Genomic DNA, 55,811 nt, shown 5'->3' with positions numbered 1-55,811 from the left:
CGGCTGAGTCCGTCTCGCATCCGTGTCTTGATTGTCCCCAGCGGCGCCCCCACGAGGGCCGCGATCTCGTTCTGACTGTAACCGCCGTAATACGCGAGGACGAGTGCTTCGCGCTGAGCTTCCGGAAGCCCCGAAAGCGCCTCGACGACCTTCCCTCCCTCGATCCCCAATTCGACCTGCTCCGCGACACTGTCGTGCGCGACGCCGATGTCCTTGAATCCTGCTCGTACGTCCCGGTCCGCGCTCGATTGCGATGCCCGCACTCGGTCGACGGCCCGGCGATGAGCGATCGTCATGACCCACGCTCGTCCCTGACCTCTGTTCGGAGCGAAGCGGGAAGCGGATTGCCAGATCTCGAGAAAAACCTCCTGGAGCACCTCTTCGCTCTGCGCGCGATTGATAAGGACGCGGAGGATGAGGCCGAACACGCGGGAGGACAGCGTGTCATAGAGCGTCGCGAAGGCAGCCTGATCACCGGAGGCGACGCGGACGAGGAGGTCGGCGACAGCATCCTGCGTCGCTCCGTCCTCGGGAACGTCGAACCCATCGATGACCATCCCCATAAGCATGCCGCATCTCCTCCCCGATCACGTGCAGACGTCACCCGAATGTGAAGGAATCGACCTCGCGAATCGTGCGCTCCGGCGCCGTCGTCGGAGCTGTTTCCAAGATTTCTGAGATTCTTCCCATCCGATCCCGAACGGGCTCCGAACAGCACTCGACGCCACGGAGAGGCCGTGGCTCAGTTTTCTGAAGGAGCTCGACATGTTCAGCACCAAGAAGAAGGTCACCGCGGCAATCACCCTCGGCCTGGCGAGCGCGTTCCTGCTCTCCGCCTGTTCCATGGGCAGCGGCAGCACCTCGGACTCGTCTTCCGAGCCGAAGGCACCGGAGACGTCGGAGTCGACGCCGATGGAGATGGACCCGGCAGCCAACCTGGTCGGCCCCGGCTGCGCGGCGTACGCCGACGCTGTGCCGGACGGCGCGGGTTCCGTCGAGGGAATGTCGCAGGACCCGGTCGCGGTCGCGGCCTCGAACAACCCGCTGCTGACCACGCTGGTCTCGGCGGTGAGCGGACAGCTCAACCCCGACGTCGACCTCGTCGACACCCTGAACGGCAGCGAGTTCACGGTCTTCGCACCGGTGGACGACGCGTTCGCGAAGATCGACCCGGCCACCATCGAGGCACTCAAGACCGACAGCGCCACGCTGAGCTCGATCCTGACGTACCACGTGGTTCCCGGCCAGATCGACCCGGCCGACATCGACGGCATGCACAAGACCGTGCAGGGCGCCGAGCTCGAGGTCACGGGCAGCGGTGACGACCTGATGGTCAACGACGCCAAGGTGATCTGCGGTGGAGTCAAGACCGCGAACGCGACCGTGTACCTCATCGACACGGTTCTGATGCCCCCGGCTTCCTGAGCCAGGATCGCCGGGTGGGAGGACACCCGGCACGCGCCCTCTCGGAAGCAGGGGGAGGATCCCGAGAGGGAAAAGGGGCCGTCGGCGGTGCTGTGTCGCCGACGGCCCCTCGTCGTGCGCACTAGACTTTGATGAGGGGCCTCTAGCTCAGTTGGCAGAGCATCGGACTTTTAATCCGCGGGTCGTGGGTTCGAGCCCCACGGGGCCCACCGCAGGTCGCCTCCCGGCGGCCTCTCAGGACTCGCCGCCGGGGGCGCCCGACAACAGCTCCGCTCGGATGTCGGCCACACCGTCCGGCAGCGACTCCCCTTCGAGAGCGAAGACCGGCGCTTCCTGGCTTCCCCCGATGCCGCACACCGCGACGCTGTCCGCACCGTCGAGCGACTTGGGGATGACCACGAACCAGAGCGACGACGACGCGAGCCATTCGGTGGTCGCCATGTCTCCGAAATACGTGGCATCCGGTGCGAGAGCTCGGGTCCTCTCGGTGCAGAGATCGACGAGCGCAGTCGTGGTGAACTCCGTTCCCGTCGCCGGCGGTTCCGTGGTCTCGATCGCCGAGGGGGTCGGGGTGGGCGTGGGTGAAGAGGTCCTCGATGCGGAGGGCGAAGGGCTCGACGCCGGCTCGGGGGCACACCCCGCGAGCAGGATGAGTACCGGGAGGAGGACGAGTGCAGGACGGACGCGCATATCTGGATCGTACTGCCGGGACTCGCGTACCTGTGACGAGCGCTCCGTGGAAGACCGTTCCCCCTTATCACCGGCTCATCACCTCGGCCACCCCCTTCCATCCTCCCCCGATCCGGGAGATCGTCGAGTCGTCCCCGAACGGCGGACGACTCTCCAGGAAAGGACGGACGATGACTCTCAGCGGCAGCCGCGTGGCATTCCTCGCGACAGACGGATTCGAAGACAGTGAGCTCACGAGTCCCTGGGATGCCGTGACGGCAGAAGGCGCGAGCGCGACCTTGATCGCTCCGGACGGCGCTGCCATCACCGGCAAGAACGGCCATGAGCAAGCCGTCGATCTGCGCGCAACCGAGACCAGTGCGGACGATTTCGACGCGCTGGTACTCCCCGGCGGCGTTGTCAACGCCGATCACTTGCGCATGGACAAGGCTTCGATCGACCTGGCACGAGCATTCTTCGAGCAGCACAAGCCGGTAGGCGTGATCTGCCACGGTGCGTGGATCCTGATCGAAGCCGGTGTCGTCGACGGACGCACGCTCACCAGCTATCCGAGCCTGACCACCGATCTGCGCAACGCCGGAGCGACGTGGGTGGATGAGGAGGTGGTGGTCGATGAGGGCCTCGTCTCCAGCCGCACTCCCGATGACCTGCCGGCCTTCAACGCGAAGCTCGTCGAGGAGATCGGCGAAGGGAAGCACGCCGGACAGACCGCCTGACGGTCAGGCTCAGGCTCAGGCACGGTGCCTCTCAGGCTCGCGCACGGTGCCGACGCACGGCCGCACGGTTCGCACAGCGCACGGAGCAGAAGCGCTGACGACCGTTGCGGGTCACGTCCGCGACGACGTTCGTACACGGCATGGCCTGGCATCGGCCGAGCCGGCTCATTCCCCGTGTGACCAGGTGCAGCGACGTGCCGAGGCTGATGATCGCCCGGAGCACGTAGGGCAGGGACGGGACGTCGTCGCGGTAGTGCAGGTGCCACCCCTCGCCGTCGTGGTTCGTCAATCTCGGATAGGCGGCTGCGGCGGCGAGTTGTGCGTTGAGCAGCACCGCCCGCGCGTCGGGGTCGGGTTCATCCACGATCGCCAGCCAGTCGTCGATGACGGCTCTGACCTTCTCGTGGTCGTCGGCGGCGGGCGGGAACGTCTGCGTCATCCCGAGCTCCAGAGTGCGCTCCTCGATCCCTGCGCGGGTCTCCGGCCAGTCGTTGGCCAGCGACGCGGCGAGCAGCACCGCGTACTCGCCGTAAGGGTTGAGATGCATAAGACCATTACATCACGCTGGAAGCATGACCTCACTGAACACGCTTCCGATCCCCCGCGTCCGTCCCGCCGCCGAGGCGCACGAGCATGCCTGGCTCGTGGAGTCCCGGCATCCGACGAGCGAGGGCGTCGTGCTGTACGTGCGGTGCACCGCCTGTGAGACGCACCGGGTCGACGTGCAGGCGCATTCGCAGACGCCTCCGGCAGCGCTGAGCGGCGAACTGGGCGGCGTCACGCCGTCAGTTCGATGAGCGTGCGCGTCGTCCGCAGGTTACGCGCCGTTCCAGCCACTCCGAGCGCGCGATCGAGCACCGTCTTGGTGAGCTTCGTGGAGTGCACGCCGCCCGCACCGTAATCGATCCACAGGTCGTCGCCGATCAGCGCGATCCGCTCGGTGTCGCGGAGACGCTGCTGCAACGCCTCGATCGCGTCGCCCGAGGGCGCACCCTCCAGGAACATCGCGTGCACGGACTTCACGTCGCCTTCGGGAAACGGCTGGGCGGATTCCGAGGAGACCAGCTGCGCATGAGTGCGGTGGATGACCGGGGTGTCGACGCCGAACTCATCGTGGATGGCCATGCGGACGGCCGCACACGTGGCAGCCGGATGCTCCGGTGTTTCGCAGATGATGTTGCCGCTCGCGATGTAGGTGGAGACGTCGTTCAGCTCGGTCTCTGCCGTGAGCAGCTCGCGGAGGCGCGACATCGGCACCCTGTTGCGGCCGCTGACGTTGACCGCCCGCAGGAGCAGGACGCTGCGGCTCACGCGTCGGCGCTCTCGACCAGCTCCGCCCCCGCGTGGACGAGTTCGGCGAGTGCGGCATCACTGGTCTCCGCGGCGACACCGGCGACGAGGTCGGTGAGGATGCGGACCCGCACGCCGTGCGCGATGGCGTCGAGGGCGCTCGCCCTGACGCAGTGATCTGTCGCGAGGCCCACCACGTCGGCGCTGAGCACACCTGCTGCGGTCAGGATGGCGCCGACCGTCTCCCCGGCCTCTGTCTGCCCCTCGAACATCGAATACGCCGGCCTCCCCTGCCCTTTGAGGACGTGGTGCGTCACGGCATCGGTCGCGAGCAGCGGGTCGTACGCCGCCCCCGTGGTCCCCGCGACGCAATGCACAGGCCAGGAGTCGACGTAGTCGGGGCCGTCGGCGAAATGTCCGCCGTTGTCGCCGTCGGCATCGTGCCAATCCCTCGAGGCGATGATCACCGCGTAGTCGCCCGTGTGGGCGGCGAGGAATGCCGTGACGGCTGCGGCCACCGCATCGCCGCCCGCGACGGCGAGGGCGCCGTCTTCGGTGAAGTCATTCTGCACATCGACGATGAGAAGCGCTCTGCTCATGCTTCGAGGGTACGCGGTGCGGAACGGGAAAGGCCCCGTGATGTTCTTCGCATCACGGGGCCTTCGGAGCCGCTTGTCAGAATCGAACTGACGACCTTTTCATTACGAGTGAAATGCTCTGCCGACTGAGCTAAAGCGGCGTGCGACGCGTGAGCGGCGCGATCACCGATATTACCCTGTCTCGCGCTCACTCGCGAATCGAGGCCGCGATCACTCGCAGCGGAGACCGTCTTCCGGCACGACGTCGTCGAGCAGGAACGCCTCGACCGCATCATCGACGCAGGCGTTGCCCTTGTTGTAGCCGGTGTGGCCCTCGCCGACGCGCGTGATGAGGATGCCTTCTTCGAGCTGCTTCGCGAGCGACTCCGACCACTCGTAGGGGGTGGCCGGGTCGTTCGTGGTGCCGATCACGAGGATGGGACCGGCGCCTTCGGCCTTGATCTCACCCCGCGTGCCCGTGGGCGGGTAGGGCCAGACCGCGCAGGAGTCGGGGCCCGTCCAGTACGGCGCGATCGTCGGGGCGCCCTCGGCGATCTTCGCGTTCGTCGCCGCTTCCGCGGCCGGGTCGTCTTCCACCGGGTAGTCCATGCAGTTGTAGGCACGGAACGCCTCGGCGGAGTTGTCGGTGTAGGTGCCGTTCTCTCGGCCGTTGTAGAAGTCGGCGAGGAACAGTGCCGAGGTCGGGTCACCCTGAAGAGCCTCGTCGAGCGCCTGCGTGAGGTAGCCCCAGCTGTCCTGCGAGTAGAGCGCGGCGATGATGGCCGTCATCAGCGAGTCGGCGCCCAGCATGCGGCCGTCTCCGCTTTTCAGAGGCGTGCTGTCGACGCTCGCCAGCAGTGCGCCCAGATCGGCCATCGCCTCATCCACGGTGCCGTTGAACGGGCATTCCCCGGAATCGAGGCAGTCCTGCATGTAGGCGCGCAACGCGGATTCGAACCCGAGTGCCTGGGTCGCCCCGACCTCGAGCCCGGGGACGGCCGGATCGATGGCGCCGTCGAGCACCAGGCGGCCTGCCTTCTCGGGGTACAGCTTCGCGTAGGTCGCACCGAGGAACGTGCCGTACGAGTAGCCGAGGTAGTTCAGCTGCTTGTCGCCCAGCACCGCCCGGATCAGATCCATGTCCCGGGCGGCGTTGACGGTCGTGATGTAGGGCAGGATGCCGTTGCTGTTCGCATCACACGCCTCGGCGAAGGCCTTGTGGGAGTCGAGCAGCTCGGCCTCCCACTCGGCCGTCCCACGGGCAGCGGAAGGAATGCCGTAGAGGTAGTCATCCATCTGCGTGGCGTCGTAGCACTTCACCGCGGTCGAGTCACCGACTCCGCGCGGATCGAAGCCGATCACATCGAAGTTCTCGATGAGGTCGGCTCCGACCGCGAAGTCGAGGCTGTTGAGGATCAGGTCGACGCCGCTGGCCCCGGGGCCGCCCGGATTCGTCAGCAGCGAACCGACGGGAGTGCCCTCGGCACGGTGCCGGACCACCGAGAGGGTGATCTCACCCTTGCCCGGGTCCTCCCAGTCGAGAGGGGCCGTCACGTCGGTGCAGTCGAAGCCGACGCCGCACTCGGTCCAGGTGAGATCCTGCGAGTAGAAGGGCAGCAGATCCTCCGCGACACCCTCGGTGTCGGGTTCGCTGGACGTCGCCGGCCGCGAGGACTGTTCGGGAATCATCGCGTACAGGCACCCCGAGAGTGCGACGGATGCGGCTGCGAGCCCTGCGATGATCGCGGCGGCTCGACGCCAGCGGGAAGTCGATCGATTGTTCACGGTTTCCTCCCGCTCGTGATCGTCACGAGCAAGCTTTCCAGGGCGAGCAGAGGAGCGACATTGCGCTCCAACGACTGCCGCGTCTCGGCAAGGTGGTCAAGTACGACAAGAGTACGGGTCTCGGACCAGGCGGAAGCGAGGTCGGACAGCTCGGTGCGCAACTCGCTGTTGATGAGGTCGTCGCCCTGTCCGAACTGCACCATCACGACATCGCGGAACAGCGACTGCAGATCGGTGAGAACACGGTCGATCCCGTCGCGGAGGCTCCGCGTGGCCCGCTTCTTCTGATCGTCTTCGAGTGCGGAGAGCTGCGTGCGCAGCGCCGGCGGCACCGCCTGCCCCTCGGCGATGCCGATGGTACGCAGCAGCGAAGCGCGCTCCTGAGCGTCGCGTTCGGCCGTGAGCGCCTTCGCATCCTCCGTCGCCGCCTGGATGATGCGCCCGGCGACCTCGACGGCATCGCCGACTCCCCTGACGCCGAGGACGGAGCGGAGGGTCTCGTCTCGCCGACGCCGAGCCGCATCGTCGGTGGCCAGTCGCTGAGCCATGCCGATGTGGCGCTGGGCGTGCCGTGCCGCCTGCTCTGCGACGCCCGCATCGACGCCCGTGCGAAGACCGATAAGCCGGGCGACATCGGCGACATCGGGTTCCCGCAACCGCAACGACCGCACGCGCGATCGGATCGTGGGGAGCAGATCGGCCTCGCTCGGCGCGCACAGGATCCACACCGTCTGTTCCGGCGGCTCTTCGAGCGCCTTCAGGAGCACGTTGGAGGTGCGCTCCACCATACGGTCGGCGTCTTCGACCACGATGACCCGATAGCGCCCCGCAGAGGGCGCGAAGTACGAGCGTTCGACCAGACTGCGCGCTTCGGCGATCGTGATGATGACCTTGTCGGTACGCAGTGCCGTGACGTCGGGGTGAGTACCGGCGAGCACCTGCCGCATCGCATTCTCGTCGTCAGGTCGGTCGGCGATCAACGCCGCGGCGAACGCGTACGCGAGGGTGGAGCGCCCAGACCCCGGCGGGCCCGTGATCAACCAGGCGTGCGAGAGCGCGGAAGGATCGGATGCCGCGGCGCGGAGAGTGTCGACGGCGGCATCCTGCCCCCACACATCCGCCCAGGGAAAAGGGGCGGGAACGGTCTGGGGCATGCACTCAGCCTAATCGCGACCACCGACGCCCACCGCACGAGATCGTGGTCGAGCCGACCGGCGAGATCGGCTCAGTCGAGAAGGGCGTCGACTCCCGCACGGATCCGTTCCGCGATGATCTCCGGCGCGGAGGAGGCATCGACGACGAGGAACCGCTCCTCTTCTTCCTCCGCGAGTGTGACGAAGGCGTCGCGCACGCGTTCGTGGAACTCCGCCTTCTCGGCTTCGAGCCGGTCGAAGGGCTTGTCGGCGGAGTCCAGACGGGTGCGCGCCGCCGCAGGGTCGAGGTCGAGCAGGATCGTGAGGTCCGGAAGCGCGCCTTCCGCCGCCCAAAGCGACAGGTCTCGGATCTCGGCCGCGTCGAGCACGCGGCCGGCACCCTGATACGCCACGGACGAATCGAGGTAGCGGTCCTGCAGCACGATGTCGCCCCGCTCGAGCGCCGGTCGCACGACGGTGGCGACATGGTGAGCCCGATCCGCGGCGTACAGCAGTGCCTCCGCTCGGGGCGCGATGTCGCCCCGATGGTGCAGCACGATGTCTCGGATCAACTGTCCCACCTCGGAACCCCCGGGTTCACGCGTGCGGACGACCGTGCGTCCGGCGCCTTCGAGCCACTCGGCGAGCAGATTCGACTGCGTGGTCTTCCCCGAGCCGTCGCCGCCCTCGAACGTGATCCACACCCCGTGCCCTGAGGTCACGAGTCCGCCTTCTCCGCCGCCTTCGCTGCCGCATTGGCCGCACGCGTCGCCGCGGCCTTCTTGGCCGCGGCCGAACGAGCGGCGGACGCGGCAGCGGTGGTCTTCTTCGCTGCCGGCTTCTTCGCAGGGGCCTTCTTGGCGGCGGTCGTCTTGGCGGCTGGCTTGGCGGCGGTCTTCTTGGCTGCAGGCTTCTTGGCAGGAGCCTTCTTGGCCGCCCCGCGCTTGGGAGCCGGGCCCTTGGCACGCTTGTCGGCGAGCATCTGGACCGCAACCTCGAAAGTGATGTCGTCGACGGTCTGACCGCGCGGGATCGTCACGTTCGTCTCGCCATCGGTCACATACGCGCCGAAACGGCCGTCGCGGATGCGGATCGGCTTCCCGCTGACGGGGTCGGCCTCGAATTCGGCGAGCGCGCTGGAGGCCCGACGGCCTGCGCCGTACTTCGGCTGCGCGTAGATCTCGAGTGCCTGCTCGAGCGTCACGTCGAAGATCTGCGACTCGGACTCGAGCGAACGCGAGTCGGTGCCCTTCTTCAGGTACGGCCCGAACCTGCCGTTCTGCGCCGTGATCTCGTCGCCGGATTCCGGGTCGACGCCCACGATGCGGGGAAGGCTGAGCAGCTTCAGCGCGGTGTCGAGATCGATCTCGTCGACCGACATCGAGCGGAAGAGCGATGCAGTGCGGGGCTTCGGGGCAGCCTCTTTCTTCGCACCGCGCTTCGGCTTCGGAGCCTCGACGACCTCGCCCGTGGTCTCGTCGACCGCCGCGTCTTCCGACACGGGGTCGTTCTCCTGCACGTACGGCCCGAACCGGCCGTCCTTCACCACGATGATCTTGCCGTTCTCGGGGTTCTCCCCCAGCACGCGGTCGCCGGCGACGGGAGCGTCGATGAGCTCCTGAGCCTTCTCAGCGGTCAGCTCGTCGGGTGCGAGGTCTTCCGGCACGTTGACGATGCGCGGCTTGGCCTCGGGGTTCGCGGGGTCGGCCACCTCGAGATACGGGCCGTACTTGCCGAAGCGAAGCGTGGCCGTGTCGGTGATGCGCGTGGAGTTCAGTGCACGAGCGTCGATCTCTCCGAGGTTGTCGACGACCTGGCGCAGACCCACGTGGTTGTCGGATCCGAAGTAGAAGGACTTGAGCCACTCGACCCGGTTCTGCTCGCCGCGGGCGATCGTGTCGAGGTCGTCTTCGAGCGCAGCCGTGAAGTCGTAGTCGACGAGTTCGGCGAAGTGCTCTTCGAGCAGGCGCACGACACTGAACGCGAGCCAGGTCGGCACGAGGGCCTGCCCACGTTTGACCGCGTACCCACGATCGAGGATCGTCTCGGGGATCGAGGCGAACGTCGAGGGGCGACCGATGCCCTTCTCCTCGAGCACCTTCACGAGCGAAGCCTCGGTGTATCGCGGCTTCGGGGTGGTGCGGTGCCCCTTGGCCTCCGCATCCGACACCGCGAGCTGATCGCCGACCGCGACAGCGGGGAGCGACTGGTTCTCCGCGGCGTCCGCGTCGCCGCGCTTCTCATCGCGACCCTCTTCGTAGGCCTCCAGGAAGCCCTTGAAGGTGTACACGGTCCCGGAGGCCGTGAACTCGGCCTTCTTGCCCGCGGCGTCGACGGCGATCGTGACCGTGGTGGTCTCGTACTTGGCATCGGCCATCTGGCTGGCGACGGTGCGCTTCCAGATGAGGTCGTAGAGGCGCTGCTCGTCGCGGTCGAGTTCCGACGACAGCGAGGCCGGCGTGCGGAAGTTGTCACCGGACGGACGGATGGCCTCGTGGGCCTCCTGCGCGTTCTTGCTCTTGGACTTGTACACCCGGGGCTTCAGCGGTACCGCGGCGTCGCCGTAGAGGGCCACCGCCTGGCTCCGCGCCGCCTGCACCGCCTGGGTGCTCAGCGACGTGGAGTCGGTACGCATATAAGTGATGTAGCCCTTCTCGTACAGGCGCTGGGCGACACCCATCGCCTGCTTCGCGCCCATCGAGAGCTTGCGCCCGGCTTCCTGCTGCATCGTGGATGTCGTGAAGGGAGCGTAGGGGCTGCGGGTGCCGGGCTTCGCCTCGACCTTGGTGACGGTGCCGGCGCCCACGGCGTCGACGGCCTTCGCCAGGGCAGACGCTGCGGCCTCATCGAGGATGACGACGGCCTTCTTGAGCTTGCCGTCGTCATCGAAGTCGCTACCGCGAGCGAGCTGGCCACCGTCGACGCGCACCAGACGGATCTTGAACGAGGTGCCGGTCGCGGCAGCCGCCGCATCGACGTCCCAGTACTCGGCGGAGGTGAACGCCATGCGCTCGCGCTCCCGGTCGACGATCAGGCGGGTCGCAGCGGACTGCACGCGTCCGGCCGAGATGCCTGTCTTCACCTTGTACCAGAGCACGGGCGAGACGTCCCAGCCGTACAGACGGTCGAGGATGCGTCGGGTCTCCTGTGCATCGACGAGGTCGTGGTCGAGTTCGCGTGTGTTGCCGACTGCGGCCTGGATCGCATCCTTGGTGATCTCGTGGAACACCATCCGCTTCACGGGCACCTTGGGCTTGAGGGTCTCGAGCAGATGCCAGGCGATCGCCTCGCCCTCGCGGTCCTCATCAGTGGCGAGCAGGAGTTCGTCGGCGCTTTTCAGCGCGCGCTTGAGTTCGGCGACCGTCTTGGTCTTCCGATCGGAGACGACGTAGTACGGGTCGAATCCGTTGTCGATGTCGATGGAGTACTTCCCGTAGGCCTGCTTGTCCGCAGCCGGGATGTCCTTCTTGTCAGCGAGGTCGCGGATGTGGCCGACGGAGCTGAGCACCTCGTAGCCGTCGCCGAGGTATCCCTGAATAGACCGCATCTTCGTCGGGGACTCGACGATGACGAGCTTCTTGCCTTCAGCCAAGGGTGCGTCCTTTCTTCGAAGCACACCATACACACCACTGTGCGGGGTCGTTCACAGTGAGCGAGGTCGCGCTGCCGTCGCTATCCCTCGGGTGGCCCGGCACGGGCTCGGGAGACGGCTGCGAGTCCAGCGTACGCCGCCTGCACCTCCACGGTCGCCACGAAGCCCCTGAGGACACAGTCGGTGAGCACGGCATCCGAGGCCCGCGCGACCCTCGCTCCGAGTTCACAGGGCTGCTCGTCGGTCGGCACGGCACCGCTCGCGGCGTCCGCGACGGCGAGCGCCGCGGCATCAGCGGCACCCGCCGCCCGCTGTGCCGTCACCGCAGCCCCGCCGACAGCGGCGAGGCCGAGGGACAGCGTCGCCGCGACGGCGAGAACTCCCGCCGCGAGCGCCGAACCTGCCATCAGAGTCCCCCGTCGAGCGCGCAACTCCTGGCACGAAGAGGCAGACGGAGCACCGATCCGACGGAAACGTCGAGCGACGCGCTGACGCAGACGAGGTCGCCCGAGAGCGAGGACGTCATCCCCGCTCCCGGGACTGCGGACTGCACCACGCGTTTCGCGGTGCCCTGTTCTTCGCCGCGTCCGAGCAGGCGCGCCGCGTCGGCAGAGGCATCCTGCAGCGCCACCTGGCGGGATGCCGTGCCGAGAGCTCCCGCGCCGAGCAGGAACACCAGCACCACCGCGGGAAGAGCGAGGGCCAACTCCGCCGAGACGGATCCGCGGTCGCCCGCGTGTCGCGGCGCCGGCGACACCTCGCCGACGCCACGGGCGTTCCGGGATCGTCTCGTGATCTTCATCACGACACCGTCAGCGCCCGGCGCACGAGATCGGTGAGAATGCCACGCACTTCGTCCGATCGCATGATGACGACGAGGAGTCCTGCGAAAGCCACAGCAGCCATCGTCGTGATCGCGTACTCGGCCGTGGCGGCTCCGGTGTCGTCGCCGAACAACGCCTCGGCGCGCCGTCGATCCAGCAGGGGAATGTTCTTCATCGTGTTCCTTCTTTCTGTGGGATGCAGGGCATCGGGGTGTACGGGTGTTCGGGAACGTCACAGCGGCATCGGCGCGGATACGAGGACGCTGAGCAGGAGCGGCACCACACCGAGAAGGAGGAAAGCCGGCAGCGTGCAGACCCCGAGCGGGAACAACAGGCGTGTCGAGAGCTTCGCGGCACGGAGCCGCCCCTGCACTCTGGCGGCGTGTCGGTCCTGGGCCGCGGATGCCCTGAGCAGCTCGACTGCCGGCACCCCCGCGGCGCGAGAGAGCTCGAGCACGGAGCGAACGCGTTCATCGCCGGTCTCCGAGGGGGACGCCTGCGAGACCAGCTGATGCGCACGATCGATCGAGGCCCCGCCCGACAGTGCGACCGCGACGAGCTCTGCGTGCATCCCGGGGGTGCCGGGCGCCGGTCGTGCCCGCCGCAGCAGGCGCGTCGTCCACAGATGCGCCGCGGCGACGAGGAGCAGGCCGACGGTGACGCAGGCGGCGCCGAGCACGTTCCCGAAGATCACTCCGATGGTGTCGAACCCGAGTGCGAACCCGAGGAGCACCCCGGCGAACGGCATCCACAGCAGCAGCCGTGCGGTTCCTGCGGGTTCGGCGAGTGCGATGCGCACATCGTCAGCCGCGGCCTCGGAGTCTCGCAGCGTCTCCGCGATCATGCGGAGAACCTCGGCGAGCGGCGCCCCCACCGTCGTCGCGATCTCCCAGGCGGCGGCGAGATCGATCCACGCCCCGCCCTCAGCCTCGATGGCCTCGAGAAGCGGCACGCCACGATCGAGGCGGTCGACGACAGCCCGCGCCTGCGGATCATCGGCCTCGGCCAGGTGGCGCCACGCGATGACCGGCGCAGCCCCCGCCTGCAGCAGCACGGCCAGCGTCTGCACCGAGGTCGCGGCATCCGTCGCGCCGGTCGACCCTCGTCGCCCCACACGGCCCCACCGCATCACCACGGCTGCACTTCCTCGACATCGAGACGATCCCCGACGATCACGAGACGCCCCGCCTGCCGGATGCGACGGGTGCCCCCGGGGGCGCGGTCGAGGTGGAGGACGATCGTGAACGCGCTGACCGCCTGCCGCGCGAGAGCGATCGCGTCCATCCCGGCGAGGGCGCCGAGGGCTTCGAGCCGCGCGGGGACGTCGCGGAGCCCGCTCGCGTGCAGAGTGCCCGCACCCCCGTCGTGACCGGTGTTGAGGGCGGTGAGCAGCTCCCGGACCTCTTCACCGCGGCACTCCCCGACCACCAGCCGATCGGGACGCATCCGCAGCGACTCGCGCACCAGTCGCGCCAGAGAGATGCCGCCCGCGCCCTCGAGGTTCGACTGCCGCGCTTCGAGGGCGACGTGATGCGGGTGACGCGGACGCAGCTCGGCGACGTCTTCGATCGTGACGATGCGCTCCGTCGACGACACCTCCGACAGCAGGGCCGACAGCAGCGTCGTCTTGCCCGTTCCGGTTCCCCCGGTGATGAGGATGTTCGCCCGCTCGGCCACCAGCCCGAGCAGCCAGGCATGCTGGCGCGCATCGAAGGCACCGAGAGCGGCGAGCGCGTCGAGATCCGCGACACGTACGCGGGGAATGCGTATCGAGAGGGCGGTTCCGGTGGTCGACACCGGTGCGAGGACCGCATGAACCCGGACGCCGGAATCGAGACGGACGTCGACGCAGGGCGCCTGGTCGTCGATATGGCGTCCCCCGAGACCGACCAGTGCGACGGCGAGGTCGCGGACCTCCCGCTCCGAAGCCCTCCACCCCGGTGCGGGCTCTGCTCCACTCCCGCGGTCGACGAACAGCCCGCTCGCCCCGTTCACGAACACATCGGTGACGGCATCGTCGAGGTGGGTGAGAAGCGGCCCGAACGCCGGATCCAGGCGACGGGTCTCGGGCGGGGCTTCCCCATCGGGCGCAGCCGAACGAACTCCCCTGGGCTGGATGACGAAGGAATCAGGCATGGACGCGACGCTATGCGCGGCCGTCGTGTGGGAAAGGCGTGAGGCGCGGGTCGGCTCAGCGCCTGTGAATAAGACCACTCATCCGCCCACGGTGCAGGCGACGCCTCCGGCGGAACCCGGCACGGCAGGGAGCGCTCCCAAAGGAATGGGCGGCATCTCACGGGGGGAATGAGATGCCGCCCACGACGAACCACGATTGGGGGAATCGGGCACGCCAAGGCCGGAATGAGAATTCGGCTGTCGTCGAGTGTACGCAAGGCGACCGTCCTGACAAAACCGGCCGCACTACCGACTTTCGGCAGTATGCGACAGGAGGCCGCGGAGATAGATTCGCGGTGACCTGGTCGCCACCCCCACGACCATGCTCGTAAGACCCGTATGCCGCAAAGGAGCGCCTGCCGATGAGCAGCCAGATCGATCATCTTCTCGACGAGACCCGGAAGTTCCCGCCGTCGGAGGACTTCGTCGCCCACACCATCTCCTCGCCCGAGCTGTACGAGCGTGCCGCCGCCGATCGCGAATCCTTCTGGGGTGAGCAGTCCCGAGAGCTGGTGCACTGGCACAAGCCGTTCACCCAGGTGCTCGACTGGAGCAACCCGCCCTTCGCGAAGTGGTTCGAGGACGGCGAGCTGAACGTCGCCTACAACTGCCTCGACCGTCATGTCGAAGCAGGCAACGGCGATCGCGTCGCCCTGCACTGGGAAGGCGAGCCGGGCGACTCCCGCCGCATCACGTACGCCGAGCTCACGGACGAGGTCAAGCGCGTCGCCAACGTGCTCGAAGGTCTCGGCATCGGCCAGGGCGACCGCGTCGCGATCTACCTGCCGATGATCCCCGAAGCGATCGCCTCGATGCTCGCGGTCGCTCGCCTGGGAGCGATCCACTCCGTCGTGTTCGGCGGCTTCAGCGCCGACAGCCTGCGTTCGCGCATCGACGACGCCGGCGCCAAGCTCGTCATCACCGCCGACGGCGGCTACCGCAAGGGCCGCGTCTCGGCGCTGAAGCCGGCCGTCGACCAGGCCCTCGCCGACCGCGGCGACGGTGAGCAGCAGACCGTCGAGCACGTCCTCGTCGTCCGCCGTGGCGAGAACGAGGTCGACTGGATCGACGGCCGCGACATCTGGTGGCACGACGCCGTCCCTGCCGCCTCCGCGGAGCACACGGCACAGGCGTTCCCCGCCGAGAATCCGCTCTTCATCCTCTATACCTCGGGCACGACGGGCAAGCCCAAGGGCATCCTGCACACCTCAGGCGGGTACCTGACCCAGGCGGCGTACTCGCACAAGTACGTCTTCGACCTGCACCCGGAGACCGATGTGTTCTGGTGCACGGCCGACATCGGCTGGATCACCGGACACAGCTACGTCACGTACGGCCCCCTCGCCAACGGCGCGACCCAGGTGCTCTACGAAGGCACACCGGATGCCCCGCACCCCGGCCGCTGGTGGGAGATCATCGAGAAGTACAAGGTGTCGATCTTCTACACCGCGCCGACCGCGATCCGCTCGTTCATGAAGATCGGCCGCAGCGTCCCCGCGAAGTTCGATCTGTCGTCGCTGCGACTGCTCGGCTCGGTGGGAGAGCCCATCAACCCCGAGGCATGGATGTGGTACCGCGAGGTCATCGGGGCGAACAAGACCCCGATCGTCGACACCTGGTGGCAGACCGAGACCGGCGCGATCATGGTGTCCGCTCTTCCGGGAGTCACCGAGACCAAGCCCGGTTCCGCGCAGGTGCCTCTGCCCGGGATCTCTATCGACGTCGTCGACGAGAGCGGCGTCGAGGTCGGCAACGGCAGCGGCGGCCTCCTCGTGATCACCGAACCCTGGCCCAGCATGCTGCGCGGCATCTGGGGCGACCCCGAGCGCTACCGGGAGACCTATTGGGAGAAGTTCGAAGACCAGGGCTACTACTTCGCCGGGGATGGCGCGCGCCTCGACGACGACGGCGACCTGTGGCTGCTGGGTCGCGTCGACGACGTCATGAACGTCTCCGGACATCGCCTGTCGACCGCGGAGATCGAATCGTCGTTGGTCGCGCACGAAGCGACGGCCGAGGCCGCCGTGGTCGGTGCCTCGGACGAGACGACCGGTCAGGCAGTGGTGGCCTTCGTCATCATCAAGGAGAGCTATCTCGCCGCGCACGAGCCTGCCGGCCTCGCCCAGCAGCTGCGCCTCTGGGTGGGAGAGCAGATCGGCGCGATCGCCCGCCCGCGCGATGTCTACATCGTGGGTGAGCTGCCGAAGACCCGCTCCGGGAAGATCATGCGGCGCCTGCTCCGCGACGTCGCCGAGGGCCGCGAGGTGGGTGACACGACGACCCTCGCCGACACCGCGGTGATGAGCATCATCTCGGCGCAGGTCAAGTAGAGCCACCCGGACGAGACAGAAAACGCGCCTCCCCCGACGGGGAGGCGCGTTTCTGGTTCACCGGCGGCTGGATGCCGCGCCGGGTGTCAGGCCAGCAGGAAGGCGACCTCGACCTCGACCGGGCTGCCGAGCGGAAGCTCGGCGACGCCGACGGCCGCGCGGGCGTGACGCCCGGCATCGCCGAAGATCTCACCGAGTACCTCGCTTGAGCCGTTGATGACGCCGGGCTGACCGGTGAAGCCCTCCGCCGAGGCGACGAAGCCGCCGACGCGGAGCACACCGACGATGCGATCGATCCCGCCGGCCGCATCCGCTGCCGCGGCGAGGGCGTTGAGCGCGCAGGTGCGGGCGTAGGACTTGGCGTCCTCGGCGGAGACCTCGCCGCCGACCTTGCCGACGGCCGGAAGCGCACCGTCGACGAACGGAAGCTGCCCGGAGGTGTAGACGAGACCGCCGTGCACGACCGCCGGGACGTAGGCGGCGACCGGGGCAGCGACGGCCGGGAGCTCGATGCCGAGTTCGGCAAGACGGGCGGAGACGCTCATGCCTGGCCTCCCTCGAACTGACGGGCGGCCTGTTCTGCGGCTGCGAGACCGGCGTTCGTCGACGCATCCGACGTCACGGGGCGCTTCAAGTAGGCGACGAGCCCGCCCTCGGGGCCCTGCACGACCTGGACGAGCTCCCAGCCCTGCTTGCCCCAGTTGTTGAGGATGGCTGCGGTGTTGTGGATCAGCAGCGGCGTGGTGAGGTACTCCCACGTGGTCATGGCACTCCTGTCGATCGGGGCACGACACCCGAGATCCGGGGCGGGCTCGTCAAAGGCGGTATTCAGGGAACTCCCCTACGATCAAGCGTATGCCCCAAAAGAATCGCACGGTGAGAGGCGTGCTCGGCGGTCTCGTCGGGCTCGTCGGCCTGAGCGCCGTCGCCGGTCTCCTCGTCACGGCCAGCGTCACTCCGGTCCTCGCGATGACCGGTCTCGCAGGCACCCAGGCCCTCACGCTCTTCGATCAGCTCCCCGAGAGCCTCGACCCGAGCACGCCGATGGAGCAGTCGACCATCTACGCGACCGCCCCCGACGGATCCCAGGTCGAACTCGCGTCGTTCTACGAGCAGAACCGTGTCCCCGTGACGTACGAACAGGTCTCCCCGAACCTGTACGACGCGATCCTCTCGAGTGAGGACAAGAACTTCTACAGCCACGGCGGCGTCAACATCGGCGCCACGGTGAAGGCTCTGGTGGACAACGTACGCGGCACGTCCAGCCGTGGTGCGTCGACCATCAGCCAGCAGTACGTGAAGAACGTCCTCATCCAGAAGTGCGAGCAGGAGGTCGACACCACGTCCGACACCTACTCTGAGGACCTCCAGCAGTGCTGGAAGGATGCGACCAACGCGACCGGGGCCAAGGGCATCGAGCGCAAGCTGCAGGAGATGCGCTACGCGATCCAGATCGAGAAGGACTTCTCGAAGAACGACATCCTGCTCGGCTACCTGAACATCGCCAACTTCGGTGGCACTGTGTACGGCATCGAGGCCGCCGCGAACTACTACTTCTCGACGACCGCGGCGAACCTCACGGTCGCGCAGTCGGCGACTCTCGCGGGCATCGTGCAGAACCCCAACACGTATCGCATCGACAAGGCCGAACAGGGCACGACCACCAACGCCGAGGGCGTCGCCCTGAACACTGCGGCGGACGGATACTCGCTCACGAAGGACCGCCGACACTACGTGCTCGGGCGCATGCTCACGGACGGCAAGATCACGCAGGCGCAGTACGACGAAGCCGATGCCTCGGAGATCGCCCCCGCACTGAACCCACCGACGCAGGGATGCGCCTCCGCAGGCACGAGCGCCTACTTCTGCCAGTACGTGAAGTCGATCGTGCTGAACGACGAGGCCTTCGGCAAGACCCAGCAGGAGCGGACGGATCTGCTCCGCCGCGGTGGCCTCAAGATCTACACGACGCTGGACTACCGCATCCAGAACCCTGCCGCCGAGAAGATGGCCGAGGTTGTTCCCGCCAACGCCGACAACCAGTACTTCGGGGCGGCCGGCGTCTCGGTCGAGGTCGGCACCGGCCGAATCCTCTCCATGACGCAGAACACGACCTTCACCGAGACTCCCACCGATGATCAGGCCTACTCCTCCCTGGTGTTCGCGGGCGATAAGAACCACGGGAACTCGGGTGGCTTCCAGGTCGGCTCGACCTACAAGCTCTTCACGCTGATCGACTGGCTCGAGAAGGGCCACTCCGTCAACGAGGTTCTCAACGGAAGCGTGCAGACGAACCTGAAGATCCCCGTCTGCGGAGCCAAGCAGAACGCCAACACCAAGGAGATCGGCAACTTCGGTGGCGGTGGCGGTGGAACCGGATCCGTGCTGAGCTTCACGAAGAACTCGCTCAACAGTGGTTACTTCGCGATGGCGTCGAAGCTCGATATCTGCGACATCAACAAGGTCGCCGACCGTATGGGTGTCACGCTGGCGAACGGCGACAAGGTCACCGACGAGAACGTGCCCTTCGACGTGCTCGGCCCGAAGAACATCTCCCCCCTCGCGATGGCGAACGCCTACGCGACCGTCGCGAGCGGTGGGAAGTACTGCACACCGCGCGCGATCGATCGCGTCGTCGGCCCCGACGGTCAGGACCGCGAACTGCCGGCATCGTCGTGCACCGACGGAGTGATCTCTCCCGAGGTCGCCGCGACGGCCGCCTTCGCGTTGCAGAGCGTCATGGGTGGCGGCGGCACCGGTTCCCGGGCGAACCCCAACGACGGCACGCCGCTGATCGGCAAGACCGGAACGCACGACACCTGGTCGACGATGATGATCGAGTCCAGCACCAAGGTCGCCACGGCGGTCTGGGCCGGCCGCTGGCAGGGCCAGGAGAACATCTACCGCAAGAGGGCCAACGGCTGGAACCTCAACGACATGCGTTACCCGGTGGCGCAGGCCGCGCAGGCCGCAGCGAACGCTGCGTACGGTGGAGACGCCTTCCCGAAGCCCGATGGCAAGCTCACCCGACAGCAGCTGACGACGGTTCCGAGTGTCGTGGGCAAGTCCGTCGAGGAAGCGACCGCGATCCTGACGGACGCCGGCTTCCAGGTCTCTGTCGGAGGAGCAGTGGACAGCGACCTCGCCGTCGGCCTGGTCGCCGGCCAGGATCCGACCGGGGAGGCGGCCACTGGCGCGACGGTGACCCTCACGACCAGCAACGGACAGGGCACGACCGTCCCGGCGAATCTCGTCGGGATGTCGAGAGCCCAAGCCTCTGCCGCGCTCGGTGCCGCAGGATTCACGAATATCGAATTCGACAACTCCTGCAATCCACCGACCTCCGTCGTCGGCGGATCCGACCCTGCGCCCGGCACCGCGGCCAGCAAGTCCACCGCCGTGCGTGTGACGTGCCAGTAGCGGCCCGTCGCGGCGCGCACCCGGCCCTCATCGCGCTCGGCGCGGTGGGGGCCGTGGGTGCCGGCGCCGCCATCTGGGGGATCGGGATCGAGCGGTACCTGTTCACCGTGCGCGAGGCCTCAACAGTGGCTCTCCCGCCCGGTGCCGCACCGCTGCGCATCCTGCACATCTCCGATGCGCACATGGCGCCGTGGCAGCATCGCAAGCAGGACTGGCTCGCCTCCCTCGCCGAGCTGAAGCCCGACCTCATCGTGAACACCGGGGACAATCTCGGCCACGAGAACGGACTCGACGGCATCCGGCGCGCTTTCGCTCCGTTCGCCGGCATCCCCGGCGTGTTCGTGCACGGCTCGAACGACGTCGCCGCGCCGTCTCCGCGGAACCCTTTCCGCTACTTCCTCGGACCGTCCAAGAAGCACCACAGGCCGGAGCTTCTCGACACGGACGCGATGGATCGGTACTTCGCGGACGAGCTGGGCTGGACCGAGCTCAACAACTCTGCGGCGCGGCTGAACATCGCGGGCAGCGACGTCGATCTCTTCGGTGTCGACGACGCTCACCGCGATTGGGACCGTCTGGATGAGCTTCCCGATGCCATCGCGGCTCTCGGTGCCCGCGACGCAGCGACGCCCGTCCTCGGCGTCACGCACGCGCCGTATCAGCGGGTGCTCAACAGCTTCATCGATCTCGGTGCCGATGCGATCCTCGGTGGCCACACGCACGGCGGTCAGGTGTGCATTCCCGGGTACGGGGCTCTCGTGGCGAACTGCGACATCCCGCTCAAGCAGGCCAAGGGGCTCAGCACCTGGTCGCACGGCGGCCGCACTGTGCCGCTCAACGTCAGCGCGGGGTGTGGACACTCCATCTACGCGCCGGTCCGGTTCGCCTGCCGCCCCGAGGCGACGCTGCTCACTCTGACCGCACAGGTGTGATCCGGCCTCGATTCGGCGCAGGGAACATTTCCCTGTAGACTCGGAGGGTTGCAAACGGGGTGTGGCGCAGCTTGGTAGCGCGCTTCGTTCGGGACGAAGAGGTCGCAGGTTCAAATCCTGTCACCCCGACCAGTAACACCGGAAGGCCGCCCTCAGGGGCGGCCTTCTCTGTACCGGGACCGTGCACGAAAGGGAACGCATGAACTCTCTGCTCCCGCCGCCGCGCCGTTTCACCCGGGCCTGGGCGATCGCCCTCGGTGTCCCCTTCCTGATCGGCCTCGCCGCTCTCACCCTCACGCCGTCGAAGGTCGAGGAGTCGATGCCGAATCTGCTCGACCTCGTGCTCGCCACAGCTCACCGTCTCGGCTGGGAGTGGCTCGACTTCACCCGGCTCGAGATCATCGCGAACGTGCTCGTCTTCGTGCCGGTCGGCATCCTCGCCTTCCTACTCCTCCCCCGTCGTATCTGGTTCCTCGCTGTGCTGGTGGGGCCGCTGCTGTCAGCGATGATCGAGATCGCCCAACGTGTGGCTCTCCCCCACCGCGCGGCCACCGTGAACGATGTCGTCGCCAACTCGACGGGCGCCATCATCGGCGTCGCCGTCGCGGTCGCCTTCACCCTGCTGATCGCCCCGAGAGCCTCCCAGCGTCCACCTTCTAGGCTGGAGACATCATGACCGCGCCCACACTCGTCGCCTTCGATCTCGATGACACGCTCGCCCCCTCCAAGGGCCTGATCGACCCGCGGATCGCCGCGCTGCTCCGCACTCTGCTGCGCACCGTCGACGTCGCCATCATCTCCGGAGGAAACGAGGCGCAGTTCCGCTCGCAGGTGATCGCACAGATCGGAGACGCTGACCCCTCCGATCTCGCCCGGCTGCACCTCCTGCCCACCTGCGGCACCCGCTACCTCCGCCACGACGGCACGGACTTCGCCCCGGTCTACGCCCACGATCTCAGCGAGGCCGACAAGCAGGCGGCCCTCACGGCTCTGCGCGAAGAGGCCGAGCGCCTCGGACTGTGGGAGGCCAAGCCGTGGGGCGACATCCTCGAGGACCGCGGATCGCAGATCACCTTCTCGGCGCTCGGTCAGCGTGCGCCGCGCGAGGCGAAGCACGACTGGGACCCGACGGGCGCCAAGCGGGCTGCGCTGCGGGATGCGGTCGCCGCACGCCTTCCCGGTCTCGAGGTGCGCTCGGGCGGTTCGACCTCGATCGACATCACCCAAGCCGGTATCGACAAGGCCTTCGGAATGCGGCAACTCGCCGCGCACACCGGCATCGCCCTCACCGAGATGCTGTTCTACGGCGACCGGCTCGATGAGGGGGGCAACGACTACCCCGTGCTCGCGATCGGTGTTCCCGCCATCGCCGTCGACGGCTGGGAAGACACCGCAGACAAGCTCGACGCGCTTCTGCTGACGCTCTGACCTTCGCGGTGTCGCGCTGCGCGACCCTCCGCGAGAGTCCTAGCATGGCGTCATGGATGCCCTGCTGATCGTCATCGTCGTCGCCGCGGCCACCAGCGCCGTCTGCTGGGTGCTCTCCCTGATCACCCGCGACACCTCCTGGGTCGACCGCGCGTGGTCGATCGTGCCGGTGGCCTACGTCTGGATCTTCGTCGCCGGCGCTTTCGTGAACGGTGACGGGTCGGCGCGTGTGGTCGTGATGGGTGTGCTCGCCACCGCGTGGGGCGCACGCCTGACCTTCAACTTCGCCCGCAAGGGCGGCTACACCGGGATGGAGGACTACCGCTGGGCCATCCTGCGTGGGCGGATGCGGCCCTGGCAGTTCCAGATCTTCAACGCGCTGTTCATCATCTGCTATCAGATGGCACTGCTCGTGCTCATCACGCTGCCGACGCTGGTCGCCGCACAGCACCCTTCGGCCCTCACCGGGTGGGACGCGCTGTTCATCGCCGCATTCGTCGCCTTCCTCGTCGGAGAGACGATCGCCGATCAGCAGCAGTGGGTGTTCCATCAGCGGAAGAAGCAGGCGGGTGGCACGCTCGCACCGGGATTCGCCACGACGGGCCTCTTCCGATACAGCCGGCACCCGAACTTCTTCTTCGAGCAGGCGCAGTGGTGGGCCTTCTACGCGATCGGAGCGACGGCTGCGGTCACCGGCGGAGCCGGCGTCATCGGCGGGGTGCTGAATCCGACGATCATCGGTCCGGCTCTGCTGACCGTGCTCTTCATCGGCTCGACGATCTTCACCGAGTCGATCACCGCGTCGAAGTATCCGGCGTACGCCCAGTACCGCAAGACCACGTCGATGCTGGTGCCGTGGCCCCCACGCACCAGGGCGGTGGCCACGCAGTCCTGAGACGACGTGGCCACCTCCCGGTCAGATCCGGACGAGCAGGGCTCAGTGCACGCGGGCTTCCGCGGCGGCGCGGGCCACGGGAACCAAGCGGGTCAACTGGGTCACGTGCGCGGGCTCGAGCTCGGCGAGCGAGGCGACACCCAGCAGGCGCATCGTGCGTTCGATCTCGCTGCGCAGGATCGCGATCGTGCGGTCGACACCCTGACGTCCGCCCGCCATCAGACCGTAGAGGTACGCCCGTCCGATCAGCGTGAAGTCCGCTCCGAGCGCCACCGCGGCGACGATGTCCGCACCGTTCATGATGCCGGTGTCGATCATCACCGTGAAGTCGTCGCCCACGGCCTTGCGCACCTCGGGAAGCAGGTGGAACGGGATCGGTGCACGGTCGAGCTGGCGGCCACCGTGGTTCGAGAGGACGATCCCGTCGACTCCGGCATCGCGCAGACGCACCGAGTCCTCGACGTTCTGCACGCCCTTGATCACGATCTTGCCTGGCCAGATGTCGCGGATGACGGCGAGATCGTCATAGCTGATTGTGGGGTCCATCGCGGCGTCGAGCAGCTCGCCCACGGTCCCTCCGGTCGTGCTGAGCGAGGCGAACTCGAGCTTCGGGGTGGTGAGGAAGTCATACCACCACCATGGGCGCGGGATCGCGTTGATGATCGTGCCGAGGGTCAGCTGCGGCGGGATGCTGAACCCGTTGCGCTTATCGCGCAGACGCGCTCCCGCGACCGGGGTGTCCACCGTGAACTGCAGGGTGTCGAACCCCGAGGCAGCGGCGCGACGGGTGAGCTCGTAGGAGATCTCACGGTCGCGCATGACGTAGAGCTGGAACCAGTTGCGTCCGTGCGGGTTGGCGGCCTTCACGCCCTCGATCGAAGTGGTGCCGAGGGTCGAGAGCGTGAACGGGATCCCGGCGGCGGCCGCGGCGCCCGCGCCCGCCGTCTCCCCCTCGGTCTGCATCAGACGGGTGAACCCGGTCGGGGCGATTCCGAACGGCAGAGCGGACGGACCGCCGAGGATCTCGACGCTGGTGTCGACGGTCGGCGCCGGTCGCAGGATCCCGGGGTGGAACTCCACGTCCTGGAACGCCTGACGTGCGCGCGTGAGCGACAGCTCGCCCTCGGCGGCGCCGTCGGTGTAGTCGAACGCGGCCTTCGGCGTGCGGCGCTTGGCGATCAGGCGAAGATCATCGATCGTGAGAGCACCCTCCAACCGTCGCTTGCGACCGTCGAGTTCGGGCTTCTTGAACTTCATCAGCTCGAGGAGCTCGACGGGGTTGGGGAATTGGCGCTGCACCATGATGTGCCTCTCAGATCTGGGGGTGGATCTCACGGGTCAGGCCCGCGGACGTGTAGTAGCCGGTGATGTGCGTGTGGACCAGGGAACGCGCTGTCTCGACGTCGGCGGCATCGATCGCCGCGACGAGTGCGTGGTGCTCGGCGCGAAGCCGCGTCGCCATCGCCCCCCAATCGGCGATCGCGGAGACGCCCGCCTGCACGTAGGACTCGATCGAGGAACGAAGACCCGCCATCATCGCGGCGATGACCGTGTTTCCGCTGGCCTCGGCGAGCGAGAGGTGCAGCTGCGCGTCGAGGGCGAGGAACTCCGACGGGGCGAGGCCCGGGGCGTCCATCGCGGCGAGCAGTTCATGGGCGCGGTCCGTGTCGCGCTCGGGGGCGCCTGCCATCGCGGCGACGACCGCGTCTTCGAGCACCAGACGCGTGCGCACGACGTCGTCGAGCGGGAAGCCTTGCGCCGCCACCTGGAGCCGCAGCAGCGCTGACATGCCACCGGTGGGCGTGGCGATGACGATGGCGCCCGATTGCGGGCCCGAGCCGGTGGCCGTGCGGATGAGCCCCATCACTTCGAGCACCCGGAACGCCTCGCGGACGCTCGAGCGTCCGACGCCGAGCTCGGATGCCAGATCACGCTCGGACGGGAGACGATCACCCGGACCGAGACGTCCGTCGAGGAGGTCGCGTTCGATGTGCTCGAGCACGAGTCGCCATGCGCGCGCCGGCTGGTCGGTCATCGAACCTCCTGTGGTCAGACCACAGAGTATCGCGTGTGGTCAGACCACGCAAACAGGCACGCTCGATCCCCGCCCCGCGTGCGCACCTCAGGAAGAAGACGACGACGTGCGTCGCAGACGGCTCACCGCGGCACGGGGCCGACTGTCTTCCTGGATTGTGCACGGCTGCGCGACGGCAGCGGCCGACGGGCGCCTCGACGGATCGGGCCGGCCTCAGCCCAGGCGACCACCGGACTCTTCGAGGTAACAGGTACCGCAGAGCGACTCATAGGTGGTCAGCTCCGGCGAGGCCGATCCGGTCGCGCCCTCGTCGATAGCGACCTGGTCGCCGTCGAACACGAACCGTCCACCGACGACGCGACCGTTGAACACGGCCTTCCGCCCACAGCGGCAGATCGTCTTGAGTTCCTCCAGCGAGTGCGCAATCGCGAGCAGTCGCGCGGATCCGGGGAAGGCATGAGTGAGGAAGTCGTTGCGGATGCCGTAGGCGATGACCGGGATTCCGTCGACCACCGCGATGCGGAAGAGATCATCGACCTGGGTCGGCGTGAGGAACTGCGCCTCGTCGATCAGCAGGCAGGCGACGTCGCTCGGCCCTTCCGGCAGCAGCTCGTCGTCCGACGCATGCTGCATGCGCCCGCGATGTGCGGCGAAGATCGCACGCGCGTCGTCATCGGGATCGATCAGGAAGTCGACCCGACGGGTGACGCCGAGTCGACTCTCGATCTCGGATGCCCCCTTGGTGTCGATCGCCGGCTTCGCGAGAAGCACGTGCTGCCCGCGCTCCTCGTAGTTGTAGGCGGCCTGCAGCAGGGCGGTCGATTTTCCGGAGTTCATCGCGCCGTAGCGGAAGTAGAGCTTCGCCACGGTGCGACCTCAGACGTTGATGCCGAGTGCGGCTGCGGTCGCTGCGGTCGACTTCTCGGCGAGCTCCGGATTCTCGTTCAGCTTCTCACCGAACGTGGGGATCAGCGCGCGCAGCTCGGGCTCCCAACCCGGGTACTCCGCGGGGAAGCACTTCTTGAGCAGATCGAGCATGATCGGCACGGCGGTCGAGGCGCCCGGAGAAGCACCGAGCAGACCCGCGATCGACCCGTCGGCCGCCGCGACGACCTCGGTGCCGAACTGCAGGATGCCACCCTTCTTCGGGTCCTTCTTCATGACCTGGGCGCGCTGGCCGGCGTCGATGAGCGTCCAGTCCTCGTCCTTCGCAGTCGGCATGAACGTACGCAGGCTGTCGACCTTCTTGGCGTGGTTCTTCAGCAGCTCGCTGATGAGATACGTGATGAGATCGGGGTTCTTCACCGCCACCTGCAGCATCGGCAGCAGGTTGTGCGCGCGCACCTGCGAGACGATGTCGAGCATCGACCCGTTCTTCAGGAACTTCGGGCTGAAGGTCGCGAACGGCCCGAACATGAGTGAGGCCTCGCCGTCGACGACACGCGTGTCGAGGTGCGGGACCGACATGGGCGGAGCACCCACCGACGCCTGCGAGTACACCTTCGCCTTGTGCTGGGCGACGATCGTCGGGTTGGTGGTCTTGAGGAACTGGCCGCCGATCGGGAAGACGCCGTAGCCCTTGATCTCCGGGATGCCGGAATTCTGCAGCAGCTTGAGAGCCCAGCCGCCGGCCCCGACGAACACGAAGCGCGCCTTGACCTCGCTCGGGGTGTGACCGATGCTGTTGCGGTACTTGACCAGCCAGGTACCGTCCTTCTGCTTCTTCAGACTGCGCACCTCGTGGTTGGTGCGCAGCGTGACGCCGGAGTCGGTCAGGTGGTCGAACAGCTGGTGCGTGAGGGCGCCGAAATCGACGTCGGTGCCCGCGGGAACGCGGGTCGCGGCGAACGGCTCGCCCTTCACCCGCTGCTGCATGAGGAGCGGCGCCCACTTGTTGATGACGCGGGAATCCTCGCTGTACTCGATGCCCGCGAACAGCGGTTGCTTCTTGAGTACCTCGTACCGGTTCTTGAGGTACGCGACATCCTTCTCACCGCGCACGAACGTCATGTGCGGCGTCGCGTTGATGAAGGTCGACGGCGCATCGAGCACGCCCTTCTCCACCAGCGACGACCAGAACTGCCGGCTCTGCTGGAACTGCTCGTTGATCGAGACCGCCTTGGCGGGGTCGAGCGGGGCATCACCCTGCTGCGGCATGTAGTTCAGCTCGCACAGTGCGGCGTGCCCCGTGCCGGCGTTGTTCCACGGGTTCGAGCTCTCCTGAGCCACCTCGGAGAGTCGCTCGAAGGCGACGATCTTCCACTCCGGCTGCAGCTCGTGCAGGAGAGTACCCAGGGTGGCGCTCATGATGCCACCGCCGATCAGGACGACATCGACGTTTTCAGTCACCGAACCAGTCTAGTTCGCGGGCACGCCACCGCCGACCATGCGGCACGGCCCGGTCAGACCGCTTCCACATCGCGGGGATACCGTCAGGCTATGACCGCCAGGCGCTCTGCCAGGATCTCGGCGATCTGCACGGCGTTCAGCGCCGCCCCCTTGCGCAGGTTGTCGTTGCTGAGGAACAGCACGAGCCCCTTGCCCTCGGGGGCGGACTGGTCGGCGCGGATGCGACCGACGAAGCTCGGGTCCTTCCCCGCGGCCTGCAACGGGGTGGGAACCTCGTCGAGCACGACACCCGGAGCGACGCTCAGCACCTCGCGCGCACGCTCGGGCGTGATGTCGCCGGCGAACTCGACGTTGATCGACAGCGAGTGCCCGGTGAAGACCGGCACCCGCACGCATGTGCCCGCGACACGGAGGTCCGGGAGTTCGAGGATCTTGCGGCTCTCGTTGCGGAGCTTCTTCTCCTCGTCGGTCTCGTTGTCGCCGTCGTCGACGAGGTTGCCGGCGAACGGGATCACGTCGAACGCGATCGGCGCGATGTACTTCTCGGGCTCGGGGAAGTCGACCGCCGACCCGTCGTGCACGAGGCGGAGGGTGTCGCCCTGTGCGAGCACGCCCTCGACCTGGCCGAGGAGCTCCTGGGCACCGGCGAGGCCGGAGCCGGAGACAGCCTGGTAGGTCGACACGATCAGACGCTCGAGACCGGCCTCGGCGTGCAGGGCCTTCAGCACCGGCATCGCGGCCATCGTGGTGCAGTTCGGGTTCGCGATGATGCCCTTGGGGCGCTCGTCGATCGCGTGCGGGTTGACCTCGCTGACCACGAGCGGGACCTCAGGGTCCATGCGCCAGGCGCTGGAGTTGTCGACGACCACGGCGCCGGCGGCGGCGAAGCGCGGCGCATAAGCGCGGCTCGCGGTGGCTCCGGCCGAGAACAGGGCGATGTCGATGCCCGCGACATCCGCCGTCTCGACGTCTTCGACGATGACCGTCACGCCACCGAACTCGATGGCCGTGCCGGCGGAGCGCGCGGAGGAGAACAGGCGCAGGTCGCGGATCGGGAACGACCGCTCGGCGAGAATCTCGCGCATCACGGTGCCCACCTGGCCGGTGGCGCCGACGATGGCGACGGAGAGTCCTGAATCGGAGATGCGGGTCATGATGTTCCTTGGCGTCGTGCGGTACTGCGTACGAGGCTTCGGGCGCGGCGTCGGGGTGATGAAGCTGCGCCTGGCGCCGGTGTCAGGGTTTCGGCGAGTCTACCGTGGTCTCACGAACTGCCGGCGCTGCGTCCCGATGGGGCACGGAGTCGGCAGGAAAACGGCGATGAACGGCGGAGATCAGCGGCCGGTGCCGGCGTGGACCGTGGCTTCGGCGTCGCCGTCGAGTCCGTAGGCGGTGTGCACGGTGCGCGCGGCCTCGGTGAGGTCGGTGTCGCGCAGCACGACCGAGATGCGGATCTCCGAGGTCGAGATCATCTCGATGTTGATCCCCCCGGCCGACAGCGCCTCGAAGAGGGTCGCGGAGACACCCGAGTGCGTGCGCATGCCCGCGCCGACGACAGACAGCTTGCCGATCTGGTCGTCGTGGATCAGGTTCTGGAACCCGACCTCGGTCTGCTCTCCGGCGAGGGCCTTGAGGGCGGCCGCCGCATCCGCCTTGGGAACGGTGAAGGAGATATCGGTGCGTCCGGTGGCCGAGACGTTCTGCACGATCATGTCGACGTTCGCACCCGACTTCGCGACGATCTTGAAGATCTCGGCGGCCTTGCCCGGCACATCGGGCACGCCCGCGACCGTGATCTTGGCCTGGCTGAAGTCGGTGGCGACGCCGGCGACGATCGGTTCTTCCATGACTGCTCCCTCGGCTTCGCGGGGGTTCTTCATACCCTCGCCCAGAACGTATGTGCCCTCGGCCGACGAGAACGTCGACCGGGCGTGAATCAGGACGCCGTGACGGCGTGCGTACTCGACGGCGCGGATGTACAGCACCTTGGCCCCGTTGGCGGCGAGCTCCAGCATCTCCTCGCTCGAGACGTGGTCGAGCTTCTGTGCCTTCGGGATCACGCGCGGATCGGCGGTGAAGATGCCGTCGACGTCGCTGTAGATCTCGCAGACATCGGCGTCGAGCGCGGCGGCGAGGGCGACGGCGGTCGTATCGGACCCGCCGCGACCGAGCGTGGTGATGTCACGGGTGTCGCGGTTGAAGCCCTGGAACCCGGCGACGATCACGATCGCGCCTTCGTCCAGAGCTTCGCGCAGACGCACGGGCGTGACATCGACGATGCGGGCGGCACCGTGCTGCGAGTCGGTGATCATGCCCGCCTGGCTGCCCGTGAACGACCGCGCCTCGAAGCCCATGGAGTGGATCGCCATGGCCAGCAGCGCCATCGAGATGCGCTCTCCGCTGGAGAGGAGCATGTCGAGTTCACGGGGCGCGGGAATCGGTGCGACCTCGTTGGCGAGATCGAGCAGCTCGTCGGTGGTGTCGCCCATGGCGCTCACGGCGACGACCACGTCGTGCCCGGCACGACGCGTATCGACGATGCGCTTGGCGACGCGCTTGATGCTCTCTGCGTCGGCGACGGACGAGCCGCCGTACTTCTGCACGATGAGGGCCACGATCACTCCCTGGGATGACGGGCGGATCCGCCCACGCTCATTCTACGATCGGCGCGTATGCCCCGTTGCGCATGTGTCGCGTCGCGGTGCATCGAGTGCACGGGATGTCGCCGAGTGCACGGGATGTTCGCGTGAGCAAGCCGTGCACTCGGCGGCAAGCCGTGCACTCGACGACTCGGAGTGGGAGGTGCACGGCGCGGCGCACGGCAGGAGGTGCGGGGCGCGGCTCAGAGGGAAGGCGGGAGAGCCTGGGGAGAGACCGGGCGCAGTCGACCACCTGTGGCGGCGAACCAGCACCCGACGATGATCAGCGGGAAGCCCAGCAGCAGGCCGGGCGTCAACGGCTCGGCGAGGACGAGGGCTCCGAGGACTATCGCGACCACCGGATTCACATAGGTGAACAGTGGCGCGCGCACCGGACCGACTTCGCGGATGAGTGCGAAGAAGGCCAGGAAGGCCACCGCCGTGCAGATCACGGCGAGCGCGAGCAGCGCGACGATCGACGGCAGAGTGGGCACCTCGTGCTGAGTGAGCAGCCCGATCGGGAGGTAGAAGATCCCGATCATGAGAAGAGAGAGGGTGATGGTGCCGAGGGACGGCACATCGTTGAGCTTGCGAGCGACGATGAAGGGCGCGGTCGCATACAGCACCGCGACCAGCAGCACCTCGCCGGCCGCGAGAAGACTGACCTCACCACCGAAGAGCCCGGGACCCGCGACCACCACCGCGACACCGACGAACCCGACGAGCAGACCGATCCCGCGGGCCGGCCGCAGCACGCCACGGTCGCCACCGCCGAGGGCGATGAGAGCGGCGAACAGCGGCACGGTCGCCACCAGCAGGCCCGTCATGCCGGAGGGCAGCGTCATCTCGGCGTGCCCGAGCAACAGGAAGGGGCCCGCCATCTCGACGACGCCGAACGCGAGCACCCACGGCCAGTGCTTCAGAGCGGCACGCAGCGCACCGCTGCGGAGGGCGAACGGCAGCAGCAGCAGAGCCGCGATGAGCGTGCGCCCCGCCACGATCGCCGGTGGCGAGAACGACTCGACCGCGACGCTGATGAACAGATACGGAACTCCCCACAGCAGCGCCATGGCACCGAAGAGGAGCCAGCCACGACGTGAGAAGCCCGTGTGGGGGCTCACAGGATGCGCCGGCCTTCGAAGGCGCGGCCGAGGGTGACTTCGTCGGCGTACTCGAGGTCGCCGCCGACGGGCAGGCCCGAAGCGAGACGGGAGACCGTGATCTGCATCGTCGTCAGCAGGCGGCTGAGGTAGCTCGCGGTCGCCTCCCCCTCGAGATTGGGGTTGGTGGCGAGGATGACCTCCTGCACGGTGCCGTCGGCGAGGCGGGTCATGAGCTGGGCGATGCGCAGGTCGTCCGGTCCGATGCCGGCGATGGGGCTGATCGCTCCGCCGAGGACGTGGTAGAGGCCCCGGAACTCCCTGGTGCGCTCGATGGCGGCGACGTCTTTGGCGTCTTCGACCACACAGATCAGCGCCTGGCTGCGACGCGGGTCGCGGCAGATGGCGCAACGCTCCTGCTCGGCGACGTTGCCGCAGATCTCGCAGAACCGCACGCGGAGACGGATCTCACTGAGCAGCTCAGCGAGACGGGCGACGTCGAACGTCGGCGTCTGCAGGATATGGAACGCGATCCGCTGCGCGGACTTCGGGCCGATGCCGGGGAGCCGACCGAACTCGTCGATCAACTCCTGAACGATGCCGTCGTACATCAGGAGAACCTCGTCGGGGGCTCGTAGGGCTCTTCGCGCAGGAATGTCGCGCCGAGCACCTGGCGGATCACGGCTTCACCGTAGCGCTGCACTCCTCCGACGGAGGGCGAACGCTCGATGACGACCGGCGGAGTGGCGACGGCCGTGCGCTGGTTCTGCGGCGCCGACCGTTCGGGAGCAGCCCCGCGCGACACGGACGGGTCGGCCGGCGGCTCGTACGAGGGGTCGTACGGAGGCTCGTCGTCGTAGGCCGGAGCCTCGTCGTCGCCGGGCAGCGGCGGCTCGTCGCGATCGATGACACCGTCGGACGGGGGAACCGGTGCCGAGGCCGCTGCCTCGACCTCTTCGGGCTCATCGTCGACGGGGAGCGGCGCGGACGGTATCGGAGCGTCGCGCACCGACTCCTCGTTCGCGGTCGGAATCGACGCGACGGCCCACTCCGTCACCGACGATGCGGACGCGCCACGGACCTGCGAACGAGGGGAACGCGCTGACGCAGGCTCCGATGCGGGAGCGGAATCAGTCGGTGCCGAGGATCCGGACGACGCCGGCTGGCGCGGGGCACCCCCGGTCGGCATCGGGGCGGGGAGGTACTTCACGCGGACGCCGAGCTCGTTCTCGATCGCGGAACGCAGGTGGTCGGAAGGCCCTGAGCCCGGGGTCGTGCCCTTGAACTTGGCGACATCGTGCTGGCTGGTGAATCCGAGCGTGAGCACCTCGGTCTCGGTGACGTACGCCAGGGGCTGCACGGCCGTGGCCAGCAGCCAGGACGTGCGGCTGATGCTCTCGAGCCGCGTCAGCACGGCGGGCCACGCGGCGCGGATGCGCTCGAACGTGACCGGTCCCTGCGATGCCGCAGGAGCCGCGGGTTCTGCAGGAGCCGCGGGTTCCGGTGCGGCACCGTCGGATACCGCACCGACGCTCTCGCTCGCCGCCTGCTCGACGACCCGAGTCTGAGCAGCGGAAGCAGGAGCGGATTCGACGACGACCGGCTCCGGCGTGTGCGTGGAGGCGGCCGGGCTGACGGGAGCCGATGAACCTGCCGAAGCCGCGATCGTGGATGACGCGGAAGGCGCCGGCGCTGCCGGGGTCGCGACCTGTCGGGCGGGAGCCGCGGTACGCTCCCCCGCCGGCGCGGGCGCAGCCACGGCGGCATCCGTCGCTCCCGCGAGCACCCGTGCGACCATGAGCTCGAGATGCAGGCGCGGAGATGTGGCTCCCGACATGTCGTCGAGTGCCGCACTCACCACGTCGGCCGTGCGCGAGAGGCGTGCGGAGCCGAATTCTGCGGCCTGGGCGCGCATGCGCTCCAGGTCGTCTTCGGCGATACCGCGCAGGACGGCGGATGCGCCGGCGCCGACCGCCGCGATCACGATGAGATCGCGCAGACGCTCGAGCAGATCGTCGACGAAGCGACGGGGGTCCTGCCCGGTCTGCACGACCCGGTCGATCGCGGGGAACGCGGTCGCCGCGTCGCCCGCGGCGAGCGCGTCGACGATCTCGTCGAGGAGGGCGGCATGCGTGTACCCGAGCAGGGAGACGGCGCGCGCATAGCCGACGGTGACCGTCTCCGAACCTGCGGGGGCGTCGGAGCCGGCGATCAGCTGGTCGAGCAGCGAGAGCGTGTCACGGGGCGAGCCGCCGCCGGCGCGGACCACGAGCGGGAGGACGCCCTGTTCGACGATCACGCCCTCTTCGGCGCACAGCTTGGCGACGTACTCGAGCATCGCGGCCGGCGGGACGAGCCGGAACGGGTAGTGGTGGGTGCGCGAGCGGATCGTGCCCAGCACCTTCTCGGGCTCGGTGGTCGCGAAGATGAACTTCACGTGCTCCGGCGGCTCTTCGACGAGCTTGAGCAGCGCGTTGAAGCCCTGGGGCGTCACCATGTGCGCCTCGTCGAGGATGAAGATCTTGTACCGGTCGCGGCTGGGGGCGAATGTCGCCCGCTCGCGCAGGTCGCGCGCGTCGTCGACGCCGTTGTGGCTCGCCGCGTCGATCTCGACGACATCGAGTGATCCGCCGCCGGCCCGCGACAGCTCCACACAGCTCGGGCAGACGCCGCAGGGCACGTCGGTCGGCCCCTCGGCGCAGTTCAGGCACCGCGCCAGGATGCGCGCGGACGTGGTCTTGCCGCACCCGCGGGGGCCGGAGAACAGATAGGCATGGCCGACCCGGTCACCGCGCAACGCCGTCATGAGCGGATCGGTCACCTGGGACTGCCCGATCATCTCGCCGAACGTCTCGGGTCGGTAGCGGCGGTAGAGGGCTGTGGTCACCTCAACAGCCTACGGCGTGCCACCGACCTTCGGCGGGCCCGAGCATCAGTCGATCGTCTCGATCACCGGGATCGTCGTCGTGATCACGGGAACGGATGCCGACATGCGCGTGCCGTCCTCGCGTCGAGCGTCGGCGAACTGTCGGAGCGTCGGACGACCGGGGAGCAGGGGACCCTGATCCGCGAGCGGCACGACGACCTCGTCGTCGACGGTCGCGATGTACGCGGTCTCTCGCACGCTGAAGGGAACGGGGGGTCCGTTCCTCACCTGCACGCGCAGCTCGGCCGCAGTCACCGTCACGTGCAGCGTCGATCCCTGCCACTGCAGCGGGAACGACAGCGACGGCCAGCTCGCCGGAAGCCGCGGGTCGAAGCTCAGTTCGCCGGCATAGTCGCGCATCCCGCCGAAACCGCACACCAGAGCCGTCCACACCCCGCCGGCGGAAGCGACGTGCACGCCGTCCGCCGCGTTGTGGTGCAGGTCGTGCAGGTCGACGAACAGCGACTGCTCGAAGTACTTCTGCGCGAGGTCCTGATACCCCACCTCGGCGGCGAGGATCGACTGCACGACGGCCGAGAGAGTCGAGTCGCCGGTGGTCAGCGGGTCGTAGTAGTCGAAGTCGGCCTTCTTCTCCTCTGGCGTGAAGTGATTGCCCTGCAGGAACAGCGCCAGCACGACGTCGGCCTGCTTGAGCACCTGGAACCGGTAGATCACGAGGGGGTGGAAGTGCAGCAGGAGCGGACGCTGATCGGCGGGCGTATTGGCGAGGTCCCACACCTCGCGCTCGAGGAACAGGGAGTCCTGCGGGTGGATGCCGAGGCCCTCGCTGTAGGGGATGTACATGGCCTCTGCGGCGCGATCCCAGGCTTCGGCCTCGCCGGGGCCGAGGCCGGTGCGGTCGACCAGCTTCACGTAGTCGTCGGGATAGCTCTCCCTGATCTCGCGCACGATCTTGGCCGCGTAGCGGAGGTTGTAGCGCGCCATGACGTTCGTGTAGAGGTTGTCGTTCACGACCGTCGTGTACTCGTCGGGGCCGGTGACGCCGTGGATGTGGAACGTCTCGGTCCCCTCCCCCGGCATGCCTTCGATCAACCGGGAGGCACGCCAGAAGCCGAGGGTCGCCCACAACCGGGCGGTCTCGATCGCGATGTCGGCGCCTTCCCGACGCAGGAACTCCTCGTCCCCCGTCGCACGCACGTACTTGCCCAGGGCGAAGCTGATGTCGGCGTTGATGTGGTACTGCGCCGTGCCGGCCGCGTAGTAGGCCGAGGCCTCCTCGCCGTTGATCGTGCGCCACGGGAAGAGCGCCCCCGCCTCGTTGAGCTGCGCGGCCCGACGACGTGCGGCCGGGAGCATGCGCGCGCGGGCGCGCAGCGCGTTGTATGCCCAGCGTGGCGAGGTGTACGTGAGGAACGGGAGCACGTAGATCTCGGTGTCCCAGAAGTAGTGCCCGCTGTATCCCGAACCGGAGACGCCCTTGGCGGGGACTCCGGCGCCGTCGGCACGCGCCGAGGCCTGGGCGAGCTGGAACAGGCACCAGCGGGTGGCCTGCTGCAGGTCGTCGCGCCCGCCGATCTGCACGTCGCTGCGCTCCCAGAACGCGTCGAGCCATTCCCGCTGCCGACGGAACACGGTCTCGACGCCCTCGTCCGCCGCCCGGTCGAGCGAGCGACGGCAGCGGTCGACGAGCTCGCGCGGGGGCACGCCTCGCGACGTGTGGTAGCTGACGAGCTTGGTCACGGTGATCGGCACGCCGGCCTTCGCCTGCACACGGAACACGTTCTTGGCGATGTCCGGTTCCACCAGCGTGCGGGCGTTGTACTCGTTCTCGGTCTCGACGACGTGGTCGGCGACCACGGCGACGGTCATGCCCGAATCGGCGACACGATAGGAGAGCGCGGATCGCAGCCCGTCCTGCCAGTGCTCGGCGGGCTCCAGCACGCGATCGGCGATCTTCTCGGCCTTGCGGGGGTCGAACGCCGCGGCCTTCGTGCCGATCGGCGTGCCCGCGTATACGCCGGCGCCGTCCTGCCTGTTGAGCAGCTGGCAGCTGATGGTGACGGGGGCGTCGGCGTTCTCGACCACGACCTCGAGGCGCAGCACGGCGAGATGACGCTCCTCGAAGCTGACGATGCGCTCGTCGCGCATGCGCACGCGCTTGCCGGACGGGGTCTCCCAGACCACGTGGCGCTCCAGCACGCCGGTGCGCAGGTCGAGTGTGCGCCGGTACTCGCGCACATCGGCGTCGTCCAGCGAGACCGGCTCATCGTCGACGTACACGCGCATGACCTTGGCATCCGGCGCGTTGACGATCGTCTGCCCGACCTCTGCGAAGCCGTAGGCCTGCTCGGCGTGACGGATCGGCCAGGTCTCGTGCAGACCGTTGATGAACGTGCCGTGCTCCTGCGCGCCGCGACCCTCGATGTGGTTGCCGCGCAGGCCGAGATAGCCGTTGCCGACGGAGAACAGCGTCTCTCCGACGCCCTCCTCCGAGTAGTGAGTGTCGATCAGACGCCACGGGTCGACGGGGAAGCGGTCGCGGTCGATCATGCGGTCTCCGGGATGTCGGTGCGGGAAGAGGGAAGGAGGACGGCGAGGTCGTCGACCACGACGGTAGCGCCGGCCGCGCGCAAGGCGTCGGCACCCGTGCCACGGTCGACGCCGACCACGGTTGCGAAGCCGGCCGCCGCAGCGGAGGCGGCGCCGGACGTGGCGTCCTCCACGGCGACCGCACGGGCGGGGTCGATCCCGAGGGCGACGGCACCGGCGGCGAACATGTCGGCGGCGGGTTTGGAGGCGAGTCCGTCGCGTTCGGCCACGACGCCGTCGACGACGATCCGGAAGAAGGAGCGCAGGCCCGCGGCCCCCAGGACCTCTTCGGCGTTCTTGGAGCTCGACACCACGCCGAGCGGGACTCCGGCGGAATGCAGGCTCTCGACGAGTGCGAGCGAGCCGGGATACGGCGCGATCCCCTGGCCGCGCAGCGATGCGGCGAACGCGGCGTTCTTGCGGTTGCCGATACCGCACACGGTCTCGGCCGAGGGGTCGTCGTCGACGTCGCCCCACGGCAGCTCGACGTTGCGACTGTGCATCAGGCTCGCGACGCCGTCATAGCGCTTCTTGGCGTCGACGTAATCGTAGTAGTCGGCATCGGTGTACGGCGGAGTGATCCCCCATCGCGCGAACACATCGTCGAACACGGCCTTCCAGGCGCGCATGTGCACCTCGGCCGTCGGGGTGAGCACGCCGTCGAGGTCGAAGAGCACGCCGTCGGCGTGGAACAGGTCGGGCAGTGCTTCAGGCACAGAGCCTCCAGGAGAAGGGCGATCGTCGGGCCGGCACCTCTCCGTGCCACTGTGCAAGCGTAATGCGGTCGCGCACCGCGGGGTAACCCCTGCGGGAGGATCGGCGCAGCGATCAGAGCAGCTCCGCCGTCTGCCGCGCGATCTGCAGCTCCTCGTCGGTCGGCACGACGAGGACCGTCACCGGAGAGGCATCCGTGGAGATCCGGCGGATGCCGCGCTCTCGTGCCGCATTCCTGGCGGGGTCGATCTCCACACCGGCGAAGCCGAGCGTCGCCATCGCGCCGGCGCGTACCGGCGCGGCGTTCTCGCCCACGCCGGCGGTGAAGGAGATGACGTCCACTCCGCCCAGCTGTGCGATGTAGGCGCCGGCGTAGGCGCGCAGCCGGTGCACGTACACGTCGAACGCGAGCATCGCCGCGTCCTCCCCCGCCTCGACGCCCGCGAGGATGTCGCGCATGTCGCTGCGCCCGGCGAGACCGGCGAGTCCGCTGCGGGTGTTCAACAGAGAATCGAGGTCGTCGATCGACAGCCCGGCACGGCGCGACAGGTGCACGAGCGCGGCCGGATCGATGTCGCCCGAGCGCGTGCCCATGACGAGCCCCTCGAGAGGGGTGAGCCCCATCGAGGTCTCCACCGAGCGGCCGCCGTCGATCGCGGTCACCGAGGCCCCGTTGCCGAGGTGGAACACCAGCTGCCGGAGATCCCCGAGGTCACGACCGAGGAACGCGGCGGCGGACTCGCTGACGTACTGGTGACTCGTGCCGTGGAAGCCGTAGCGGCGCACCCGGTGCTCCGCGGCGAGCGCCGCATCGATCGCGTAGGTGTAGGCGGCGGGAGGGAGCGTCTGATGGAAGGCCGTGTCGAACACCGCGACGTGCGGAACGCCGTCGAACACGGCGCGCGCGGCGAGGATGCCGGCGAGGTTCGCGGGGTTGTGCAACGGTGCGAGCACCGCGAGCTCGTCGATCTGCCGCTCCACGTCGGCATCGATCAGCGTGGGGGCGTAGAAGCGGGCGCCGCCGTGGACCACACGGTGCCCGACAGCGACGGGGCGATGCTCGTCGAGAGAGGGGCCGTGCGTGACGAACTGCTCGCGCATCACCTCGAAGGCGGCGGCGTGATCGGCGATCGGCCTCTCACTGCGGTAGGTGGCGTCGAGCATGGTCGGCACGGCGTCGCCGTCGACCGCGGGGCGCACTGTGTGCGCGACCGGGCTGATCTCCTGACCGATGCGCTCGATCAGCCCGCTCGCGAGCAGATTCTCCTGCTCGATGTCGATCAGGCTGTACTTCAACGAGGAGGAGCCGCTGTTGATGACCAGGATGGCGCTCATGCCGCCTCTCCCGCCTGCTCGGCTCCCTGCGCCTGGATCGCCGTGATCGCCACCGTGTTGACGATGTCGTCGACGAGCGCACCTCGGGAGAGGTCGTTGATCGGCTTGTTGAGCCCCTGCAGCACCGGGCCGATCGCGACGGCGCCGGCTGAGCGCTGCACGGCCTTGTAGGTGTTGTTGCCGGTGTTCAGGTCGGGGAAGACGAACACGGTCGCCCGTCCGGCCACGGCGGAGCCGGGGAGCTTGGCCTTGGCCACCGCCGCATCCGCGGCGGCGTCGTACTGGATCGGCCCCTCGACCGGGAGCTCGGGCGCCCGTTCGCGCACGAGGGCGGTGGCGGCGCGCACCTTGTCGACGTCCGCACCGGATCCGGACTCCCCCGTCGAGTACGACAGCATCGCCACGCGCGGATCGATGCCGAACTGCCGGGCGGTCGTCGCGGAGGAGATCGCGATGTCGGCGAGCTGCTCGCTGGTCGGGTCGGGGATCACGGCGCAGTCGCCGTAGACGAGCACGCGGTCGGCGAGCGCCATCAGGAACACGCTGGAGACCACGTTCACTCCCGGCTTGGTCTTGATGATCTCGAACGACGGGCGGATCGTGTGAGCGGTGGTGTGCGCGGCGCCCGACACCATCCCGTCGGCGAGGGCGAGGTGCACCATCATCGTGCCGAAATACGACACGTCGGTCACCGTGTCCGCCGCCTGGGCGAGCGTGATGCCCTTGTGGGCCCGTAGCCGGGCGTACTCCGCGGCGAAGCGCTCGACCAGCTCGGGATCGGTCGGGCTGAGCACCTGGGCCGCCGTGATGTCGACGCCGAGTTCGACGGCGCGGGCGCGGATGGTTGCCTCGTCGCCGAGGATCGTCAGGTCGGCGACCTCTCTCGCGAGCAGCGTGGCCGCGGCGCGCAGGATGCGATCGTCGTCCCCCTCCGGCAGCACGATGCGGCGGCGGTCCCCGCGTGCGCGTTCGATGAGTCCGTACTGGAACATCAGCGGAGTCACCACGTGAGCCTCGGCGAGGCCGAGCTGCTCGGTGAGCTCGGCGATGTCGACATGCGCCTGGAAGAGGCCGAGCGCACGGTCATAGCGGCTGCGCGAATCGGCGGAGATGCGTCCGCGGGTGCTCATCACGCGCACCGCCGTGTCATAGGTGCCGAGATCCGTCGTGATGATCGGCACCGACGAGGCGAAGCCGTCGAGCAGTCGCACGATCGGCTCCGGCAGCGGGAACGGCCCGTTCAGGATGATGCCGGCGATGCGGGGGAAGGTGCCGGACGAATCGGCGAGCAGCGCAGCCAGCAGTACCTCGGTGCGGTCGGCGGGGATCACCACGACCGCCTCCTCGGTCAGTCGGGGCAGCACGTTCACCATCGACATGCCCGCGACGACGATCGTCAGCGCCTCCCTCGTGAGACGATCGTCGTCGCCCTTGAGCAGCGTGCCGTCGACGGCCGCGAGGATGCCACGGATCGACGGCGCGACGAGAGCACGGTCCTCGGGGATCGCCCATACCGGCGTGCTCTCCGCGGGGAGCGCGGCATGCACCGCCTCGATGATGGCGTCGAGCGCCTCCGGGTCGGCGCGGTTGACCGCGACGGCGAACAGCTCCGCCCGCTCCTCCGTCAACTCGGACAGGGCGAGCGCCGCGATCTGCGCGATCGCGGCGGCCGACCGCGCCGTGGTGGTCCCCAACTGCTCGGCCTGGCGCTGCTGGTCGCGACCGCTGAGAACGAGGAGCACCGGGGCTCCGAGGTTGGCGGCGATCCTGGCGTTGAAACCGAGCTCCGCAGGGCTGGCCACATCGGTGTAGTCGCTGCCGATGACGACGACGGCATCGCACTGGGCCTCGACCGCCTTGAACCGCGCGACGATGGTCGACAGGGCGCCCTCCGGGTCGGCCCTCACATCGTCGTAGGTGACGCCGATGCAGTCCTCGTAGTCGAGGTTCACCCCGTCGTGCGCGAGCATCAGTTCGAGGATCTCGTCGCGCGCGGTGACCGAGCGGGCGATCGGACGGAACACGCCCACCCGCGGCGAGACGCGCATCAGAGCGTCGAGCGCCCCGAGGGCGATCGTCGACTTTCCGGTATGGCCTTCGGCCGAGGTGATGTAGATGCTCTGCGCCACGACTTCAGCTTAGGCGCGGCATCCATGAACGCACCGAGCGTCTCACCGGGTCAAATGCCGCGACGTCACTCGCACGGTCCGGACATCGCATCGACGACCGCCGTGGCATCCGCCTGGAACCGCGAGTAGTAGTCGCGGTCGGTGTTGATCTGCACCCGGTGGATCGCGTGGGAGGGCTCCATCGTCTGCCAGTCCGGGAGCCGTCCGAGGCGATCGAAGAACAGCGTCGTCGCGGTCGCCGGATCCATCCGCTGCTCCACGCTTCCCCACCACTCCTGCTGCTGGAAGAGTCCGATGCTGGTCGTCCGGGTTCCATCGGGGTTGGTGAATCCGCGCGTCTCCCAGTCGCCGTAGTCGATGTTGCGCAGGCTGCTCTCCCCCATCGCCGTCATCACCCCGAGGATCTGCCCCTCACGCGCGTAGCCGAGAACCGCGGCGGTGCGGATGATGGTCGCCGCGTTCTCGAGCTGCTCACCACTCCATCCCTCGATGCCCTCCGCAGGAAACGTCTGCGGGCGGTCGATGCAGATCGGCGCGGGATCGCGCGCGAGCCCCAGGGGGATGAGCACGAACAGACCGACGGCGACGACGACGGCGCCCCCGGAGATCAGGATGCGCTGCAGGACCTTCCGCCTGCGCAGGCGATTCGCCGCCTGCCGTCGCGCGCCGGGACCGCGGCGTTTCCTGGTCTTCTTGGTGTTCGTCGTGCTCTTCGTGCGCGTGCCTCTGGTTGCCGGCTTATTCGTCGGCCTGCGTCGGGCCCGCGATGCCGGTGCGGCGCTCATGGCGCGAGGGCTCCGCCGGCGGTTCGCGGCCGGCGACCGGCGAGGGCGGCGATGCCACCTCCGATGGCCCCGAACAGATGCCCCTGCCAGGAGATGCCGTCGGCCACGCCGAGGACGCCGGCCAGCATCGAGCCGCCGTACAGCGCGATCACGACGATCGCGATCACGGCGTACAGGATGCGGTGCGCCACACGGCCGGGGGCGAACACCCGCATCACGACGTACCCGAAGTAGCCGAAGACCAGCCCGGACGCCCCGACCGTCAGAGTGCCGGGAGCGTTGAACACCCAGGTGCCGATGCCCCCGACGACGGCGACGATCGCGGTGACGGTCCAGAACCGTCGCGTGCCCTCGACCGCGACGAGACAGCCGAGCACCAGGAACGGGACGGAGTTCGCGATGAGATGCTGCCAGTTCGCGTGCAGGAGCGGCCCGAGCACGATGCCGCCGAGTCCGGAGACGTCCCAGGACCGCAGCCCGAATCCGGTGAACGAGCCGGGGAGGATCGCGTCGGCGAACTGCACGACCCACATCGCGACGAGCAGCAGCACCGGCGAGGCGAATCGGCCGAGCGGATGCTGCGTCTGCGGCGGCGGGGTGACGGTCACCGGACGATTGTCGCAGGTGCAGCCACGAGAGGGCTGTGCGCCCGGGGCGAGACGCCCGCACACGAACGAGACGCCCGCACAAAGAAAATGACTCTCCGCGCACCCAGCAGAGCCCGGTTACCCTTGCTGCGTTTCCGCCCTGGGGGAATTGGCCTGGATGCCGCCACGCGGAGAGCCGTCAACCATCCTAACCCGACCGGCGCGATGGTCCGAACCGCGCACGTCTCCACGTGCATCCTCAGGGGAACCTGCCAGAGCGGCGCACCCCGTGCAGGGTTACGATCGAGTCACGCGCACCGCAGCGCCGACGTGAGAGGGAACGCATGCCAGAGAACGCCCCCCTGACCCCGGTATCGATGGATGCCGAGAGGTTCGCCGCACAGACGTCTGCGATCCTCGGCTCGATCGGCCAGGTCATCGACGGCAAGCCGGACGCGGTGCGCAGCGCTCTCGTATGCCTCCTCGCCGAGGGGCACCTGCTGATCGAAGACGTTCCAGGGGTCGGCAAGACCATGCTCGCCAGGGCCCTCGCCGCGAGCGTGGATGCGACGGTGCGCCGCATCCAGTTCACGCCCGATCTGCTGCCCGGCGACGTCACGGGGGTGTCCGTCTACAACCCCGTGGATCGCGAATTCGAATTCAAGCGCGGCGCGGTGTTCGCGCACATCGTGATCGCCGACGAGATCAACCGCTCCTCCCCCAAGACGCAGTCCGCTCTGCTGGAGGCGATGGAGGAGGGGCAGGTCACCGTCGACGGCTCCACGCACCTGCTGCCCGAGCCGTTCCTGGTCGTCGCGACCCAGAACCCGCTGGAGATGGAGGGGACCTACGCCCTGCCCGAAGCGCAGCGCGATCGGTTCATGATGCGGATCTCGATGGGGTATCCGGATGCCGCCGCCGAGGCTCTCATGCTGCGCCAGCGTGATGTCGTCAGCCCCCTCGCGGCCGTGTCGCCCGTCGCCGACGCGGCGTCCATCGCCCACCTCATCGCCTGGGCGCGCTCGGTGCACGTGGCCCCCGCGCTCGAGGAGTACGCCGTCGCGCTCGCCCAAGCCACCCGCTCCGACCCGAACCTGCATCTCGGTGCGAGCCCTCGGGCCACCCTGCAGCTGGTCAGGGCCGCGAAGGTGTGGGCTGCTCTCGACGGACGCGAGTACGTGATCCCCGACGACATCACCGCGCTGCTCATCCCTGTGCTGGCGCACCGCCTGCTCCCGGCCAGGGGCGCACATCGCGCCGGCGCGCAACCGGTCGAGGCCGCCCTCACCCAGATCGTCGAGCGGGTGCGTGTCCCCGTCGCGACGCGTTCCTGACAGACCTCATCATGCGAAGACGTCGATCCCTCACCGGCCGCGGTGCCGGAGCGCTCGTCGCCGCGCTCGGCTGCATGATCGCCGCGAACCTCCTCGGCACGCGCGTCCTGCTCTACATCGGCGTGCTGCTCGCGGCCGTCACGCTCTTCTCCCTCATCGCGGTGCGATTGCCACGACGATCCGGAACGGTCACCCGCCAGATCTCGACCGATCTGCTGACCGTGTCCGAGACGTCACGAGTGACGGTGCGGTTCTCGCTGCGAGCGATCCGGGTGCCGCGGGGGCTCTGGCACGATGTGCTCCCCGACGCGGTCTCCGGAGACTCCGGCGGTGAATATCCCCCCGAGACCGGCCAGCTGACGTACCTCATCACCGGTGTTCGACGCGGCGTCTGGCCCCTCGGGCCGCTGATGCTGCGCACAGTCGACCCGTTCGGTCTGGCGCAGCGCGAGCAGGCATTCGGCGAGACGAGGAGCGTGACGGTCGTTCCCGAGGTGTTCGCGCTCGCCCCGCTGGCCGTGCGTGTCGGTGCCGCCGGCGGCACCGCGCACACCTCCTCCACCCGGCTCGGGCAGGGAAGCGACAACCTCTCGCCCCGCGGATACATCCCGGGCGACTCGATGCGCCGTATCCACTGGCGGGCGACCGCGCATCGCGGTCAGTTGATGGTGCGTCAGGAAGAGGAGGAGTCCAGCCCCGACGCAGTGGTCGTGCTCGACCGCAGCGGGCGCCGTTGGGACGCACCGGGCACCGACGAGGATCCCGCCTTCGAAGCAGCGGTCTCCCTGTGCGCCTCCGCGGCCGTGCACCTCGCATCGGAGGGGTACAGCGTCGACGTTCTCGACAGCGCAGGAACGCTGCTCGGCGCGCTTCGCGGGCATGAAGACGATCGCGACGGTCTGCTCGCTGCGCTCGCGACGGTCACCCCGCGCGGAGAGAGCCGTGACCTGATGGCGCTCGTCGGCGGCACCCCGCCCGGTCCGCTCGTCTACATCACGGGCCGCCTCGACGAGGAGGATGCGGCCCTGCTGCGTTCAGCAGGTGCCGCTGCACCGATGCTGTTCAGCACAGAGCTGCTCCCCGGCGCCACCGAGGCCTCCGTCCGCCATGGATGGACGGTGGCCCCACTCGGGGACGACATCCCCGCGGCGTGGGAAGACGCCGTCTCGGCCCGGATCGGGGTCGGCGATGTTCCGCGCTGAGCAGGCCCCGCCGGCGCCGACCGTCGCCACGCGCAGGCCGGCCTTCTGGCACCGCGACCACGAGGAGCCGGCCGGCATCGTCGGCCCCGGCGCACTCGCGGCGATGGCGGCGCTCACGGCGATGTGGCCGTTCACCTCGGTGATCGGCCCCGGGGCGTGGTCCTTCACCGTGATCGCCGTGATCGTCGCCGTGGCGGGCACCGGGATGCTGACGCGACACCTGCTGCGGCGACGAGCGGCGTGGGCGCAGGACATCGTCACCTTCGCCGTGCAGATCGTGGTCGCCATCGCCGTCGTGACGCTGCTCGTGGCCGGCGACACCGCCATCTTCGGGATCGTCCCGACATCGGCGACGCTGACGCTGTTCGGCGTGCTCGGGGCCTCCGCCGTCGAGGCCGTGGTGTTCGGATCCGCGCCGTTGGATCCCTCCCCCGGCCTCGCTGCGGTGATGGGCATCGGCTTCGCGGTCGTCGCGATCCTCCTCGACCATCTCGTCGCGCATCGTTCGGCCGTGCTGGCCGTCCTCTTGACCGGCGTCATCGGCGCCGTGCCGATGATCGTCACGCTCGGCGACACGAACGTGGCCTGGTTCCTGCTCTTCGGCGTGGTCGCCCTGCTCCTCCTCCGCTACACCGCACGCCGGCATCCGGAATCCCCGCGCCGCTCGTCGACGTCGTTGGCCGTCGCGCTCGGAGCCGCCGCGCTGGCGACGACAGCGGCCATCGCCCCGATGATGCCCGTCACCGCGAGCCTCGCCGGCAACGGGGTCGGCGTCACGGTCGACGCCTCGCTGCGTCTCGGAGACGACCTGCGCCAGCCCAATCCGGTCGAAGTCCTCACCGTTGCCGCGAAAGGCGACACGGCACCGTACCTGCGTCTGACCACGCTCTCGCGCTTCGACGGCCGCGTCTGGCAGCCGGACGACGGCGACCTGCAGGCGCAGAACGACGGATTCGGCCCCCCGGAATGGGGCGAGGACATCGCGACGGAAGAACAGAACACCTCCATCCGCGTGCTGCGGATGTCGAGTTCCTGGCTCCCGGTGCCCTATCCCGCCACCGCCGTGCAGGGACTCAGCAATGCCTGGAGGATCGCCCCCGAGAATCGCACGCTGTACTCCCGCGGCGCGGACGCCGTCGGGAACGACTACACGGTCACGTCGTCGAGATTGATCCCCACCCTCGAGCAGATCCGCGCGATCGATGCCGCCGCCCCCGTCGTCGATCCCGATGCCGAACCGGTCGAGCTCCCCGGGATCATCGGTGAGCTTGCGGACGACGTGACCGCGGCGGCGAGCACCGACTACGACCGGCTCATCGCGCTGCAGAACTGGTTCCGCTCGCAGTTCGCCTACTCGCTGGAGACCCCGGTGGAGGAAGGCTTCGACGGCACCGGGGCGGAAGCCGTCGCGGAATTCCTCGAGGCGCGGTCGGGATACTGCGTCCATTTCGCGGGGGCGTTCGCGTTGATGGCGGAGAGCCTGGGCATGCAGGTGCGCATCGTCGTCGGATACCTTCCCGGTTCGCTGACCGACGAGAAGCGCGGCAGCGAGTCGGTGTTCTCCGTGACCAGCGACCGGCTGCACTCCTGGCCGGAGGTGCTGTTCCCCGGTATCGGATGGGTTCCGTTCGAGCCCACCGCGTCTCTGGGTGTGCCCACCGCCTTCCGCCCCGGAGCGACGCAGGGTGGAGGTTCCGGAAGCCCGTCCGCCCCGGCCCCGACCACGGCACCGCAGGCCGAGCAGACCTCGGGTCCCGAGATCGACCGCAACGATGCCGGCGGCGACGCGGCCAGCGGCGACGACCTGCGCCGCCTCGACCCGACGCCGGTGGTCTTCACAGCCCTCGGCATCGTCGTGCTGCTCCTGCTTCCCGCACTGATCCGGCTCGTGGAACGCCGAGCGCGGCTGAACAGGGCACGTCGAGGAGATTCCGCTGCGGCATGGGCGGAACTCCGGGACACCCTGATCGACCTGCAGATCCCGGTGTCCGACGCCGACACGCCACGCACGCGCGCGGCAGGACTGGTGCGGCAGAACGGCGTGGGGGCCGAGGCGATACGACACCTCACCGATGCGGTCGAGCGCTCGAACTACGCCCGCCCCGGCGAGGCGACGGACGACCTCGCCGAGCCGTTGGGCGACGTTCTCACGAGCCTGCGGCAGAGCGCCGATCGGGCCACCAGGGTGCGGGCCGTGCTGATCCCGCGTTCCCTGTACGCCCCGAGAGCCGCCGAGCCCGGTGTGACGATCTGACCCGTCAGGCAGCGTGAGAGGTGCAGGGCACAGCGCCGCACTCCTCGCACACCACGAACTGCGATCGGCACGAGAGATCGGGGCAGTTCGCGGTGCGCTTGGTCGCTGCCCCGCATCCTACGCATTCTCCGATGACCGCGGCATGGTCGGAGAAGTCCACGGAGCCCCGGCCGTCGAAGACGTAGAGCGATCCGTCCCACAGGCCGTCGTCGCCGTACTTCTCGCCGTATCGGACGATGCCGCCCTCGAGCTGGTAGACCTCACCGAACCCGCGGGCGGTCATCAGACTCGACAGCACCTCGCAGCGGATGCCGCCGGTGCAGTACGTGACCACGGGCTTGCCCTTGAGGTCGTCGTAGATGCCCGAATCGAGAAGCTCGACGAAATCCCTGGTCGTCTCGGTGTCGGGGACGACCGCGCCACGGAAGCGTCCGATCTGCGCTTCGAGCGCGTTCCGACCGTCGAAGAACACCACATCGTCGCCACGTTCGTCGATCAGACCGTGCAGTTCTTCGGGCGTCAGGCGCGTGCCGCCGCCGACGACGCCGTTCTCGTCGACGCGGAGCTCACCGGGCGCACCGAACGACACGATCTCGTCGCGCACCTTGACGCTGAGCTTGGGGAAGTCGAGGCTGCGTCCCTCGGCGTCCACACCGGTCCCCTCGCTCCATTTGATGTCGGCGTCGGCGAACGGACGGTACGAGCGGAACGAGCGCAGCCATTTCTTCAGCGCGCCGATGTCACCGCCGAGGGTGCCGTTGATGCCGTCCTTCGAGATGAGCAGACGTCCGCGCAGTCCGAGCGCCTCACCGAGGTCTCGCTGCCAGACGCGGATGGCATCGGGATCGGCAAGAGGAGTGAAGGCGTAGAAGAGGACGATCTTGGGTGTTGCCACCTAGGGATCCTACGTCGTCTCCGCGCCGACATCACGCTTCATGAAAGCCGCTCCCCCGGCGAGGAGCGCGGCGAGCACCCAGCCTGCGGTCACCCAGAGCGCCAGGGATCTCTCGAGAAGATCGTTCGGCGGGATGCCCATGGCTGACACGTCGAATCCGAGGGCTCGGAGCATCACGAGGGGCGGGAGATAGCCGGCGCCGGAGCTCCAGAACATCGTGAGGAGCAGCGCCCCGCTCATCGACATCGACACCACGAAGAGAGCGACGAGATGAACCTGTACGACGACTCCGAGCCCCATCCCCCAGAGCCCGGCGACCGCCCCGAGGGCGAGAGTCGATGCCACAGTCGCTCCATCGAGGGTCGCTCCATCGAGGGTCGCACCGCCCCGGGACACGTTCAGCGCGATCTGCCCGACGACGACGACGGTGAGCGCCACGATCGCCCCTCCCAGAGCGGCCGTCGGCATCCTGGCGACGAAGATCGTCCACCGGGGCAGCATCATCAGACGTTGCGCGATGACACCGTCCCGGCGGTCGATCGTGTATCGGAAGGAGCCGTAGACCGCCGCGAGCACCGCTCCGTACGTCGCGAGCACGACGGTGAAGGACTCGGCGAACGCGGATCGGACGCCCGCCGGGGCCTCCGCGAGGTCGGGCGGAATACTCGTCGCCACGGCGAGCGACATCAGCAGCGCCGCTGCCACCATCCCGAGGAGGACCACGTCACCGGCGAAGCTGCGCGCCTGTGCGCGAAGCGCCCGGCCGATCACGCGGCTCCCCGACGTCCCCTGAACCAGGCGATCACGACGAGAGCTGCGGCCCAGACGAGCCCGACGCCGAGTGCGGGCGCGAACTCGAGCAGTCGCCCCTGGTAGCCGGGAACACCCAGCGCGGCGAGTGCCAATCCGGGCGAGAACTTCGCCACCTCCGGCGCCGTGCGCACGAGTGCGAGCTCCACGACCATCGGAAAGATGAGGACGATACCTGCCGTCAGGTAGTAGTTGCGGGTGATCCAGCCGACGGACACTCCGATCAGTGCACCGAGGACCGTGCCGGCCAGCGCGCCGGCATACAGCTGCCACGACTCCGGTGTGAGAGCGAGCGCCAGTCCGTTCCGGATCAGGATCACGGAGATGCCCCCTGTCCAGAGGACGAAGATGCACACCGACAGCGCGACGGCGGCCAACACCGCCGCGACGAGCTTTCCCCCGAAGACGCGACGGAAGCCGACCCCGGTGAGCGTTCTGTCCATCGAGCCGTAGTAGTACTCCCGCGTGACGGAGTACGCACCGACGAACGCCGCGGAGACGACCGACCACGCGAGCGGCTCCAGCAGGCGCGCGGTGGCCGTGCCGGGATCGACACCGGCGAACTCGAAGCGGGAACCGTCGGAGACGAGCACGAATACCGGCATGAGCAGGGCCACGAGATAGACCGGCAGGACGGAGAGTCCGCTCACTGCACGCAGCGCTTCGCTGCGGATCGCGTTCCTCATGCTGCCGCTTCTCCCACGAGATCGAAGTACTTGCTCTCGAGGGAGTCGCCGTCGTCCGTGACGAGGTCGTGCAACCGCCCCGCGAAGAGTGCACGGCGCTTGATCACGACGACCTCGTCCACGAATTGCTCGAGTTCCGCCAGCTGATGGCTGGCGACCAGCACGGTGCCGCCGCGTTCGGCGAAGCTCCGCAGGAACCGGCGAAGCCACCGGATGCCGTCGGGGTCGAGCCCGTTCGCCGGCTCGTCGAGGATGAGCGTCCGGGGTGACCCCACAAGAGCGGTCGCCAGCCCGAGCCTCTGTGCCATCCCCGTCGAGAACGTCTTCACGCGACGGTCGGCATCCGCGGCGAGCCCCACCTCCTGGAGCACCTCGTCGACACGACCCCGGGGTGCGCCGGCCGCGAGGCGGGAGATCTCCAGGTGCCTTCTCGCTGTGATGCCCAGCTCGAAGCCGAACCCGTCCATATGAACGCCCACGTGCGATGCAGGGTTGTCGAGCGCGGAGAACGGCGCACCGTCGATGACGCTGTCGCCACTGGTCGGAGTGATCAACCCCACCAGTGCCCGCAGCGTCGTCGACTTTCCCGCCCCGTTGGGGCCGAGGAGTCCGACGACCGTCCCCCGCGGCACGTCGAACGACAGTTCCTCGACGGCCGTTCGGCGCCCGTACCTCTTCGTGAGTCCTCGGACTTCAATCGCGTGGTCGCTCATTCTCTTCCTCTTCTTCTCTCTCACCCTGAAGCGCTGTCAGCGGCAGCATCACGCCTCTCGCCCAGAGCGCCTGCCACAGGTCCGTCTCACCGAGCTCGACCCGCGCCTGCCCCGTCGGGGGCAGGCCGTCGCTCTTCCCGGCGACGAGCACCTCGGCGACGACCACCGCAGGTATCGCCACCCCATCCGCGGTCACGGGAAGCAGCGCGTCGAGTGGCACCGTCGTCGGCGTCGGAGGCAGCGGCCTGGCTGTGCCCTCTCCCACCGGCACGTTCGCGACGATGCCACTGCTCATCAACACGACCGGGGCGCCCGCCGGCACCTCCGCCTCGGTGTCGGCGCCTGCGCCTGCTCCTGCTCCTGCTCCTGCGCGAAGGAGCATCACCCGGCCCCCGTCTACGGAGAAGCCGAGCGTGTCGGTGACGGGTACGCGGATGAGGGCTCCGGCGGTCACGATGCTCGCGACCACCACCGCCCCGACGCACACGAACCGGAGCCGGGAGACACCCGAGCGGAGGACTCGCCGCAGGGCTTTCGCCAGCAGAGCCACACCGACGAGGACGACGACGGCTTCCAACGCGACCACCAGCAGGCCGAGGACCGGTCCTCCTCCGGCGAGCGCTTGAGCGGTGCGTGCGACGGCGAACACGACCATCACGACCGGGGCGGCAAGACTGGCGAGGCCGAACGGAACGCTCCACGCGGTGTCCAGGGCTCTGCCGATGCGCCGACCGCCGAACAGGAATCGGGTCAGGAAGTTCGAGGCGTCGCGGATGGCGCGTCCCCGGAGGTTCGGCTCGTCGAGCGCGCTCATGAGTGCGATGTACCCGTCGAACCGCACGAACGGGATCAGGTTGACGATGACGACGGCGATGCAGGAGAGAGCGAGCAGCAGCATCGCCCTGTCGGTCTCCGGCTGCGGAAGCGCGAGAGCGGCGATGAGCGCGACGGCGGCGATGACCGCATGCACTGCGGGGCCGGCCAACGCGATCGCCACGCGTTGCGATCTCTTCGGGAGGCGCCAGCCGTCGGTCACGTCCACGAAGAACGCGGGGGTGAGGTAGAAGAGCATGAAGCCGGCACGACGGGGGCTCCCGCCGAAGCGGGCGAGGGTGAGTCCATGGGCAGCCTCATGGAGCAGCGTCGCGAGCGAGAGCACCGCGATCAGGATCAGCAGGCCGGTCAAGGGCATCGGCGTGGTCAGGACGCTCAGCAGGTCCCGCGCCTGAACGATGGCGGCCACGAGCCCTCCGCCGAGCAGCACCACCACCGATGCCAGGACCACCCGAGCCGGCAGTCGGACGATCACATGGTCCACGCGCCGGAAGAGGGCGGGAGCACGGAGCGTCGCGATCTGCAGGGTGAATGGCGGGCGGTAGGTCAGCCGCCCGGGCGGGAGGATCGCGTCGCCCTTCAGGAGTCCACTGGCGCGGAAGCGCTCGGCGAGGTCGAGGAAGTCCTCCAGCGATTCGGATGCGGCGAAGCGCAGGTGCAGGTCGCGGAGCGCGGTCTCGCCGTTCATCGCCGAGAGCAGGTCGGCGACCGACCGGGACACCCTCGACGACGGCACTCCGTGGATCGTCGCTATCCATGCCCTGTCGTCGGCCCCTTCCTCGAAAGCGACACCGGAGGCGAGGCTCGGGCATGCATCGGCAGAGAGCCGAACCCTCGCGCGGGAGCCGCGTCGACGCGGGGAGTCAGCCGGTGGCATCGTCGTCCACCGTTCCCGAGGATCCCGCCCACGACGTCGTGAGCAGGAGGATCTCCACCCCGCGGTCGGTGCGGACGGGCGACACGGCAGGTGCCGCGAAGCCCGCGTCGACGAGCTCCCCGGCGAGGACGTCATGGCCGAGCACCTGCAGGCGGCTCGTGAGCACCGTCGCTTCGAGGCCGGCCGCGATGTCGGCGACGCGCACCCAGTTGACCACTCGCGCCGCTCCGCCGTCTTCCATCTGCTGCGCGAAGAGGTAGGTCTCCTCGCCCTGCGGACCGGGGACGCCGATCTCCTGCGTTCTCGACACCGCCAGGCTCTGCGCCGCCGCGCCTCCCGCGACGGTGAAGGCGAACACGCCTCCGGTGGCGAGGTGACGACGCACACTTCCGTACAGGAGCGAGCGGCCCGCACGATCGAGCAACGTGATGGATGTGGCGCCGATGATCACGAGACCGTATCGCCGCCCCAGGGAGAAGTCGCGCATGTCCGCCACGACGCACTCCACCGTCGATCGCGCAGGAAACGCTCGACGCAGGTGGGAGAGCATGTCGTCGGAGAGATCGATCGCGGTGACCTCTCTTCCCGTTCTCACCAGCGGAACCGTCAGCCTCCCCCCGCCCGCGGCGATGTCGAGGATGGGGTCGTCGGTCTTCCTCGCGAGCGCCAGCACCTCTCGAATCTCTGCACGGTCGGTACCGACCAATCGCTCATAGAAGTCGGTGCCCTCCCCGGAGTACAGATCCAGCTCCCGGGGAACCGCGCCCGCGGTCTCGAGCCGCGCCGATACTGCTTCGGTGATCAAACCGGACATTCACACATCGCCTCTCAACGGGAGCGATGGGGTGCGGGCGGGCATGCTCCACCCGCACCCCGGGGATTAGGTTGCGATCGCTGCCGCGCCGCCGATGATGGCAATGATGTAGCTGGCGTGCTCCCACCATTCCAACGGTGCGTCGATCTGTTCGAGTTCCGTGAACTCCAGAGACGTCATCTGCAATCTGCACCTCCTTCTCGAGCTGTCGGTCGCCGCCCTATGTCAGGGCGAGAATTCCGATGATGACTCCCACGGCGAATCCTCGGATGTAGTCGTCGGTGTCGTTCAGGGCTTCCATGGCCTCGAGTTCCGTGAACTCGAGCGTCGGCGTTGCGGTGTGCATCTTCACCTCCCTTCCGTGTCGCTGCGCGTGCCAGGGATCAGGTCGCCGCGGCTGCGCCGATCCCGATGAGGACCAACGCCCCTATCGCGCCCTGATAGAAGCTCTCCCAACTGGGGGCCTCCATCGTTTCCAGCTCCTGGAACCGGATACTGCTCTCGACTTTCTCGCCCATCTAATTCACCTCCTTCGCAACAGACATCGGAGGTCGGCGATCAGGGCCGACCAGCTCAGAACTCCACCGGGAATCGTGGAGCACGACACGGAAGTCGTCTGCGAGGAGGCCCGGCAGCATCGGGTGGCGTCTTCCCCACGCCCTCTCTGTGGCGACGGAGATGCGGTCGATGTCATCGGGGCTCGGTGTCGGAGCGCGCTCTATTCGCCACCGTTCGATCAGGGCCTCGATGCCCGTCGGCGGGTCCAGCGGCAATGCCATCCCGCCCACGACGTTCACCCAGAACTCCTGGAGACTCTGCCGGTCTCCCCAGCGCACGTCTCCTGCGCAGATCCGCCGCCAGACCGCGCCGATGACCGCCGCCGTGGCGATGATCTTGCGGACCCCCAGCACGAAGGCGATCTCGTTCGCCGCATACCAGTGGCGCGCGCTGTAGGGGTCCGGCCCCCGCAGCGCCGCGCTGCGCTGGGTCGCCGCGCTGAGTCGAGCGAGACGCATCCTTCCCCCGCGCGAGTCCGGGTCACGGGTGGCGGAATCGAGGACGGCTCTCCCGAGCGCGACGGCGTCTCGGTTCTGCCGCGCGCTCCTCCGCGAGCTCGTCGAGGCGCCCGCTACCCGGAGGAAGGCTTCCAATGCTCCCTCCCGGACGGCGGCGTGCGTCAGCGAAGCCAGATTGCCCGGATCGATGATCGCGTGGCGAGGCCTCAGGGCAAGACCGACGATGAGCCGGTATCCGCTGTCGTTCTTGAGCACTCCGACGCTGTTGGTCTCCGACGAGGTGCCGAGCGTCGTCGGCACGGCGATGATGTCGACGGGTGGCAATGCGTGGGGAAGGAGAGTCAGCGCCGACCTCGACGCATGCCCGATGGCGAAGTCGAACACCCGCCCCCGAGCGAGAGCGAGCGCGGCGATCTTGCTGGCGTCGAGGACGGTTCCGCCGCCGACCGCGACGATGACGCTCGGCGATCGACGCACGATCTGTCGGGCCAGTTCGACGACTGCAGCGACGTCGACCGACGACGCATCGATCTGGATCGTCGTGGTCCGGCGCCCGGACGGGAGGGCAACCGGTACCGCCGAATCCACGATCAGGAGGCTCTCTCGGCCGGCCGTGAGGTGCTTCGTCAACCGGCCGGTGGCCCCTTCCCCCTGCCACAGGGTGGGAAGTCGACCGAACTCCGCGGTCATCCCGGCACTCCTCGGGCCAGGCCTGCACGTATGGCCACGTCCACGGCGAGAAGCTCCTCCGCAGTGAATCCGTAGGCCGGGATCAACTCGATGGAGCTGGGGCCCGGTTGCACCAGGACGCCGTTGTCCGCGATCGCGGAGACGACGCGAAGGATGTCGGGCCCAGAGAGCGGGCTCTCGTCCGCGTGGCGGAGCCCGAGTCCCATGAAGCACCCGCGTCCGGTGATCTCCGCGACCACACCGTCCGCCTCCCACTCGGCCGCGAGGCGAAGCAGGTCGATGCCCAGTGCCTGAGTGGTCGACTCCACATCGATGCGGCGCAGTTCCTCGATCACGGCGAGGATCGCCGCCGCACAAGCCGGCGTCCCCGCCTGGGTCTCGCCATGCACGAACGTCCACCCGCCCCGCACGAACTCCGAGGCGACCCGTTCCCCCACCAGGAGCGCCGCCGCACCCATCGCCCCGTTGGTCAGCGCCTTCGAGAGGATGAGGATGTCCGGTGCCGCAGCCCACCTGTCGGTGGCGAACATCGTCCCGGTGCGGCCGAAGCCCGTCGCGACCTCATCAGCGACGATCAGGAAGCCGTACTCCTCGCGCAGTGCGAGCAGACGCTGGACGAACGCCTCAGACAGCGCGTAGGCACCGCTGCCCAGCACGGGTTCGACCACGACCGATGCCACGCGCGCCCCCTCCCGCTGCAGCAGCCGTTCGAGCTCCTCGCCGTCGTCGCGGTGGGATACATGCCGCACCGACCGGCGGTCGACGGCGTAGACGGATTGGAGGAGGTCGTCCCCACTCAGGGCGTGACTGCCGTATGCCGTGCCGTGATAGCTGCCTTTCAGGCCCACGATCAACGAGCGGGTCGCGAGTCCCTTCTGCGCCCAGTACTGCCTGCCCAGCTTCATCGCCGCGTCGTTCGCCGCCCCTCCCGAGGTCGAGAAGATGACGCGGCGGTAGCGGACGGGGTCCGCGAGCTCGATCAGCGCTTCGGCCGCGCGCTGCGCGTACTCATGGGGCGCGCGGAACAGCGAGAGATAGGAGGCATCGTGATTCGCCCTGTTGACGGCCTCGACGACCGTCGGGTTGCCGAACCCGAGAGGGACGTTCCAGAGACCGCTCGTCGCGCAGAGACGTGTGGATCCGTCAGCGAACTCGATCAGGTTCCCGGCAGCGCCGACGGCGACGCGCTCCGGTGCGAAGGTCGAGTCCGCGGGGAGCATCGAGGTCCACAGCGCGTGCGGCGATGTCATCCTTCGGCCCCGTTCGTCCCGTCAGCGGATCCGGTACGCCGGCCCGTGTGGACGTTGAGAGCGGTGCGGGCTTG

The 55,811-nt window shown here is 68.5% G+C and carries 55 protein-coding genes, 3 tRNA genes and 1 other RNA gene (2 of these 59 cut by a window edge); 14 read left to right on the top strand and 45 right to left on the bottom strand.

Annotation, left to right across the window (positions count from 1 at the left end):
- On the bottom strand, nucleotides 1-569 hold the 5' portion of the coding sequence (gene sigK, locus DW307_RS13570; RefSeq protein WP_029258697.1) for an ECF RNA polymerase sigma factor SigK. The gene continues 31 nt to the left of window position 1, outside the view; only the first 569 of its 600 coding nucleotides appear in the window; it begins with the start codon at nucleotides 567-569; its stop codon lies off the left edge, out of view.
- Between the two features lie 196 nt (nucleotides 570-765).
- On the opposite strand from sigK, the gene DW307_RS13565 reads away from it, so the two are divergent.
- Both DW307_RS13565 and DW307_RS13560 read left to right on the top strand, forming a co-directional pair.
- Nucleotides 766-1,425, top strand: a complete 660-nt coding sequence (locus DW307_RS13565) for a fasciclin domain-containing protein (RefSeq protein WP_021199109.1) — start codon at nucleotides 766-768, stop codon at nucleotides 1,423-1,425.
- Nucleotides 1,426-1,561: 136 nt separating this feature from the next.
- Nucleotides 1,562-1,634: transfer RNA gene (locus tag DW307_RS13560), tRNA-Lys, on the top strand.
- Nucleotides 1,635-1,659: 25 nt separating this feature from the next.
- On the opposite strand, the gene DW307_RS13555 is transcribed toward DW307_RS13560, so the two are convergent.
- Nucleotides 1,660-2,115: a hypothetical protein gene (locus tag DW307_RS13555; protein ID WP_029267248.1), complete on the bottom strand. Its 456-nt coding sequence runs from the start codon at nucleotides 2,113-2,115 to the stop codon at nucleotides 1,660-1,662.
- Between the two features lie 170 nt (nucleotides 2,116-2,285).
- Between DW307_RS13555 and DW307_RS13550 the strand changes: the two genes are divergently transcribed.
- Complete coding sequence (locus tag DW307_RS13550; RefSeq protein WP_029267250.1) at nucleotides 2,286-2,831, top strand: type 1 glutamine amidotransferase domain-containing protein; 546 nt, start codon at nucleotides 2,286-2,288, stop codon at nucleotides 2,829-2,831.
- Between the two features lie 31 nt (nucleotides 2,832-2,862).
- On the opposite strand, the gene DW307_RS13545 is transcribed toward DW307_RS13550, so the two are convergent.
- Nucleotides 2,863-3,378, bottom strand: a complete 516-nt coding sequence (locus DW307_RS13545; protein ID WP_029267252.1) for a CGNR zinc finger domain-containing protein — start codon at nucleotides 3,376-3,378, stop codon at nucleotides 2,863-2,865.
- 25 nt (nucleotides 3,379-3,403) lie between these two features.
- Here DW307_RS13545 and DW307_RS13540 point away from each other — a divergent pair, with 25 nt between their 5' ends.
- The gene (locus DW307_RS13540; protein WP_029267255.1) at nucleotides 3,404-3,628 is read left to right on the top strand and encodes a hypothetical protein; all 225 of its coding nucleotides are present in this window, start codon (nucleotides 3,404-3,406) and stop codon (nucleotides 3,626-3,628) included.
- Here DW307_RS13540 and DW307_RS13535 read toward each other — a convergent pair.
- The 12 genes from DW307_RS13535 to DW307_RS13480 form a co-directional block, all read right to left on the bottom strand.
- Nucleotides 3,609-4,142 (bottom strand): DUF1697 domain-containing protein, encoded by a 534-nt coding sequence (locus DW307_RS13535; protein ID WP_136024974.1) that lies wholly within the window; start codon nucleotides 4,140-4,142, stop codon nucleotides 3,609-3,611. The genes DW307_RS13540 and DW307_RS13535 overlap by 20 nt on opposite strands.
- Nucleotides 4,139-4,720, bottom strand: a complete 582-nt coding sequence (locus DW307_RS13530) for an isochorismatase family protein (RefSeq protein WP_029267257.1) — start codon at nucleotides 4,718-4,720, stop codon at nucleotides 4,139-4,141. Before DW307_RS13530 ends, DW307_RS13535 begins: the two co-directional genes overlap by 4 nt.
- A 67-nt stretch (nucleotides 4,721-4,787) precedes the next feature.
- Nucleotides 4,788-4,860: transfer RNA gene (locus DW307_RS13525), tRNA-Thr, on the bottom strand.
- A gap of 70 nt (nucleotides 4,861-4,930) precedes the next feature.
- A complete protein-coding gene (locus tag DW307_RS13520; protein ID WP_136024973.1) occupies nucleotides 4,931-6,484 on the bottom strand; it encodes an alpha/beta hydrolase in 1,554 nt (517 codons plus the stop codon).
- Entirely contained in the window at nucleotides 6,481-7,638 is a 1,158-nt protein-coding gene (locus DW307_RS13515; protein WP_136024972.1) for a DNA polymerase III subunit delta', read from the bottom strand. The genes DW307_RS13520 and DW307_RS13515 overlap by 4 nt, the downstream gene beginning before the upstream one ends.
- 71 nt (nucleotides 7,639-7,709) lie before the next feature.
- Nucleotides 7,710-8,339: a dTMP kinase gene (tmk, locus tag DW307_RS13510; protein ID WP_136024971.1), complete on the bottom strand. Its 630-nt coding sequence runs from the start codon at nucleotides 8,337-8,339 to the stop codon at nucleotides 7,710-7,712.
- Nucleotides 8,336-11,209, bottom strand: coding sequence for a type I DNA topoisomerase (gene topA, locus DW307_RS13505; protein WP_136024970.1), 2,874 nt, complete (start codon nucleotides 11,207-11,209; stop codon nucleotides 8,336-8,338). The genes tmk and topA overlap by 4 nt, the downstream gene beginning before the upstream one ends.
- Before the next feature lie 80 nt (nucleotides 11,210-11,289).
- Nucleotides 11,290-11,616, bottom strand: a complete 327-nt coding sequence (locus tag DW307_RS13500; RefSeq protein ID WP_136024969.1) for a helicase — start codon at nucleotides 11,614-11,616, stop codon at nucleotides 11,290-11,292.
- The gene (locus DW307_RS13495; RefSeq protein ID WP_021199121.1) at nucleotides 11,616-12,011 is read right to left on the bottom strand and encodes a TadE family type IV pilus minor pilin; all 396 of its coding nucleotides are present in this window, start codon (nucleotides 12,009-12,011) and stop codon (nucleotides 11,616-11,618) included. Before DW307_RS13495 ends, DW307_RS13500 begins: the two co-directional genes overlap by 1 nt.
- Nucleotides 12,011-12,208, bottom strand: a complete 198-nt coding sequence (locus DW307_RS13490; RefSeq protein WP_021199122.1) for a DUF4244 domain-containing protein — start codon at nucleotides 12,206-12,208, stop codon at nucleotides 12,011-12,013. The genes DW307_RS13495 and DW307_RS13490 overlap by 1 nt, the downstream gene beginning before the upstream one ends.
- A 57-nt stretch (nucleotides 12,209-12,265) precedes the next feature.
- Nucleotides 12,266-13,162 (bottom strand): type II secretion system F family protein, encoded by an 897-nt coding sequence (locus DW307_RS13485; RefSeq protein WP_136024977.1) that lies wholly within the window; start codon nucleotides 13,160-13,162, stop codon nucleotides 12,266-12,268.
- Entirely contained in the window at nucleotides 13,162-14,169 is a 1,008-nt protein-coding gene (locus DW307_RS13480) for a TadA family conjugal transfer-associated ATPase (protein ID WP_029267267.1), read from the bottom strand. Before DW307_RS13480 ends, DW307_RS13485 begins: the two co-directional genes overlap by 1 nt.
- Nucleotides 14,170-14,570: 401 nt before the next feature.
- On the opposite strand from DW307_RS13480, the gene acs reads away from it, so the two are divergent.
- Nucleotides 14,571-16,538, top strand: a complete 1,968-nt coding sequence (gene acs, locus DW307_RS13475; protein ID WP_029267269.1) for an acetate--CoA ligase — start codon at nucleotides 14,571-14,573, stop codon at nucleotides 16,536-16,538.
- A gap of 86 nt (nucleotides 16,539-16,624) precedes the next feature.
- On the opposite strand, the gene DW307_RS13470 is transcribed toward acs, so the two are convergent.
- On the bottom strand, nucleotides 16,625-17,083 hold the full coding sequence (locus tag DW307_RS13470) for a RidA family protein (protein ID WP_021199126.1): 459 nt from the start codon (nucleotides 17,081-17,083) through the stop codon (nucleotides 16,625-16,627).
- Entirely contained in the window at nucleotides 17,080-17,304 is a 225-nt protein-coding gene (locus DW307_RS13465) for a hypothetical protein (RefSeq protein WP_021199127.1), read from the bottom strand. The genes DW307_RS13470 and DW307_RS13465 overlap by 4 nt, the downstream gene beginning before the upstream one ends.
- Before the next feature lie 89 nt (nucleotides 17,305-17,393).
- Here DW307_RS13465 and DW307_RS13460 point away from each other — a divergent pair, with 89 nt between their 5' ends.
- The 6 genes from DW307_RS13460 (at nucleotide 17,394) to DW307_RS13435 (ending at nucleotide 23,213) form a co-directional block, all read left to right on the top strand.
- The gene (locus tag DW307_RS13460) at nucleotides 17,394-19,958 is read left to right on the top strand and encodes a transglycosylase domain-containing protein (protein WP_029258710.1); all 2,565 of its coding nucleotides are present in this window, start codon (nucleotides 17,394-17,396) and stop codon (nucleotides 19,956-19,958) included.
- Nucleotides 19,949-20,890, top strand: coding sequence for a metallophosphoesterase (locus tag DW307_RS13455; protein ID WP_240750655.1), 942 nt, complete (start codon nucleotides 19,949-19,951; stop codon nucleotides 20,888-20,890). The genes DW307_RS13460 and DW307_RS13455 overlap by 10 nt, the downstream gene beginning before the upstream one ends.
- A 55-nt stretch (nucleotides 20,891-20,945) precedes the next feature.
- Nucleotides 20,946-21,022: transfer RNA gene (locus DW307_RS13450), tRNA-Pro, on the top strand.
- Nucleotides 21,023-21,089: 67 nt separating this feature from the next.
- A complete protein-coding gene (locus DW307_RS13445; protein WP_136024968.1) occupies nucleotides 21,090-21,566 on the top strand; it encodes a VanZ family protein in 477 nt (158 codons plus the stop codon).
- Entirely contained in the window at nucleotides 21,563-22,318 is a 756-nt protein-coding gene (locus tag DW307_RS13440; RefSeq protein WP_136024967.1) for an HAD-IIB family hydrolase, read from the top strand. Before DW307_RS13445 ends, DW307_RS13440 begins: the two co-directional genes overlap by 4 nt.
- Nucleotides 22,319-22,370: 52 nt before the next feature.
- On the top strand, nucleotides 22,371-23,213 hold the full coding sequence (locus tag DW307_RS13435) for a DUF1295 domain-containing protein (RefSeq protein WP_136024966.1): 843 nt from the start codon (nucleotides 22,371-22,373) through the stop codon (nucleotides 23,211-23,213).
- Between the two features lie 42 nt (nucleotides 23,214-23,255).
- On the opposite strand, the gene DW307_RS13430 is transcribed toward DW307_RS13435, so the two are convergent.
- The 16 genes from DW307_RS13430 to ffs form a co-directional block, all read right to left on the bottom strand.
- Nucleotides 23,256-24,515, bottom strand: coding sequence for an alpha-hydroxy acid oxidase (locus DW307_RS13430; protein WP_029258715.1), 1,260 nt, complete (start codon nucleotides 24,513-24,515; stop codon nucleotides 23,256-23,258).
- 10 nt (nucleotides 24,516-24,525) lie between these two features.
- The gene (locus tag DW307_RS13425) at nucleotides 24,526-25,248 is read right to left on the bottom strand and encodes a FadR/GntR family transcriptional regulator (RefSeq protein WP_136024965.1); all 723 of its coding nucleotides are present in this window, start codon (nucleotides 25,246-25,248) and stop codon (nucleotides 24,526-24,528) included.
- A 213-nt stretch (nucleotides 25,249-25,461) separates the two neighbouring features.
- Nucleotides 25,462-26,115: a thymidine kinase gene (locus DW307_RS13420; protein ID WP_021199135.1), complete on the bottom strand. Its 654-nt coding sequence runs from the start codon at nucleotides 26,113-26,115 to the stop codon at nucleotides 25,462-25,464.
- Nucleotides 26,116-26,124: 9 nt separating this feature from the next.
- Nucleotides 26,125-27,597, bottom strand: coding sequence for a malate:quinone oxidoreductase (locus DW307_RS13415; protein WP_021199136.1), 1,473 nt, complete (start codon nucleotides 27,595-27,597; stop codon nucleotides 26,125-26,127).
- Between the two features lie 83 nt (nucleotides 27,598-27,680).
- The gene (locus DW307_RS13410) at nucleotides 27,681-28,751 is read right to left on the bottom strand and encodes an aspartate-semialdehyde dehydrogenase (protein ID WP_029267275.1); all 1,071 of its coding nucleotides are present in this window, start codon (nucleotides 28,749-28,751) and stop codon (nucleotides 27,681-27,683) included.
- Between the two features lie 180 nt (nucleotides 28,752-28,931).
- Complete coding sequence (locus DW307_RS13405) at nucleotides 28,932-30,212, bottom strand: aspartate kinase (RefSeq protein ID WP_029258718.1); 1,281 nt, start codon at nucleotides 30,210-30,212, stop codon at nucleotides 28,932-28,934.
- A gap of 227 nt (nucleotides 30,213-30,439) precedes the next feature.
- Nucleotides 30,440-31,357, bottom strand: a complete 918-nt coding sequence (locus DW307_RS13400) for a DMT family transporter (protein WP_031206964.1) — start codon at nucleotides 31,355-31,357, stop codon at nucleotides 30,440-30,442.
- Nucleotides 31,354-31,947 carry a recombination mediator RecR gene (gene recR / locus DW307_RS13395; protein ID WP_021199140.1) on the bottom strand — a complete coding sequence of 198 codons (594 nt, stop codon included), beginning with the start codon at nucleotides 31,945-31,947 and terminating at the stop codon, nucleotides 31,354-31,356. Before recR ends, DW307_RS13400 begins: the two co-directional genes overlap by 4 nt.
- Nucleotides 31,947-34,223, bottom strand: coding sequence for a DNA polymerase III subunit gamma and tau (locus DW307_RS13390; protein WP_136024964.1), 2,277 nt, complete (start codon nucleotides 34,221-34,223; stop codon nucleotides 31,947-31,949). The genes recR and DW307_RS13390 overlap by 1 nt, the downstream gene beginning before the upstream one ends.
- Before the next feature lie 45 nt (nucleotides 34,224-34,268).
- Nucleotides 34,269-36,773, bottom strand: coding sequence for a glycoside hydrolase family 65 protein (locus DW307_RS13385; RefSeq protein ID WP_136024963.1), 2,505 nt, complete (start codon nucleotides 36,771-36,773; stop codon nucleotides 34,269-34,271).
- On the bottom strand, nucleotides 36,770-37,528 hold the full coding sequence (locus DW307_RS13380; RefSeq protein WP_136024962.1) for an HAD family hydrolase: 759 nt from the start codon (nucleotides 37,526-37,528) through the stop codon (nucleotides 36,770-36,772). The genes DW307_RS13385 and DW307_RS13380 overlap by 4 nt, the downstream gene beginning before the upstream one ends.
- A 112-nt stretch (nucleotides 37,529-37,640) precedes the next feature.
- Nucleotides 37,641-38,861 (bottom strand): acetate/propionate family kinase, encoded by a 1,221-nt coding sequence (locus DW307_RS13375; RefSeq protein ID WP_136024961.1) that lies wholly within the window; start codon nucleotides 38,859-38,861, stop codon nucleotides 37,641-37,643.
- Nucleotides 38,858-40,990 carry a phosphate acetyltransferase gene (gene pta / locus DW307_RS13370; RefSeq protein WP_136024960.1) on the bottom strand — a complete coding sequence of 711 codons (2,133 nt, stop codon included), beginning with the start codon at nucleotides 40,988-40,990 and terminating at the stop codon, nucleotides 38,858-38,860. The genes DW307_RS13375 and pta overlap by 4 nt, the downstream gene beginning before the upstream one ends.
- Before the next feature lie 65 nt (nucleotides 40,991-41,055).
- Nucleotides 41,056-41,775: a hypothetical protein gene (locus DW307_RS13365; RefSeq protein ID WP_136024959.1), complete on the bottom strand. Its 720-nt coding sequence runs from the start codon at nucleotides 41,773-41,775 to the stop codon at nucleotides 41,056-41,058.
- On the bottom strand, nucleotides 41,772-42,383 hold the full coding sequence (locus DW307_RS13360) for a rhomboid family intramembrane serine protease (RefSeq protein WP_136024958.1): 612 nt from the start codon (nucleotides 42,381-42,383) through the stop codon (nucleotides 41,772-41,774). Before DW307_RS13360 ends, DW307_RS13365 begins: the two co-directional genes overlap by 4 nt.
- Nucleotides 42,384-42,466: 83 nt before the next feature.
- An RNA gene (ffs, locus tag DW307_RS13355) (signal recognition particle sRNA small type) lies at nucleotides 42,467-42,563 on the bottom strand.
- 143 nt (nucleotides 42,564-42,706) lie between these two features.
- Here ffs and DW307_RS13350 point away from each other — a divergent pair.
- The 3 genes from DW307_RS13350 to DW307_RS13340 are packed head-to-tail and all read left to right on the top strand — an operon-like array spanning nucleotide 42,707 to nucleotide 47,152.
- On the top strand, nucleotides 42,707-43,696 hold the full coding sequence (locus DW307_RS13350; protein WP_136024957.1) for an AAA family ATPase: 990 nt from the start codon (nucleotides 42,707-42,709) through the stop codon (nucleotides 43,694-43,696).
- An 11-nt stretch (nucleotides 43,697-43,707) separates the two neighbouring features.
- On the top strand, nucleotides 43,708-44,898 hold the full coding sequence (locus DW307_RS13345) for a DUF58 domain-containing protein (protein WP_021199149.1): 1,191 nt from the start codon (nucleotides 43,708-43,710) through the stop codon (nucleotides 44,896-44,898).
- Nucleotides 44,885-47,152: a transglutaminase family protein gene (locus tag DW307_RS13340; RefSeq protein ID WP_136024956.1), complete on the top strand. Its 2,268-nt coding sequence runs from the start codon at nucleotides 44,885-44,887 to the stop codon at nucleotides 47,150-47,152. The genes DW307_RS13345 and DW307_RS13340 overlap by 14 nt, the downstream gene beginning before the upstream one ends.
- Nucleotides 47,153-47,156: 4 nt before the next feature.
- On the opposite strand, the gene trhO is transcribed toward DW307_RS13340, so the two are convergent.
- The 12 genes from trhO to mpaB all read right to left on the bottom strand — a co-directional run.
- Nucleotides 47,157-48,047 carry an oxygen-dependent tRNA uridine(34) hydroxylase TrhO gene (gene trhO, locus DW307_RS13335; RefSeq protein WP_029258727.1) on the bottom strand — a complete coding sequence of 297 codons (891 nt, stop codon included), beginning with the start codon at nucleotides 48,045-48,047 and terminating at the stop codon, nucleotides 47,157-47,159.
- Nucleotides 48,048-48,056: 9 nt separating this feature from the next.
- Nucleotides 48,057-48,818, bottom strand: coding sequence for a hypothetical protein (locus tag DW307_RS13330; RefSeq protein ID WP_136024955.1), 762 nt, complete (start codon nucleotides 48,816-48,818; stop codon nucleotides 48,057-48,059).
- Nucleotides 48,815-49,543: an ABC transporter permease gene (locus tag DW307_RS13325; protein WP_136024954.1), complete on the bottom strand. Its 729-nt coding sequence runs from the start codon at nucleotides 49,541-49,543 to the stop codon at nucleotides 48,815-48,817. Before DW307_RS13325 ends, DW307_RS13330 begins: the two co-directional genes overlap by 4 nt.
- The gene (locus tag DW307_RS13320; protein WP_021199154.1) at nucleotides 49,540-50,256 is read right to left on the bottom strand and encodes an ATP-binding cassette domain-containing protein; all 717 of its coding nucleotides are present in this window, start codon (nucleotides 50,254-50,256) and stop codon (nucleotides 49,540-49,542) included. The genes DW307_RS13325 and DW307_RS13320 overlap by 4 nt, the downstream gene beginning before the upstream one ends.
- The gene (gene mpaP / locus DW307_RS13315) at nucleotides 50,237-51,967 is read right to left on the bottom strand and encodes a daptide biosynthesis intramembrane metalloprotease (protein WP_342588938.1); all 1,731 of its coding nucleotides are present in this window, start codon (nucleotides 51,965-51,967) and stop codon (nucleotides 50,237-50,239) included. The genes DW307_RS13320 and mpaP overlap by 20 nt, the downstream gene beginning before the upstream one ends.
- Nucleotides 51,954-52,781, bottom strand: a complete 828-nt coding sequence (gene mpaM, locus DW307_RS13310; RefSeq protein ID WP_136024952.1) for a daptide-type RiPP biosynthesis methyltransferase — start codon at nucleotides 52,779-52,781, stop codon at nucleotides 51,954-51,956. Before mpaM ends, mpaP begins: the two co-directional genes overlap by 14 nt.
- Before the next feature lie 66 nt (nucleotides 52,782-52,847).
- A complete protein-coding gene (mpaA3, locus tag DW307_RS18375; RefSeq protein ID WP_021199157.1) occupies nucleotides 52,848-52,961 on the bottom strand; it encodes an MpaA3 family daptide-type RiPP in 114 nt (37 codons plus the stop codon).
- A gap of 40 nt (nucleotides 52,962-53,001) precedes the next feature.
- The gene (mpaA2, locus tag DW307_RS18360) at nucleotides 53,002-53,127 is read right to left on the bottom strand and encodes an MpaA2 family daptide-type RiPP (RefSeq protein WP_269320225.1); all 126 of its coding nucleotides are present in this window, start codon (nucleotides 53,125-53,127) and stop codon (nucleotides 53,002-53,004) included.
- A gap of 37 nt (nucleotides 53,128-53,164) precedes the next feature.
- Nucleotides 53,165-53,299, bottom strand: a complete 135-nt coding sequence (gene mpaA1, locus DW307_RS18355) for an MpaA1 family daptide-type RiPP (protein ID WP_021199159.1) — start codon at nucleotides 53,297-53,299, stop codon at nucleotides 53,165-53,167.
- On the bottom strand, nucleotides 53,300-54,487 hold the full coding sequence (gene mpaC / locus DW307_RS13305; protein WP_136024951.1) for a daptide-type RiPP biosynthesis dehydogenase: 1,188 nt from the start codon (nucleotides 54,485-54,487) through the stop codon (nucleotides 53,300-53,302).
- Nucleotides 54,484-55,737, bottom strand: coding sequence for a daptide-type RiPP biosynthesis aminotransferase (gene mpaD, locus DW307_RS13300; protein ID WP_136024950.1), 1,254 nt, complete (start codon nucleotides 55,735-55,737; stop codon nucleotides 54,484-54,486). The genes mpaC and mpaD overlap by 4 nt, the downstream gene beginning before the upstream one ends.
- Nucleotides 55,734-55,811, bottom strand: partial view of a daptide biosynthesis RiPP recognition protein gene (mpaB, locus tag DW307_RS13295; protein WP_136024949.1) — the final stretch only. Its footprint extends 972 nt past the window's final position; the window shows 78 of its 1,050 coding nt (coding positions 973-1,050); its start codon lies off the right edge, out of view; the stop codon is at nucleotides 55,734-55,736. The genes mpaD and mpaB overlap by 4 nt, the downstream gene beginning before the upstream one ends.

The organism is Microbacterium sp. K27, assembly GCF_004794435.1.
Lineage (GTDB): Bacteria > Actinomycetota > Actinomycetes > Actinomycetales > Microbacteriaceae > Microbacterium > Microbacterium maritypicum_A.
The sequence above is the reverse complement of the archived record's forward strand: the minus strand, read 5'-3'. Positions and strand labels throughout refer to the sequence as shown.

Excerpts from the sequence above, each read along its gene's own strand:
- DW307_RS13565 (WP_021199109.1), top strand. The coding sequence starts at position 766 with ATGTTCAGCACCAAGAAGAAGGTCACCGCGGCAATCACCCTCGGCCTG.
- DW307_RS13555 (WP_029267248.1), bottom strand. The coding sequence starts at position 2,115 with ATGCGCGTCCGTCCTGCACTCGTCCTCCTCCCGGTACTCATCCTGCTC.
- DW307_RS13550 (WP_029267250.1), top strand. The coding sequence starts at position 2,286 with ATGACTCTCAGCGGCAGCCGCGTGGCATTCCTCGCGACAGACGGATTC.
- DW307_RS13545 (WP_029267252.1), bottom strand. The coding sequence starts at position 3,378 with ATGCATCTCAACCCTTACGGCGAGTACGCGGTGCTGCTCGCCGCGTCG.
- DW307_RS13540 (WP_029267255.1), top strand. The coding sequence starts at position 3,404 with ATGACCTCACTGAACACGCTTCCGATCCCCCGCGTCCGTCCCGCCGCC.
- DW307_RS13530 (WP_029267257.1), bottom strand. The coding sequence starts at position 4,720 with ATGAGCAGAGCGCTTCTCATCGTCGATGTGCAGAATGACTTCACCGAA.
- DW307_RS13515 (WP_136024972.1), bottom strand. The coding sequence starts at position 7,638 with ATGCCCCAGACCGTTCCCGCCCCTTTTCCCTGGGCGGATGTGTGGGGG.
- DW307_RS13500 (WP_136024969.1), bottom strand. The coding sequence starts at position 11,616 with ATGGCAGGTTCGGCGCTCGCGGCGGGAGTTCTCGCCGTCGCGGCGACG.
- DW307_RS13495 (WP_021199121.1), bottom strand. The coding sequence starts at position 12,011 with ATGAAGATCACGAGACGATCCCGGAACGCCCGTGGCGTCGGCGAGGTG.
- DW307_RS13490 (WP_021199122.1), bottom strand. The coding sequence starts at position 12,208 with ATGAAGAACATTCCCCTGCTGGATCGACGGCGCGCCGAGGCGTTGTTC.
- DW307_RS13485 (WP_136024977.1), bottom strand. The coding sequence starts at position 13,162 with ATGCGGTGGGGCCGTGTGGGGCGACGAGGGTCGACCGGCGCGACGGAT.
- DW307_RS13480 (WP_029267267.1), bottom strand. The coding sequence starts at position 14,169 with ATGCCTGATTCCTTCGTCATCCAGCCCAGGGGAGTTCGTTCGGCTGCG.
- acs (WP_029267269.1), top strand. The coding sequence starts at position 14,571 with ATGAGCAGCCAGATCGATCATCTTCTCGACGAGACCCGGAAGTTCCCG.
- DW307_RS13470 (WP_021199126.1), bottom strand. The coding sequence starts at position 17,083 with ATGAGCGTCTCCGCCCGTCTTGCCGAACTCGGCATCGAGCTCCCGGCC.
- DW307_RS13465 (WP_021199127.1), bottom strand. The coding sequence starts at position 17,304 with ATGACCACGTGGGAGTACCTCACCACGCCGCTGCTGATCCACAACACC.
- DW307_RS13460 (WP_029258710.1), top strand. The coding sequence starts at position 17,394 with ATGCCCCAAAAGAATCGCACGGTGAGAGGCGTGCTCGGCGGTCTCGTC.
- DW307_RS13445 (WP_136024968.1), top strand. The coding sequence starts at position 21,090 with ATGAACTCTCTGCTCCCGCCGCCGCGCCGTTTCACCCGGGCCTGGGCG.
- DW307_RS13440 (WP_136024967.1), top strand. The coding sequence starts at position 21,563 with ATGACCGCGCCCACACTCGTCGCCTTCGATCTCGATGACACGCTCGCC.
- DW307_RS13435 (WP_136024966.1), top strand. The coding sequence starts at position 22,371 with ATGGATGCCCTGCTGATCGTCATCGTCGTCGCCGCGGCCACCAGCGCC.
- DW307_RS13430 (WP_029258715.1), bottom strand. The coding sequence starts at position 24,515 with ATGGTGCAGCGCCAATTCCCCAACCCCGTCGAGCTCCTCGAGCTGATG.
- DW307_RS13425 (WP_136024965.1), bottom strand. The coding sequence starts at position 25,248 with ATGACCGACCAGCCGGCGCGCGCATGGCGACTCGTGCTCGAGCACATC.
- DW307_RS13410 (WP_029267275.1), bottom strand. The coding sequence starts at position 28,751 with ATGACCCGCATCTCCGATTCAGGACTCTCCGTCGCCATCGTCGGCGCC.
- recR (WP_021199140.1), bottom strand. The coding sequence starts at position 31,947 with ATGTACGACGGCATCGTTCAGGAGTTGATCGACGAGTTCGGTCGGCTC.
- DW307_RS13385 (WP_136024963.1), bottom strand. The coding sequence starts at position 36,773 with ATGATCGACCGCGACCGCTTCCCCGTCGACCCGTGGCGTCTGATCGAC.
- DW307_RS13375 (WP_136024961.1), bottom strand. The coding sequence starts at position 38,861 with ATGAGCGCCATCCTGGTCATCAACAGCGGCTCCTCCTCGTTGAAGTAC.
- DW307_RS13365 (WP_136024959.1), bottom strand. The coding sequence starts at position 41,775 with ATGAGCGCCGCACCGGCATCGCGGGCCCGACGCAGGCCGACGAATAAG.
- DW307_RS13350 (WP_136024957.1), top strand. The coding sequence starts at position 42,707 with ATGCCAGAGAACGCCCCCCTGACCCCGGTATCGATGGATGCCGAGAGG.
- DW307_RS13345 (WP_021199149.1), top strand. The coding sequence starts at position 43,708 with ATGCGAAGACGTCGATCCCTCACCGGCCGCGGTGCCGGAGCGCTCGTC.
- DW307_RS13340 (WP_136024956.1), top strand. The coding sequence starts at position 44,885 with ATGTTCCGCGCTGAGCAGGCCCCGCCGGCGCCGACCGTCGCCACGCGC.
- DW307_RS13325 (WP_136024954.1), bottom strand. The coding sequence starts at position 49,543 with ATGAGGAACGCGATCCGCAGCGAAGCGCTGCGTGCAGTGAGCGGACTC.
- DW307_RS13320 (WP_021199154.1), bottom strand. The coding sequence starts at position 50,256 with ATGAGCGACCACGCGATTGAAGTCCGAGGACTCACGAAGAGGTACGGG.
- mpaP (WP_342588938.1), bottom strand. The coding sequence starts at position 51,967 with ATGCCACCGGCTGACTCCCCGCGTCGACGCGGCTCCCGCGCGAGGGTT.
- mpaM (WP_136024952.1), bottom strand. The coding sequence starts at position 52,781 with ATGTCCGGTTTGATCACCGAAGCAGTATCGGCGCGGCTCGAGACCGCG.
- mpaA3 (WP_021199157.1), bottom strand. The coding sequence starts at position 52,961 with ATGACGTCTCTGGAGTTCACGGAACTCGAACAGATCGACGCACCGTTG.
- mpaA2 (WP_269320225.1), bottom strand. The coding sequence starts at position 53,127 with ATGCACACCGCAACGCCGACGCTCGAGTTCACGGAACTCGAGGCCATG.
- mpaA1 (WP_021199159.1), bottom strand. The coding sequence starts at position 53,299 with ATGGGCGAGAAAGTCGAGAGCAGTATCCGGTTCCAGGAGCTGGAAACG.
- mpaC (WP_136024951.1), bottom strand. The coding sequence starts at position 54,487 with ATGACCGCGGAGTTCGGTCGACTTCCCACCCTGTGGCAGGGGGAAGGG.
- mpaD (WP_136024950.1), bottom strand. The coding sequence starts at position 55,737 with ATGACATCGCCGCACGCGCTGTGGACCTCGATGCTCCCCGCGGACTCG.